Source organism: Desulfitobacterium chlororespirans DSM 11544, from assembly GCF_900143285.1.
In the GTDB taxonomy this organism is placed as follows: domain Bacteria; phylum Bacillota; class Desulfitobacteriia; order Desulfitobacteriales; family Desulfitobacteriaceae; genus Desulfitobacterium; species Desulfitobacterium chlororespirans.
This window is the reverse complement of record NZ_FRDN01000004.1, coordinates 122,666-180,336: the sequence shown is the minus strand read 5'-3', so window position 1 is coordinate 180,336 and position 57,671 is coordinate 122,666. Positions and strand designations below refer to the sequence as shown.

The following is a 57,671-nucleotide window of genomic DNA, read 5'->3' as shown; positions in this document are numbered from 1 at the left end:
TGGTGAGGGTTCCGGAGATATTTATGCCCAGCAGGTAGGAGTCGTACTTGGTGAAATGTTGGGTTGGGCCACTTTGAATGCGGTCAGTAAAATTACACCGGATGGAGATAAATTGGTTGTAGAACGCACTTTGGAGAATGAAGTGGAAGCGTTGGAAGTTTTGCTGCCAGCGGTTATTTCAGTGACCACGGATATTAACAAACCAAGGATTCCCACCTTAAAAGAGATTATGGCGGCCGGGAAAAAAACAGCCGTAAAGTGGTCGTTAACTGATCTTCAGCTGGAGGTAAGCAATAAGACAGAATGCATCAGTACCTTAGCCCCGGAAGAAACTGACCGGAAACGAATCGTCATTGAAGGGGACAGTGATGAAAACATTGCCGAATTCTATGAACATCTGCGTAAGGTTTTATAATTGAAAGAGGTGAAGGACATGAGTAAATTAGCATGTGTATGGGTGATCGGCGAAGAAGTCGCTGCAATCAATGAATTAACTGCCGGGGCCAGGACACTGGGAGATGAAACGGCCGTCCTCTTTGCAGGGGATAAGGATCAGATTGCTCAGATTTTGGGTGCGGACAAGGTATATTATCTGGGACCCTTAAACGATAAAATCCTGGAAAACTATAAGCCGGCCATTATCAATTTGGTTGCAGAAAAGAAACCCAATCTGCTTCTGATTAGAAATACGAAAAGAGGACGTTTAATTGCAGGAGCTTTGGCGGCGAACTGCGGTACGAATGTCTTGACTGATATTACGGAGATTGTAGCTGTCGGTAACGGTGTAGAGACCCAGCGCATGGTATACGGCGGGGCTGCTTTCCGTAAAGAAAAATCAACCAATCGGATCAATATCGCCTGTGTGGGAGCCGGGTTATTTCAGGCAGGAGACATGCAGGCTGTCCCATCGATTATTGATGTAGACGGTGTAACTCCCGATGTTTCGATTAAGTGCCTGGAGAAGAAAGCAAAAGGCGGCGAAAAAGTCAATCTGGCGGCAGCTAAACGCGTTGTTGGGGTTGGCCGCGGTTTAAAGGCGGCAGAGGACTTAAAAATGATCGAAGCATTGGCGGTGGAACTAAAAGCGGAATTAGGCTGTTCCCGTCCTATTGCTGAAGAAGAAAAATGGATGGCTAAGGAACGCTATATTGGTGTTTCCGGTGTCATGCTCAAACCGGAGGTTTATATTGCCCTTGGAATTTCCGGGCAAGTTCAGCATACGGTCGGAATCAATCAGGCCAAAACGATTTTAGCCATTGACAAGGATAAAAATGCCCCTATCTTCAAGCAAGCAGACTACGGAATTGTCGGGGATATGTATAAAGTCGTTCCTGCTCTTATTGACAAGTTCAGGAAGTAAGAGCTTTACTCAGTAGTATTGCATGTTGGGAAATATAAGAAATTTTTAATTAAGCTCTTCCTTAGCAGAAGGGCTTTTTTTCATTCTTCTGAAATAAGAGCATAATACTCGATAAATCCGCCGTTCAAAGCATTTTATAGGCCACCTGCACCGAGTTCTTATTGGCGACATTACTTCTGGGGGATGGTCTGGAGTTTTTCTTCGTCTTGACCGTTAGTAAAATATATATATTCATTGTAAGAAGTTTCCTTTATAATTACCATATATGACCTATGCAGCTGGTGGAGATATCTGAGAAGTTTGAATAACAATTGCATTGGGTTGTGTACAACAAGGAAATATGCAATTTTGGAAGGCGTGATATGATGAAAAAAGTTCTTTTTTTGCTTATTGCAGTGGCCATTTTCTTTTGCGGATGCTCCTCATCTTCTTTGCAGAATAGCCGTGACGGCATTTCTGCAAATCCTGATGAAACGGTTAGCGGCCCCGCTGTTATTACCGGACGCGAAGTAATTTCCTGGTTGGATACGCGCCTGAATAAAAATGGCTATCCTACGCTGGAGATGGGGGTACACAGCGAATTAACACATGCTTTTGCCAGTGCATCTTATCAATGTGATTTATATATGCCAAGTCGTGGAATGTATTTATATTTCATTTCAGATCCGGAAGATAACAGATTACATCAGCTTATTTTTTATACGAATCACGATGAAATATCAGCTCCAGCTGAAGAATTACAAAGCTACATTTTATCTTCTTTGCCTTTTTTCTTTGAACCGGATAGATGGGAGGAGCTTAGCAATCAGCTGGCTATTGGCGTTTCCTTCGGCAAAGGACAATCTCTTGCTGCGAATGGAGCTTTTGAATATTTTCATGAAAATAATGAGGCTTTTACCACTTTCAACGTTTGTGCGACTGGCGAAGAACTCATCGATATGCAAGCCCTTGATTTTGCAAATGGTGAAATAACATCACAAAAGATCGATTGGACAATAGCTGACTTTGTCGCGAAGCTTGATGAATATGCGATGAAGAAAGAGATGCCGCTTTTGTCGGATACCCGCCCTGTTTCTGTCGGGGCTGAAGATTTGGAAGGGTTGTCGCCTGACATCTGTGAAGGAGTCTATTATTCACTGGGACCGGGAGTAAGGATGTACCTCTTTGCTTCTGATGCAGGCAGGCTGGAACGGGTTGAATTTATTGCTCTTTTGAATAGTGTCACATCCGACAGCCTGAGCCGGTTTGGTTATACACTTACCATAGCGGTGAATGCATTGGATGATGCGCGGGCATCCGACATCCTTGATACCATTAAAATCGATAATATCAGCCGTGAAGAGAACCGTCCTGCAATTGGCGGGCGAATGAATTATTTTTATTCTGTAACAAACGAGAGCCTGGGCCTTTATATTTCCCGTAATTCCCCTATGGTCTCCGTGAGCAAGAACCAAGAACCGGCAAATAATATTGAAGAAGGGTCCCAATCAAAAATAGAAACGCGGGTAGAAGCAAATAATTTGGTGCCTTCTGATAGTCCCGCCAAGCCGCCTGAAACTGTGAAAAAATCAGGAAATCCCTATACGGAGGGCTCGCCACGCTTTGAAGGCTGGCTTTGCGAAAAACTTGATGTGCGGTCTGATAGTACGACAGTGAAACCTGTTAATCCTAAAACATCTTTTAAATCAGGAGAAACCTTGTATCTTGCGGGCCGTTACTACGGCTGGGCGGGTGAGGAAAATTTAACCCTTATTTGGGAGTGGCCGGATGGCACGACATCTGAAAATGAACGGTACTATTTCGTTGCAGGTAATCAGGAGAGTTGGGGGTGCTCGCAATCCTGTAATCCTGGTCCAGGCAGCCTCACAATCATTATGGATAGTACAGGTCAAACATTAGCCACATTTGAATTTACGATCACAGATTAATTCGCTTTCTGCTCCTCCTTATAATTGCTCCGGCATATCAGCAGTGTAGAAATCATAGGGACTTCAAATCGCTATGACGGTGCTTTTATCATCGCCGGAAACCGCTCCTGTCGGCTATAGATTTTTTCATCAGGGATGCTGTATTATGATATAGTTAGTACAAATTCACCTTGTGAAGTTTACTTCCTCTCAATGTTCGACTGGAAGGAGCGATCATTATGAAACTGGAGCAGTTGCATTATTTAAAAGAAGCTATCCGTTATCGATCCTTGTCTATTGCAGCACGGGAAAACTTTATCTCTCAGCCTTCCTTCAGCGCGGCGATTACCAATTTGGAAAAAGAACTGGGTGCCAAGCTTTTAAACCGCTCTAATCGCGGCTGCACTCCTACGGATATCTGCATGGAGATTATGGATAAAGCGGATGTTATCTTTGCCATGGTTGAAGAGATTGAACTGCTGGCCAGCAATAGTTCCTATTGCGAGACCATTAATATTGCCGTTGTGTTGAGCATCTGCGAAGAAATCCTGCCTCAGGTGCTTTTAGAGATGGAGGGGGCCAAGGTCTTCTGTAAAGTAGCGGCGGCCTCTTTGGAAAGTGAGGCGATCTATCCCCGGGTTGCCTCAGGGAGTTCGGTTTTGGGGATAGTAGCCTACATCCCCAAGTTGCTCACCGCCGACCTCAAGTATACCCCTCTGTTCGAAGATGAGTACGTGCTTTATATCGGTCATCAGTCTCCTTTTTGGGAGCAGGGGAGCGTGTCCCTGGAGCAGATGCTGAGTCAGCCCTATATTGCCCTGGGGGATGATTTCGTCACCCCCAACAGCGATTGGGCTAAGGATATTCTGGCTTTTTCCATGCCCAAGGTGGAATCTCAGGTCAGCAATTTAAACACCCTGAAAAAGATGATCATCAACGGCCCCTATGTTTCTCTTCTCCCGCGCTTTATGGTGGCTGATGATATCTATGTTAAAAGTAATTTGATGAAGCCGGTGCGGATCGATGATATTTATTTATCGGCGCAGTTTGGTTACATAGAGAATACCCGCTATAAGCTGACCAAAAATTACACTGTTTTTTTGGATTACTTCAGAAAGATCCTGACCAGACTGGGGTACACCGTGTATAAAACTGTTTAACCCCCGGGCTCCTTTCATGTTTCATGGGGGCCGCCAATTCCCTGCAGAGCCGAGCCTTTTTCAGGTTCGGCTTGTTCCATGTGATAACTAGTTCAAGGTTTTGCCGATATCCCCTCTCTGAAAAACGATACAGACAAACGGGATAGGGTAAGGTACCATATCCATTGTAAGGTGTTTTGTAAAGTTTTTCTCAAATAGGAGGTCGAATCATGAATAGAGGCAGCACAAGTGAAAAAGTCATTGTCCTTGGTATTGATGGTATGGACCCCAGAATCACAAAAAAGTTGGTAGACGAGGGTAAACTGCCCAATATCAGAGCCTTCATCGAACGTGGTTCCGCTCGCGAGGATCTCGTGTTGATGGGAGCCATTCCTACCGTAACCCCTCCTTGCTGGACGACCCTGGCAACAGGCTCTTATCCCGGTACCCATGGCATCACCGATTTTTGGCGGCAATCCCGCAAAAACTTGGATGCAGTGACCTATAATCTCAACTCGCAATTCTGTGAAGCCGAACCCCTTTGGAATACGGCAGCCGCCGCCGGCAAAAAGACCCTGGTATGGCACTGGCCCGGCAGCTCCTGGCCTCCGACCTCCGATAGCCCTAACCTTCATGTGGTGGACGGCACCCAGCCGGAATCCGTCAACATGGCCGTTGCCTGTATCGATTGGGAGCGGATCGTGGTGGCCAATGAAGATATCCAGGAGGTTGTTTTCGTTCCTAGGATGGAGCGTGCTCAGGGTATGGGCTGTATCATCACCGATCTCAACGATCTGCTTGGGGAAAAAGAGAACCAGGAAACAAGCGCCGACCTTTGGTTCAGCGGCGAAATTACCGATGGGCGTGATATGAAAACCTATATCATGACCTATGAAGATACAGAGCTTTATGTGGGGTGCCGCATCGCTTATGATGTGGTGAACTCACCTCTGAAAGAGGCCGTAAATTGGGCTGACGCACCGGAAGGGGCCAAGGAATTTACAGTTTTGACTTCCGATGGTCTCCTGAGACGGCCGGCCCTCATTTTAAAAGGGGAAGACGGGACCTATGACCGGGTAGCCCTCTACCGTTCCAAAAAGGACACCCAGCCCCTGGTGGTGGTCAAGCGTGGTGAAATGATCGGGGATATCGTGGACACCATTCAGAAAGACGAAAAAACCTACCAAGGCAGCAGAGCCTTTAAGGTCCTGGAATTAGCTGAGGATGGCTCGGAAGTGCGTTTTTGGATGAGCGCCGCTTTAGATATTGCCAACGATGATATTTGGTCCCCGCCCTCTCTTTACCAGCAGGTCATCCAAAATGTCGGTCTGGTGCCGCCGGTAGGTCTGGTCGGAGGGGAAAATCCCGAACTGATCGAACATGCCTTTATCCCGGCCTGGGAGATTTATTGCCAGTGGCAGGCCAGAGCTTTAAATCATCTGATCGCCGAAAACCAATACGATTTGGTGTTCAGCCATCTTCATAATGTAGACTGTGGTGGTCATCAGCTATGGCATTGCGCTAAAAATCAACCGGAATGGGCACATACCGATGAAAAACAATACCAGGGTTTCATTGAGGAATTCTATCGGCAGACGGACCGCTATCTGGGACAGTTTCTCCATTATTTAGACGAAGACTATACCGTATTGATCGTCTCAGACCACGGCTTGATCGTCGGCGAAGGAATTCCGCCGGTATTAGGGGATAGCAGCGGCGTCACCACCGGTGTCATGGAAGAATTGGGTTATACCGTATTGGAGAAGGATGAAAATGGCGAATCCTTAAGGAATGTTGACTGGTCAAAGACCAAAGCCATCAACTCCAGGGCCCATTGGATCTATCTCAATCTTAAAGACCGCTATGAGCACGGTATCGTTGATCCTGATCAGAAGTACGCACTGGAAGAACAGATCATCGATGATCTTTACAATTATCGCGACCCGAAAACGGGAAAACGCATCGTTTCCATCGCGATGCGTGATAAAGAAGCGGCCATCTTGGGGGTTAACGGCAAAGACTGCGGCGATATCTTTTTCTGTATTGAAGAAGGTTTCAGCCGTGTCCATGGGGATAGCTTACCTACTTATTGGGGGTACACCAATACCTCGGTATCGCCTATTTTCATCGCCGCGGGTCAGGGAATCAAGCAGGGCTATCAGACGGAGCGTGTGATCCGCCAGGTCGATGTTGCACCAACCATTGCGGCATTGATGGGCATTGGTTTTCCCAGAGAATGTGAAGGTGCCCCTGTCTATCAAATTTTTAAAGAAGCCTTTTAGTTCTGACGCTTTTTAATTCTCCCATCATTCGATGAAAGGCAGACCCTATGTATGAAATACAAACCTGAGCTGGGTATACTCTTTGTCACCATTCTCTGGGGAGCCAGCTTTGCCGTCAGCAAGCTGATCATGGCGGACATTACCCCTAATTACTATACCTTCTTGCGCTTTGCCGGAGCTTTTCTTGTCTTAGCCATCTGCTTTCATAAGCGCCTGAGGCATATTCCGAAGCAAACCCTCCAGGCAGGGGTGCTCATTGGTTTAGCCATAGCCTGTGGTTATGTTTTGCAGACGATGGGTCTTAATTACACGACGGCGTCCAAAGCCGGTTTTCTGGCGGGGCTGTATGTGGTATTGGTACCCGTTATGGAATCCTTTTTGTGCAAGTGCCTGCCAAGATACAACATGATCCTTGGAGTGTGCCTGGCTACCGCAGGCCTTGCCCTGTTAAGCCTGGAAAGGGACTTTACCATCGGCTTTGGTGATCTGCTGGTTTTTGTCGGAGCTGTTTTCTTTGCCGTCAGTATGGTCTTGATCAGCCGCTTTGCCAGCAAACATGATCCGATGGTCCTGGCCATTATCCAAATCGGGGTCACAGCAATTTTTTCCCTGGTCCTGGCCGTATTTACCGAACCCGGATTGTCTGCGGTCCAATTCACACCCGCTTTGCTGGGGTTGGTTCTTTTCGCCATTCTGTTTGGCACGGCGGTCAATACTGCTGTACAGAATTGGGCTCAGGGTTACTTGACAGCCACGACGGCGGCCTTGATCTTTGTCCTGGAACCGGTATTCGGCGGCGTTTTCGGCTGGCTCCTTGTCGGTGATGTGATCGGGATGAAGCAAATCTCAGGCAGCGCCTTGATCATCAGCGGGATGCTGGTTACCCTGCTGCTCAAGCCCGGCCAGCGCCCGCAGAGTAAAACCGACCATGAGGTTCAACTGTCCGGCCGCTCCTGAGCCTGCCTGGCAGATCCTTCTGTTTTCGCATCACTTATCTTCAACGTCATATCTTTCGCTTCAACATTCTTCAGCTTCCCCACACAATTTCATATAATTTCGGTAAGAAAAGCTCTTTTCCTCTCCCGGATAGGACCCAGCGGGTCTTATACCTTCGGGAGAAGGTCTGGAGCTTTTCTTCCGTCTTGGTTGTCAGTAAATATAGATCACCAGGTTAATCTTCTGCTTCTAACAAGGGGAGAAGGAGTTATACAGTTAATTTTTCATTCAAGAAGGGATTGGGTTGACAGATTGAGTATCTTGCAATACAATATAACAGTAGTATGTATTGCAAGATACCTGAGGGGGCTTGTTATGATTCCTTCACAAATGCTTAAGGGAATGTTAGAAGGTTGTATCCTGGAAATCATACGCAAAAAGGAAACCTATGCTTATGAGATTTCGGAGCAATTGGAGAAATACGGATTTGGAGCCATATCGGAAGGCACCATATATCCGATTATTTTACGTTTGCAGAAAGGGGAGATGATCGAGGCAACCCTGCGAGAGTCCAATAGTGGACCACCACGGAAATACTATCATTTGACGGAAAAAGGGATCGTTGCTCTGGCCCAGTTTAAGGAAAATTGGCAAGAGCTTGAGTATGCTATAAATCAGCTGTTTATGGAGGTGGAGGAAGTTGAAGAAGGCGAAGGAACTGTTGAAGAGAAATAACCTGCGGGAAAAGGGAATTTTCAAGGAAAACCAAGAAGTGTATACAAATATGATTGTTTATATTAGAAGTTCTAACATGATCGATTATAATCAGGAAAGTGTCAGAGAAGATATTATCCATATGATATTAGATGGTCAGCAGCGGGGGGACACTATTGAAAAGATCATGGGAGGTGATTATAAAGAAGTATGTGATGAAATCATCGCTGCCATGCCGAAGAAAACTCTAAAAGAGAGAATAATAGAGTTTATAGCCATCTTTCTTAAATCCTTAGGGGTCTTAGGGGTTATAGCCCTGGCGGAAAATCTAATCACCAATTTATGGGCAGAGACTAAGAATTTTAGACTTATATTGACAATAGGAGATATTATTAATGCAGTAATCATCATTTTGGCAGCCATTGCGATCTACTATTATGTTTCTAAGACCGCCTTTAACACGATGAAGAAAAAGAAGGTAACCTCATTTTTGAAGCTTTGGTTAGCTGCCTCTATCGTCAGCGGCCTAGTGATCTTAGGCAATGTATATTTTACAACTGCTGTTCTGGAGATTCCTTTAACTCTGGCGGCTATCCTTGTTTTAGCTGTTTTTCTTATCGAGAGAATAGTGGATAGATAAACCTTGCCCTTGGGAGGAGCCAGAGCTTGCAAATACTTTTGCGAAAAAGTAAGCTTAGAAAAAGCAATGAGTAGGGAGGAGTTCAAGAATGAAGGTTCTCATAGTCATTGATATGCAGAATGATTTTATTGATGGAGCCCTTGGTACGGAGGAAGCTGTAAAAATCGTTGATAAAGTGAAAGGGAAAATTGACAGTTATTTAGCTGCCGGTGACACGGTCCTTTATACACAAGATACTCATACTGAGGCCTATCTGCAGACACAAGAAGGGCAAAAGCTGCCTGTAGAGCATTGTATAAAAGGGACGCCCGGCTGGGAAATTTCCCAAAAAGTCTATGTGAGCGGATGTCAGGTGATTGAAAAGCCTTCTTTCGGTTCAATCGAGCTTGCTGAATTGATGGCAGGGATGAAGGAAATACAGTCTATTGAGCTGATCGGCCTTTGTACGGATATCTGTGTTATTTCCAATGCCCTGATTTTGAAAGCAAAAATGCCGGAGATTCCGATTGTTGTTGACTCATCCTGTTGTGCAGGGGCGACTTGGGCAGGGCACCAAAACGCCCTGCAGGCCATGAAGATCTGTCAGATTGAGGTGAGCGGAGGATAGGATGCTTTTGATAAAGAAAACCCGGCTTCGCCCGAAGACACTGTCTTCGCACTGATATGAACGAGGCTGTCAAGTTTGCCTTTTAATCACGCATCCAGAAAGGCGAAGTCCTTGGTTGCTCTTATGCAGCCACACATTTTGATCTGGGGCCTACTCATCAGTTAATGTGTGTCCGAAACTGTCCACCGGACACTTTCGTCACATAATGGTGCTATACTGAAGGTAGAGAATATGGAATGAAGGAGCATAAAAGTGAAAAACTGGCAAGAGGTGTTTAAACTTTTTCTACAGGGACTGTATAAGGCAGTATCCCGTTTTCCATTTACAGTATTTTGCCTGGCCGGAGCTACAGGGATTGTTTGGTACACGATTTATATTGAATTCAATCCGGCCTTGTATATTAATAAGGTAGCTTATGCATTAGCTGTAGGAGCATTTATCGGAATGCTCGCTCAATTCTCCATTGAGAGATTTGAAAAGCTGGCGCATAAACCAATTGCTGTTTATGCCCTATCACTTGTATTAACCGCAGGATATTTTTTGATCATACTGCCGGCTCCGGAACTTAGCGCTGAAATAACTGTGCGTACCTTTGTAGCTGTTTTTGCCATGCTGTGTGCCATCCTGTGGGTGCCCTCCTTTAAAGGGGAAACAAATTTTGATAAAGTTGCTTTGATTCATTTCAAAGGATTTTTCACCTCTATTCTCTATTCTGCGGTACTTTCAGCCGGTATCGCCGCGATTCTGGCGGCGGTAGATATGCTATTGTTTGATATTAATAATGATGCGTACGCCTATACGATGGCTTTTATCTGGGTTATGTTCGCACCGCTTTATTACTTGTCTTTGCTGCCCAAATTCCACTCCAGGGAAGAGTATGACTTTGATGCTATGCAGCGCGCGGAATATTATCCCCGTTTTCTAGAAATACTCGTATCCTATATTCTGGTTCCCTTGGTCGGCATATACAGCCTGGTGCTATTCGCGTATTTCATTAAGATTCTCGTTACAATGAAATGGCCGGTGGGTCAGCTCGGGCCGATGGTGCTTATCTATTCTGCAGTGGGTATAATTCTGTTTATTTTAGTAAGCCTCCTTGAAAATCGTTTTGCACTACTTTACCGCAAGATGTTTCCGAAGATACTTATCCCCATAGTCATCATGCAGATGATTTCAGTGGGTATTCGCCTGAATGCCTATGGGATAACAGAATCTCGGTATTATGTGGCACTATTCGGCGTCTTTTCCATTGTGATTGGGTTGATACTCAGCCTGAAGCCTCTTACGAAGAATGGTTTTATTGCTCTGCTCGCTGCAGGGTTTGCTATTGTTTCCATACTGCCACCGGTTGATGCCTTTACAGTCTCGAGAGTAAGTCAGATTACCCGATTGGAAGGCATTCTGCAAGGAGAAGGAATTTTAGCTGACGGTAAGCTTACCCCTAAAGTTAATGCTTCCGAAAACACCAAAATTGAGACCACCAATATTTTAAGCTATTTGAATAGGCAGAGTTCGCTGGAATATATTGAATGGCTGTCGGAAGATTTTGCTATTTATGATGATATGCGAGAAACGTTTGGTTTCGCGGCAACTTACCCCAACTATACGAATGAGTATAGGTATTTCTCAGCTTTCCTTGATACCAGAGTTCCGATTAATATCTTCGATTATGATATTTCCCTTCAGTTTCATTCCAATCGCTATGAGAAGGATATAACTTCTCAGACCGTTTCTTTTATGTTGGAAGAGAAAACCTATGAGCTGGTTGTGGAACGATTATCCCAAGCAGAGGTTAAACTATCGATTCAAGACGCCACGGGCAGCGAACTGATCAGTACCGGCTTGTATGAATTTGCCGAAAGGCTGTCCGGAGTAGGGGAGGAACATAAATCTGAGTTGCCTCCTGATGAAATGACGTTGGAGGTAAACCGCGACGGGTATAAGCTGAAGATACTTTTCCAAAGTATCAATATGACGTTCGAGCCAGAACCCGATGCAGGAGTGGATTATTCCGGTCAGGTATTCTTTGGGGTAAAATAAATAAAGACAATATAAACGAGGTGCTTTCAGTCCTCACATATAAAACCTCTCCTGATCCTGCATGGAAAACCCTTCTCGCTTCACATCACCCATATTCAATGAATCATCTTTGACTTCCACCTGTTTCAGCTTCTTCACCGCCCCATAAGGTTTGGCTAAGGAAAGCTCTTTTCCTCTTCCGGACAGGACCCAGAGGGTCTTATATCCCCGGGGGATGGTCTGGAGCTTTTCTTCGCCTTGACCGTCGGTAAAATAGATCAATAAGTTGATTTTATGCTCATTGGCATACTCAAAAACCGGGGTAAAGCGGGTGCCGCCGCGGATTTTGAGCCGCTCCTGAACATCCCGGACCGTTTTAACCTTATATGTCCGCCTGATTTCACTATCGCATTCCACGATGGTGATTTCATGATTGTAATTCTTCACGATGGCCAGAACTTCTTTGATGGCTTGGTTAAATTCCTGATCGCTGATGCTGCCGCTGATATCCAGGGCGACGAGAATTTTGGCTTGATGACTCCTCAGTTGGCCTCTTAAATCCAAGCGCTCAGGCTGTCTTCTGTTGCGGCGAGTAATTGTTTTTTTAATATCGCTGGGAACCGTCCCCACCAGCCGTTTAAGATAAAGATTCCAGGGCAGCTCCCCCTGGCTGTTTCTCAAAGAGGAGAGTATGCTTTCCAGATAACCGGGAAGGCCGCCTTTTTGGGCGTGAGCGATAAACTTTTCTGTGAATTCCCGAAGAGTCTGTTCATCGGCAGCACTGGACTCTTGCCAAAGGTCATGGGTTCTCTCCGGATCATAGGCTGTTTTTATTTCACCTGCATCATGGTTCTGCTCAGGTTCGTTGGGCTCTTCAGCATCCTTAGAGTCATCCGTTTCATCCCCATCGTGTTCAGCTTCCGCAGCCTCGTCAGCGGCCAGCAAGTCCAGGGCGGCTTGAATTTCCTCCACGTAATATTCGAAAGGTTTAAAAGGGAGAAGCTTTAAAGCATAATGGACATTAACCCATTCCAAGGTCACGGAATAGGGAGGAAGATAATCCAAATAGGTATTGACCACGATATTCATGGCCATATTGACGGCTAAAGTGCTGTAGCGGCCTTGCAGGGCTTTGGCCCGCCATAAATGGCCGGAGAGGATATGGAGTATTTCATGCTTGATGGTGCTTGCCATCTGCCGGAGATTGAGACTCAGGAAAAGCATGGGGTTAAAATGGATCACATAATATGCCCCTTGGAAATTCACACCCGTAGGGCTGGTGATATCAAAGCGGATTTCCCGGGACATCTGCATTAAAAAATAGCTGTAGAAATTGTCCTTGTCCTCCAGCAGACTGAGATTGACTTGATCCACAAGACTGAAGAACCCATCCTTGAATTCCTGGGGAAGGTGGATGACCGCCTGATGTCCCTGGCGTTGGGAGCGATAAAATTCCTCCATAATCAGGGTTGCTTGTTCGTAAAGCTTCTGAGACTGGTTTTCAAATTGACTCATCATCAGGATCACCTGAGGGAGCCATAGGATTCGAAATAGGAATCGACAAAGCCTTCATTCTCAATGGCTAGCCGATAGATTTCCGGGTAGCTGTTTCTAATATCCTTCATGATGCCGATCTTTAAATCCACCGGGTAGAGCTTTAAAAACGCCACCAGTCTATCCATAGAGGACTGGGCATCGTCAGGAGCATTGGCAGGAGTCTTGCTAAGATGGGATTCCAGGGTTTTGAGAATATTCCTGGCGGAGAGGTAAAGCCGGGTATGGCTTTCGTCTTTGACCTTGTCCTGGAGGGATTCCGGCAGGGAAGTCCCGGAAAAGACGTCGTCATAAGAGAGCAGAGGGGCATAATCGGCTTCAGCAAAGCTGACAAATTCCTCGGCGATTACCCGTCCCACATTGCCTTTGACCACATTCAAGAACACGGAGCGGGGGATAGAGTCCTTGTTCTCATGATAGATCTTATAACTGCTGGAAATCCGTTCATAGCTGCGGGGGGTGGCCCTGAGATCATCTTCGTTGATCTTGTGCAGATAGTCAGGGAAGGTGGAAATAAATTCAATCACCTTGGACTCAATCCCGGCCCCGATGGCCCAATCGATCCATTGCTTATGATCAGGTTCCATGGTCAACCAGACAAAGCGGTTTTCCTGGGCGGCATCCATATCCACCACCTGGTAATCGAAATCCGAGCCGTATTTGCTGGACGGATTCATGGCGGCCAGGATTTTAACTCCTTCAGGTAAGGTGTAGCCGTTGATTTCCCGGTTGAGGATGAGATTCATCAATTCCTGCTGGACCGTATGTTCACAGCGGTTGATCTCGTCAATAAACAAGAGGACGGTTTTGCCCCGAGCGATGGCTTCATCGATCTCCCGCAGCTTATGGTGAACGGCATAGACCGTGCTTTTCCTTTCCAGGGGAATGTCCTGCTCATTTTCTGCGTTTTTTGCGGTTTTGGCTGCTTTGGCGGACAGGGGATTAACCGGCTCAGGCTCCCTGACGACGTAGGATTCTATGGTCGGCAGACCGCCGATTTCACCTTCTTTGAGGAGATTTCCGTTGATAATCACCAGGCTCCACTGGTTTTGCTGAGCCAGTTCCTTGGCTAAGGCTGTTTTGCCGATGCCGCTTTCCCCGATGATCAAAGGGACCTCTCCCGTAGCCAGGACCAGGTCCACACTTTTTAAGGTGTCGTTGTAATTCATAAAGGCTCCATCTCCTATACCTTCAGTTTTTCATCTACAGCTACTTTTTTTGCTTTTTTACTGCCATAGTGATAAATAAACATGAGCTTGTCCAGAGCCATCTGGCCGCTGTTTTTGTGGATGGTGCTGGAATTGAGAAAATCCCGCACGTATTTTTCTCCTACATCTTCCTGGGCCAAGGTCTCCTTGAGGACTTGTTCCAGTTCGGCTTGGGTGATGTCGTTCAACACATATTTGATCACAAGGAAATTGACGCCCAGAAATCGAAGGATTTTTTCTTTGCTCAAATCCTTGACAAAGGCGATAGCGCTTTCATGATTTCTGACCGCCAGCAGCTCAGCCTGAGGAGTGGGAGAATCAATATATCTTAAGGCATCAGGGCTGATGCGGACGGCTTCTTCCTGGACGCTGGGGCAAGGGTCTTTGATGAATTTGATCGAGTTGTAATGCCTGCCCACGGCCAGGAGCTGCAGTTCTTCACTGGGATGTTTAACATATTTAATCGCCCAGCCGGCTTGAGCGATGGCCAATTTGATGATGGTTGCACTGGGGTGCTGAAGATACTCTAAATTAACCCAGCTATCCTGGATGGCTTTGCTCATCATCTCTTCCGTAGGGTCATCGATAAATTGAATGGCCCGGCTGTTGTTGGCCAGGGCCAACTCCTGCATCTGCTGGGTGGGATTCTCAATATGCTTCAAAGCCAGGCCGTTTTTCTGTACGGCCAATAACTTTAACTCATCGCTGGGATTGGGGATATAGACCAGGGCATTGGGGTTAGTCTTAATGAGGTCGATTAGCTTTGCTTTATCCATTGTCTGATGTTCCTTCTATGGTTTATTTTAGGGTGAATCAGCATCACGCTTATGGTTTAAGAGGATAGAATTTAAATAGAGCTCAATACTATGATTATACTACCGGATTGAAAAAGGGTCCAGATAAGCCAAATGCGGATTGACTGGCCGGCAGTCATAAGGTTTAAGACGTATCTCAAATGGATTCTAAAGGAAATCTTAAAATGAATCGGTTACATAAAAGAAGTTGGAATAACGCCATTAATCATATATAATATATTGCATAGCTTTGAATTGATGAATTGAGGTGGAAAAATGCCAATTATTAATACCCAAATTAATTGGAGAACCAAAACGGAAATGATCTATAGCACCCTTCGGGAAGCTATTGTATCCGGCGATATTAAAACCGGTGAGAAAATTGTCCTGAGTAAAGTGGCCAGCGACCTAGGCGTAAGCCCGAGCCCGGTGCGCGAAGCCATCAAGCAATTAGCGGCGGAAGGCTTAATCGATCTGACCGCCCATACTGAAGCTGTGGTCAGCCGTTTGTCGGAAAAAGATTTCCGGGAATTTACTGACATAAGGGTTATCCTGGAATCTGAAGCAACAAAATGTGCAACCAAACTAGTAACTCCGGAATTTATAGCAAAACTCGAAGATATTTTGGCAAAAATGCAGGAATGCGTGGATCAGGAAGATTCGAAGCGTTATGGTGTATTGAACCGAGAATTTCATGAGACGATTTATGAATCCTGCGGCAATGAGCAGCTGACAAAGCTGATTGACTCCATTACCGTCAGGACGGACCGGGCGCGGGCAGTTTTCAGCTATGACTACTCGCGCTTGATGGAGTCCTTTCAGGAGCATCGGGACATTGTTGAGGCGATCAAAGCCGGCCAGGCAGAGAAGGCAGGGGATATCGTTGCCACTCAAACCCGGGCCGGTTTGGAGTCGTACTTAAAACATTCTCTTAATCAGTAGAAAAATTAAATGAGGGAAAGCTTATAGGCTTATTCTAAGATTGCCGGCGGTATCTTGGAATAAGCCTTTTTTATCTGTCGGATTATCCAGAGTGCCAGTGGTATCGGTAAAATGTTGAAGGCCAATAAGGCTAGACAAAAAATGGGCTGAACCTTTGTGGTATCTTCACAAAGGAAACTATTATTTTATAGAGAAACTCATTGCAGAAGATTAAACATCGATGTAGATTGATCCGGATTCCTTTGGAAAGGAGAGAGCCAGGGAGATTAAGGCGCGAAAGTTAGGATGTTATTCGATAACTTAAAAGGAGGAAAGCCGCTTTGAAAAAATACAATATAGCCGTTATCCCTTTGGATGGAGTGGGAAAAGAAGTAATCCCCCTGGGCGCAAAAGCGATGGAAAAGGCTCAGGAGATTCTTGGCGGATTTGAACTGGAGTTCCAGTATTATGACGCAGGAGTCGAGTACGCAGTTAAAAACGGCAGGATGTGCCAGGACAACCTGGGGGAAGAGGTGGCAAAGGCCGATGCCATGTTTTGCGGCTCAGCAGGTCACTATGATGTAGAAATGGCAAAGACCGAATATCCGGGCTACAAAGTCGGCATGCAGGTTCTTCAATTTCTACGCGGGGGGATGGGGAACAGTATCGGCCTGCGCCCGCTCAAGCTCTTAAAGGGCGTGGACTGCCCTCTCAAGAATAAAGAGGAGATGGATGTCCTTCTTGTACGTCAGCTGGCGGAAGGATTTTATATCCACCCCGGTCATATGATCGGTGATGATGCTGCTTACGATACCATCGTTGTTACTCGGAAGAGGACTGAAGAATTTGCAGAAACCTGCTTCAATCTTGCCCGGGGGCGCGACGGCCGCCGCCAGGATGGCAAAAAGATGGTAACCCTGGGCAATAAGCATGGAAATGTTACCTCCTTTGATTTCTACCGCAAGATTTTCACGGAAGTCAGCGCCAATTATCCGGACATTGAACTGCACTTCACCCAGGTGGATGCTCTGGCCGAGCATCTGATTAAGGACCCTGACCGCTTCGACGTCATCGCCTGTGAGAATATGATTGGAGATATTATTGGTGATATCGGTGCCTATATTACCGGCGGAATGGGTCTTACTCCCACGGCCGATATCGGCGGGGTGACCCCCCAGTTCCGTCCCAACCATGGTACCTTTCCCAGGGCGGTGGGCAAGGGGTTTGCTAATCCTTTCGCCAGCATACTCACCGGCAGTTTATTGATGGATACCCTTGGCAACGATGGCGGTGACGAGGCCCTGCGCATGGGTGCCAAACTCATACTGAAAGCAATGGAGCACAATCTTTTGACAAGTGGTCCCAGAACCAAAGATATGGGTGGCAGCGCCAACACCTTAGAAGCCGCGGATGCAGTATTAAAGGCGATGGAATATATAAAATTATAAGGAGGAGAATTACTTATGGTTAAAATTGAACATAATGTCCGTTATCAGGGCAGACCTTCTCAGCAGGAAATGCAGCGCCGTTGGAATCTGGCCAGGGAGTTCATGAAGGAGCGTGGGCTGGATTATCTTGTTACTCAGGCCAATGACGGGGTACTCTGTCAATATGTCCGCTGGTTTGCTGAAGTTCGCCCGCTTCATTACACCTACCTGCTTTTTGACAAAGAAGGCGGTATGACCATGATCAGCCATGGCGGAGCGGGGGGCAAAGCCATACCATGGGAAGTCGGTCTTACCAACAACATTGCCATTCCTGTTTTCAATAATGCCTGTTACGCTGATTCCTTTGCCGCTGAAAAGGCTGTGGAAGTGATCCAAAAGAAAGGGTGCCGGAGGCTGGGGTTCATCGGCATGAACCTTATTACAGTAGGTTTCTATAATAATCTGATTAAAAGACTGCCAGGAATTGAGACGGTCGATGTCACCGATGAGTTTGACTATCTTGTCGCTGTCAAATCAGCAGAAGAGCTGCGCTTTCTGCAGGCTGCCTGTGACTTACACGATGCGGCTGCTTATGCGATTCCGTCCCTTGTTTACGCGGGACGTCTGGAGCGTGAGTTTGGTGCGGATCTTTATCGCCTTGCCATGTTAATGGGTGCGGATGAGTACCTCTCCAACCTCTTCGTCTGCTCTTCACGCCTTGCAGGTCCTATGTTCCCCCTTCATTATCAGAATAAGATCATTGAGGAGGGGGACGCTCTGAACGTGTTGTTTGAGGTGCCGACAATGGAAGGTTACTATGCCGACCTGCACCGTTATTTCAATGTTGGTGCGCCTGCTCCTGAAATGCTGGAGGTTATGGCGGCCGGGATTGAGATTCAGGATTATTTAGCGGATTTGTGTAAGACGGGCGTAAAGGGTAACGAGGTATTTGAGGCGTGCAATGAATGGCTTACCAAGAACGGATTTGATCCTGAAACCCGTTTGTGCGGCCATGGACAGGGCTACGGTCTTGTCGAGCGCCCCTATTTCGATGCCTTTGACAACATGGAACTCAAAGAGAACATGTACCTTGCTATTCATCCCACAGTTAAGGCTAAGGGAGCTTCCGTTCAGATCGGTGATAATTATGTGGTGACTGCCGGCGGCGCCAAACGCCTGACCAAACATCCCCGCGGGTTAACCATTATTTAAAGCATCCCTGCTTTTGCTTGTATAATCTTTAAAAAAGGCGTCCTGCCCCCCACTATTACAGTGAAGGGAGGACGTCTTTGGTTATATGCACCCACTTCGATTTTTTCAGTTGAGTTTTGACACAGCCCCGGAGAGACCCATGAAGATAATCTTATTGGTGCCAGTTCACAGAAAATCAGAGTTATATTTGTTGCCAACAGACTATAAAACACTGGTTCTTTACTATTTGCCATGGGTTATACTTAACCTGGGTTTGAGAAAGGGGGTACATGAGTGGGATTTACATAGAAGCGGAGATGACAAAACATTAAGATTGTTCAGTCGCAGAGTCCTAGCAAAGAGTAGCCTAAATCAGGTCATGATCTTAAATCCGTTAAATTAGTTATTTTGATGGAGGGATTCCGATGGAAAGCATATCAAAACGGTTAACTTCCCGTGCAGCCATCACGCTGTATATTATTATGGCCTCGTCCTATATCGTTAATGCCATGGATCGGCAAGTGTTTGCCAATCTGGTAAAGTCGATAAATCAAGAATTAGGTTTAACCATAGCACAAGGGGGACTTCTTTCCACTATATTTGCGGTAGGCTTTGGAATTACCGGGTTTTTCGCCGGATATATGTTGGACAAATGGGCCCGTAAGACAGTCATGATCGCAGGAATATTAGTTTATTCTTTATTCACTATAGCTATTGGAATTTCAACTGGCTTTATCGATATGGGAACCTTCCGGATTCTTACCGGGGTCGGAGAAGCAATGCAACAAACCGCTCTGTTTACTATAGCAGGAGTTGTTTTTGCTTCAAGAAGAAATCTGGCCATTGGTGGTTTAAATGCAGCTTATGGTATGGGGGCATTTTTAGGGCCGGTTATTGGTGTTCAGCTTTTCACCGCTTCGAATAGCTGGAGATTTCCATTTTACGTTTTTGGCATAATCGGTATTGTTTTTGCGGTGATACTATGGTTCGTTCTGCCCAAAGATTTTACTGAATTTGCGAAAGAAGCCTCAACAACTAAGAAGGCTCCCGTGGCTTCCGCTCCAATAGCAGAAAGCGGGACCAGTGCATCAAGCTGGATCAGCAAAAATCTAATTCTCCTGGCCATCGCCAATGGATTAATCAGCTTTTCCAATTTTGGCTATAACGGATTATACCCTACTTTTCTCAAGTCAGCTCTGACCTTTTCGGCAAGCGATGCAGCGTTTGCCCATGGTTTTTACGGTATCGGCGCCTTTACCGGAATAATTTCAGGGTATTTGGCAGACAAGTACGGCGAAAAGAAAATACTCCTGTTCGCGCTTGTCGGCTCCATGGCTAATGCCTACTTGATGTTTAATGTTCTGACAGTACCCTGGCACCAGGCTGTTTCGAGCTTCTTTATGGGCGCCTTTGGAAGTGGATTCCTGTTCGTAAACATCTACGCCCTTACCCAGAAAGTAGTGCCGGGAAATCATGTTGGCAAAGCTTCAGGTATAGCCTCCAGTGCCCATTACCTGACTGCAGGGTTTGCGGGCGGACTCTTGGGGACTCTCGTTCAAGCCTTTGGCTGGTCAACGGGCACCTTAATTCAAATGGTTCTTCTTCCCATTGTTACGATTATCTGTATTGTTTTGGTTAAAATTGATCCTCCAAATGTCGCTAAGGATTCTTCAAGCTTAAGTTCTTAGGGAAACCCCATGGACTATAGCTTAGCTTAAACCAGAGAGGAAGGAATTTTGATTGAGTTTCTTCCTCTCCAAAACCTTTAAAATAAATAGAAAAGGATTGAGGAAGTGTGGAATATGTATGACCTTCAAATTATTAACGCAAAAATACTGACTCAGCAAGGTCAGATTAACGGCTGCATAACAGTCAAGGACGGAAAAATTGAAGCCATAAGTTCGTCTCCGCTTGGCAACTCAGAGCAAACACTTGATGCCAAGGGGCGCACAGTGTTGCCCGGTTTTATCGATCAGCATGTGCATTTTATGGATCCGGGGGAAAATGAACGGGAAGATTTCATTCATGGCACCAGTGCGGCGGCGATGGCCGGGGTCACCACGGTAATTGAACATACTCATAGTCATCCGATTCGAACCGTTGAAGATTTTGAACGAAAAAAGAACTATGTAGAACAGAGAGCATTAGTGGATTTTGGCTTTGCTGCCCATGTATGGCCTGGTCAATATGAAGAATTGGCCAAGCTGTGGCAGAAAGGTATCGCCTATTTTAAGATGTTTACCTGCACCACCCACGGAGTTCCCGGACAGAACAGTGCGGACCTTTATGGTGCCTTTGCCAATATAGCTTCCTTTGGTGGAAAGGTATTGATTCATTGTGAAGATGAAGCCTTAACTGCACACAACGAAAGAATACTTAAGAGAAACCACCGCAATGACGGCTATGTTATCAAAGAGTGGCGGTCAAAAGCAGCTGAGGCAGTCTCTGTAGCCAATGTGTGCTTTATTGCCAAGGAGACAGGAGCTCAAGTAACCTTAGCCCATTTAAGTCATCCGAAAGTAGTCCGTTTAGTCCAGCAGGCAAAGGCCAGTGGTGCCAAACTACGGGCGGAGATTTGTCCGCAATACTTATTTTTTGAAGAAGATGGCCTTGCTGCCAATGGCCCCTTTGGAAAGTTTACTCCTCCGGCTCGTTCGGCACAAGAATCTCAGGAATTGATGGAACTCGTTAAGAATGGGGAACTGGATATTCTGGCCTCGGACCATGCCCCTTCGACCAAGGCCCATAAAACGGCGGGAACGATCTGGACAACGCCTTTCGGGCTTCCCGGTATTGACACCACCAGTGCGGTAATGCTCACGGCGGTAAACAAAAACAAACTTTCCCTGGAACGGCTGGTGCAAATTTATGCCGAGAATCCAGCCAAGGCTCTCGGTCTATATCCTAAAAAAGGAAGCATCAGCGTGGGAGCAGATGCGGATCTAGTGCTGGTCGATCTGGAGAAACGCTGGACAATCGAAGATGATCTCATCTTTTCCAAAGCAAAATGGTCACCCTTCACTGGTTTTGAATGCATAGGAAAACCTGTCATGACCCTGCTAAGGGGTCAAATCATTATGTGCGAAGGGAAACTGTTAGGGAAGCCGGGGGACGGTCAATTTGCAAAACGTGCTTAAAAGACAGGGATAGGATATTTTTAAAACCACGCCCTCACCGAGGTAAGTGGTTTGTTTTCTATAAGAATTCTTATACATATAAGGAGGGGTTGAACATGAGTAAGAAAATTTCCATTGTGGGAGCCGGGTTTACAGGAACGACAACGGCATTTATGCTGGCTATGAAGGGAATAGGGGATATTGTCCTCTTGGATACACCGGCAAAGGAGCATCCCACCCAAGGGAAAGCACTGGACATTATGGAAGCCAGTCCTTTGACCCGCTCCAGTGTTCGGGTAACGGGCACATCAAATTATGAAAAAACGGCGGATTCGGACATTATAATTATTACTGCGGGTATGGCCCGTAAGCCTGGAATGTCTCGAGAGGAATTATGCGATATTAATGCCGAGATTGTCATTGATGCTGTCCAGAAGGTTGTAGCCTATTCGCCCAAGGGTATTCTGATCATTCTAAGCAACCCGGTTGACCTGATGACATACATCGCTCTTAAAGCATCAGGCTTGGCACGCCATAGGGTTATTGGGCAATCGGGTGTTCTGGATACGGCGCGTTTTCGGTTTTTTGTAGCCGATGAACTTAACGTGGCTCCCGAAGATGTAACAGGATTTGTACTAGGGGCTCATGGCGATGATATGGTACCTCTTGTACGTTATTGTTCCGTTCAGGGGATACCGCTCCGGCAATTGCTGAGCGATGATGCAATCGGAAAAATTATGGAACGGACACGTCATGCCGGTTCGGAAATTGTAAATTTATTAGGTAATGGGAGTGCTTATTATGCCCCTGCAGCGGCCTTAACGCAAATGGTTGAGTCTATTTTGCTGAATAAGCGTCATGTGCTGCCGTGTATTATCAAGTTGGAGGGTGAGCTGGGTTATCATGACTTGGTATTAAATGTTCCCGCAGTCATCGGTCTGCAGGGGGTGGAGAAGATATTAGCGATTGACTTGCAGCTGGAGGAAAGGGAATTAATCGACCGTTCCGTAGCCGCGGTCAGGCATGGTATAGATTCTGTTTTGAAAGGGAAGATGCGGCGGATTAGTTAAATCCGCCTGAGCTGTAAGTTTTAAATCGCAGAGGCGAGAATGAAGGGAAAAGGATGGGTAAAATGAGATTAGCATGTTTACAAGTCGAAGCTCAGGATTGGCAGAATTCTAAAAAAGCTTGGTTGGAGATCAGAAAGTTAATACTGGAAGCTGCGCAACATCATGATTTGATTATTGTTCCGGAAAGTGTTTATCCGGCCTATTTCCTGCCTCAAAGTGAAAAACCGGATACGGAGGATTCTTTAGAAGAAATTTTCAACGAGTTAAAAGAAATCTGTAAGAAAACACAGACATATCTTGCTTTCGGCTATGCTGACAATAATCAAAACCTTGCCAGTCTATTGAACCCAAAGGGAGAAGAAATCGCTAAAAAATCAAAAAGCAATCTCTGGCATTTTGATAAAAGATGGTTCACCCAAGGGGCGGAAGTAGTCACGGCGGATACGGAATACGGCAAGGTTGGTATCGTTATCTGTGCAGATGCACGCTTGCCGGAACTGGTTCGCAGTGTCGCCCTTGAAAATGTAAAACTCATTATTGATCTGGCCAATTTGACGGCAACCGGACCGGAGCTTGATAAACTGAGCAATGCACAAAGCGACTACATGCTGGCGACAAGAGCCCGGGAGAATAAAGTCTGGCTGGCTGTTGCCGATAAATGGGGGATCGAAGCCGATACAGTTACCTATGCCGGCCGTTCTGCTGTGTACAGCCCTGATGGAACATGTGTCGCCAAAGCCCCATCCGATCGGAATATGATAGTTTCCGCAGAAATCCCCACAGATGCCAACGGTGAGATTCAATGCACTTCTGATGAGGAGCTGCCAGTCAGGCATCCGGATTTGTACAGTATTTTAGCCACTGAAACAATAAAATTGCCGGTGTATCGCTATTTGGCGGAAGCCGTTATACCTGAACTGTTAACACCCTACGTCATCGTCAACAGTCTGGCCAATCATGAGCTTTCTCAAGGCACTAAAATTAAACATATTAAGCGGGTGTTAGAGCAAGAGCCGGATCTTATTATTTTACCCACATCTATAAATGAAGAAGATATTGCTGAATACCAGAGCTTACTAAAAGATAATCAATTTATAGTCCTATCGGAAGGGAGCGACGGTCAAACAAGGACCCGTTTAATTGACAACAAAGAAATTTTAGCCAGCTACATTACAGTTGACTCGGTTCCGCAAAAGGATCCATTCATCCAGGAAAACAATTTTCCTGTGATCAGAAAGCTGCCTTTCGGCAGAATTGGTTTTCTTCATGAAAAAGAGATGCTGTTGCCGGAAGCTGCCCGTTGTTCAATGCTCAATGGCGCCGATGCAATCATCTGGCAGCATGGCATGTCCTTTGCGAAGGCCGCTCCTTTAGCCCGGACAAGGGCTGCCGAGAACCGGATTTTTATTTTTGCAGTATACTCCGATACTTTGGGCGATTCTCCTCATGCCGCAAGCTTCATCGTTGATCCGGCAGGCAACATCATTGCTTCCACATTGTTCAATAGACCGCTTCATGCCACAGGGGCTTACTGCAATTTCTGCAATGCACGTTTAAAGTCGGTTGTGCCCGGTACTCATATTGTTTTTGACAGGCGCCCCAGAAGTTACGAAAAAATGGTTCAAAGTTAAATATATCGCAAAAGCAGCTTAGCATAAGTTATAATGCTACTAAAGACAGCAGCTTCCCAAAAGCCTTTTCGACAGATGCGATCTCAGGCCAAGGAGATCATGAGCTTTTTAAAATCGTGTCTTGACAAAGGGGGGCGGTATAAAAAATGAGGGATACAATGATAACGGTGGGAGAAGTTCTTACCACGAAAGCCTTTGAAAAAGCTAAAGTTATAGCAGGCAATGAGGGTATCCATAATTTAGTCAGAACGATAACGGTTGCAGAAGTTCCGGATGCTGCCGAATGGCTGCGCGGTCAGGAGCTGGTTTGCACGACCGGCTTTTTTGTCCGTGATAATTCAGTATCACAGGTTCGTTGGATTGAGAGCCTTATCCATCATGGCGCCAGCGCACTGGCTATTAAAACAAGCCGCTTTCTAGGCGATATTTCAGGTTCAGTAAAAATCATTGCCAATACCAGGAAATTCCCCATTATTAGTTTGCCGGATGATTCGACTTGGCCCTTCGTCATTGAATCAGTAATGAATAGGATTACGGAGGAACAAATCGAGAAGTTGAGACAGATGGATGAAATTCATACGCGTTTAACTCAACTTGTCCTCGAAGGAGAATCAGTCCAGTCCATCGCTCAGACCCTGGCATTATCGACTAAAAACCCGGTTATTGTCAATGATGCCCGCTTTAATATTATCGGCAAAGGGATTCCGGAGTTTGGAGTGGATGGGGAAAAAGATGCGCTTGTCTATAATTACTTTTTGTCCCCGCAATTTCAGAAATATATGCTCTGCTCGGATTATTATAAAAAGATAACGCTTAATAGAACCCCTGAAGCCCTTGAAATGAAGGCACCGAAGTCTCCTGCCCGGTTTATGATCGTCCCGATTTTTTCCAGCAATGTGATCTACGGCTTCATAACATTGATTGAAACCGTCAGACCCTATACCCATTCGGATGCTGTGGTTCTCGAACATGGAGCTACGGCAATTGCTTTAAAATTAGTCAAAACGATGATTGATACTGAAACACAGAGAGCAGAAGCTCAACAGGCCATCGACGCCTTGGTTCAAGGGCGTCTTTTAATGGCATCCCTAAGAAAGTATTTACCGATTGGTTTTAACTGGTCTAACCCCATTTCTGTGGTACGGATGAATTTGCTTAACTACAATAATAAAGGCCGGTTATATTTGGATAGTGAGGCCGAAACCATTATCGAAAAGCATATTATGCAAAAACTGAAAACTCTTTTTGGGCAATGCATTATGAGCAATCGCGGAGGAGAATACACTTTTTTAATCCCCTTCAGACCTGAAGATATATCGGCAATCGGTGCTGAAATTGAAAAGGCCTTTAAGGAATGTGCCGCTGATTTAGAAAAAGACTTCGGTAAAGACTGTCTTTTGGTGGGGATTGGCGGTGCTTATCCAGAATTTCAATATTTAAAAAAGAGTTATGATGAAGCTCAAAAAGTCATTGAAATTTTGGAGACCATTCATAGCTTAAGGCCAGTTGCCTGCTACAATAAACTGGGAATTTATAAGATTCTCTTTAATATAAAGGATCAAAAAGAATTAAGTGCCTACTATAAGGAATACCTTTCTGAAATTATTATTTATGATCGGAAAAATAATGGCGATCTGCTGGAGACGTTACGAACCTATGTCATGACTGACGGCAATATCACCCATACTGCAAAAAAACTATTTCTTCATCCGAATACGGTAACGTATCGTTTAAAAAAGATACAGACCCTGCTTCCGGAGTCCTTGGATAATTATGAATTCCGAACAGCCGTTTACTTTGCCTTAAAGATATACGATTTATTTAAAGATGCACCGGACTAAATTAAGCTTTGCAGAAATCTCCAAAGCGCATCCGCAGCGTTGCTGGAGCACGAGAGTCCGCGTGGGACCCCGTGCTCCAGTGCGCTTAGATCAATCGTGACAGGTGTAGCATGTGAAAACCTTTTCGTGATGGCAGCTTATACAAAGATCCTGCGCAGTTTTCTCCACTGCTTCAGCGGTATGCATCTTATGGCAGCTAACACAGGAAATGATGGCGTGGTCGCTGGTTTCGGGCAGTGCATGCGGATTGACAACCGTACCTTTGGCGTCGGTAAGAACAGTTGTGCCGGCTGATTTTTGCGCAAGGCTCTCAAGGTTTTCGTGGCAGTTCAGGCAGGTAGCCTGTTCAACCTTTGTCGACCTCAGCCGGATCGGTGTCTTGGAGGCGCTCGTTACCTTTTCATGAACGGTAGAAAGGGCGCTGTCCGTATGGCAGGTCGAGCAGGGGAGGGTGGAGTGAACCCCTGCCTTTGTGGTGGCGTCGGCAAAGGAATTCTGTTCCTTTTGGTGACACACACTGCAATCAGCATTGGTCTCCCAGGTGAACGTGACAGCATAGGGGTCGTTCGCTGGAGCTTCCGGGGAGTTGTCCTTCGCGCCTGTTTCGGCACTGCCCTTCGTACCGGTTTCGGTGCTGGGAGTACAGCCGAAGACAAGGGTAGTCAGGGCAAACAGCATGATTACAATCATAACCACCCCGATGGCCTTGGTATCAGGTACTTTCTTTACAGATGTCATCTTCATGGGGACCCTACTCCTCACGTGCAATGGTCATGCCGGCAATGCGTCCAAACACGATGGGTTTGGCCAGGCCGATCAGATCCATGTTGCCCGCGCTCTCGCCGGCAGCATACAGGCCGGGGATGGGTTCGAGATCCCAGTCGACCACCTGAGCCTTGGGGTTGATGGTCACACCGCCTAGGGTGTTGTGCTTCTGGATACCCCATTTGACAGCGTGGAAGGGTGCAGCAGCGATCTTGGCGTTGAGGTGCTTCTTCGCAAAGTCTTCATCCGCACCTTTGCCCACGAGCTCGTTATAGCGGGTCACTGAGGCCGCCAAAGCATCGGCGGGCACTTTGATGGCGGCTGCCAGCTCTTCAAGTGTGTCGGCGGTGCCGTACATGAAGTCCTCGACGGTCTCACCAACAATGAACTTAAGTTCCTGCTTGGCACGGGAGGTCTCGTCGAGAATGATCCAGACCACCGGGCCGTCCTTGTCCGTGGTCTGGGCGGCGCAAAGCTGAGCGAAATAGAAAGGTTTCGAGCCGCCTACCCAGGCCGGGTTGTCTTCGCCGATCTCTTCATTCATAAAACGCTTACCCTCGGCATTGACGTAGATGCACTCACTGTCGAGAGGTTCGGCGGTGCCGGGCAGACCGAAGGGCATTTTGATGCTGTGCCAGAGTGTGCCGGGATGGCGGTGCCAGCCGTGCCAGTCGCTGCCGCGGTCAGTGGACAGCGACGCTCCGGCGTCGAGGGCAGCTTCGATGCCGTTGCCGTCATTCCACACATAGGGCTCGCCGCTGATATGCGGGTATTTGGCGAGCCAGGGGAGGAAGAGCTGTTTAAGTTTCGTGGATCCCTTCCAGCTGCCGGTGCCGAGGAAGACAGCCTTGTTGCCTTTCATGCGGACGGTCTTGCCGTCAAGGGTGGCCTCGATGCCGATGACGCGGCCGGCACGGTCGCCCTCGGCACGCAGGATCTTGGTCATCTTGCAGTTCAGGATGAACTGGGCGCCGTTGTCCACCGCCGTGTCATAGATCGGCCAGCACAGACCGGCACCGCCTGCCTGCATATCGCCGTCTTTGCCATTCTCGCGATCCACGAGGCGGGGGCTTGTGGTAGAGTAGTAGCGCGAACCGCGATAGACCGCCGCCATCTGACTGACATTGGCCTTAATAAACGGAACGCCCATAATGTCGAGCCAGTTCCAGGTGTCCAGGCTGTTGTCCGCGAAAGCACGGGCCATGCCCTCGCCGTCCTCGGCGCCTGAGATTTTGCGCCATTGGCCCATCTCCACTTCGCGGCCATCCACCGTTTCAACGACCATGGTTTTGTCGGTACGCAGGTTGGGGACAGTGCGGTCCTCATAGATAATTTCCGCCGTTTCCTCGAAACCGGCCGTGATCTGCATACGGGTGCCGCCGCCGATACCCAGGTTGCCGCCCGCCAGGATGCCCTTGCCGCCTATCTTGTCATTGGAATCAATGGCGATGACGCTCACTCCGGCTTCGGCTGCCGCCGCTGCGCAGGCGAGGCCGGCCGGGCCCGTACCGCAGACGATGACGTCGGCCTCATAATCCCACGCCTCACCAGCCGGAGCCGGAGTATCTTTTGCTGCACCTTCCGAGCATCCGGCTAAGAGACCTGTACCAAGAACAGCACCTCCTGCAAGTATACCGGTATTGCGTAAAAAATCTCTTCGGGAAAGGTTTTTACTATTGGTTTTCCCATGTTTTTCTGACATCTTTTAACCTCCTTAGTTAACAAAAAACAAGATGATAATAACAAAAAATGGAGTTAATAATGGTGTTCGTGATTGTTTTATGATATTGTGAAAAAGTACGATATATGGTGAAATAAGACGATATCACCTCCAATTGTATTTTTACGATAAATCATCACGCCCCCTTTCCGTCTCGTTAAATATGCAAAACCTGTGCCACATATTTAAAATACGGATTTTAAGGCAGATTCAGGGCTCTGCGCCGAGATGCAGTTAAGATATATGATGAGTGAAGTGTGGCAAAAAGTACAAACCTTACTTGTGAAAGTAGTAATTGTCACATGAACGATAGTAATATGCTTTGATATTTAGAAATATTTTGTAAAATATTGGAGAAAAGGAGTAAGAAAATTATGCAGATGTATGATTTATTACAGATGATCCAATTCGGCGAAGTCAATTCCCGATATTTTACCAAGGTGAACGATCAATGGAACCGCTTTCAGGAAGGCCGGGAAGTAGACAATTCTGTCGTTCCCCAGGAATATCTCGATTCCTGGAAACGATGCAGAGCTTACAGGCTTGATCCTTATGACCTAACCCTCTCCGTCGTGGAAAACCCGAAGCAGAAAGAGTTTTTCCTGAATACAGTAAAGAAATATGAGTTTTATCTGCAAAGCGTTTTTGAAATTTTTGATTTAAGTGACTTTTTATTTAAACTGCAGACCAGAGACGGAATCTGCCAGCTTCTGGGCCAGTCCCCACTTACTTTAATGGATTGTTCGGAGAAGAACAGTGGAACAACCAGCTCCAGCATCGCCCTTTACGAAGATAAACCCGCTGTCATATTTCAGCCTTTTTATTATCGCCAGACCTATGTCAGGAAAAATTTCGGAGAAATACACGGGGCTTCGGCACCAATTCATAATGAGAAAAACGAGCTGATTGGGGATGTAGTCCTTTTGTATCATTATCCGGAATTAAGCCTACAAGCGTTTCATATGGTTTCCTTGATTGCCAAAATATTTGACCACCTGTACTGGCCGCTTACGTTCGGGCATGAAAGACAACTGGAGCAGATTATGAATTGCCTTCCGCAAGGGATCGCCCTGGGCAGCAAAAAAGAAACGATCAATTTTTGTAATGAAAAAATGGTGGATCTGCTTGAAATCAGAAAAAAACAAAATACCGGGCAGGGACGGAAAAAATCCTTGCCGGTATTCATGAAAGCCCAAAATGATCTGTATACATTCAATCATATTAAAGGAAAAAGCCCTTTAATTCAGAAAGCAAAAAATACAGCCGAGAAAATCGCGGATACGTATGTGCCGGTTATGATTTATGGAGAAAGCGGAACAGGCAAGGAAATGTTTGCTCAGGCGATTCATAACGCAAGCAGCCGCAGCGGCGGCCCATTTATCGCGATAAATTGCGGGGCGATCCCGGGGGAACTGGTGGAAAGTGAGCTCTTTGGCTATGAGGAAGGAGCTTTCACAGGTGCTTCGAAAGGCGGCAAGGTCGGAAAAATAGAAGCTGCGTCAGGAGGGACACTTTTTCTGGACGAAATTGAGAGTATGCCATTGAAGGACCAGATAAAACTCCTGAGAGTCCTATCAACCAGAAAAGTCCAGAAAATCGGAAGCACGAAAGAAGTTCCGGTCAATGTGCGCTTGATTTCCGCTACCAAAACCGATTTACTGCAGCAGGCTGATGAAAGCTTATTCCGTGAGGACCTGTTCTATCGTATCAGCACGTTCATAGTTGAGCTTCCGCCGCTCAGAGAACGCAAGGAAGATATAATACTCCTGGCTGAAGAATTCATTCAACGGCTGGAGAAAAGATATTCCCGCTCCTCGATCGATATGGACTGGTCATTTATCAATGCCCTGCTCAGTTATAAATGGCGGGGCAATGTGCGTGAGCTGGAGCATGCGATGGAGCACGCGGTAATCATGCTCGATAAGCAGTCTTCACTTTTGCTTGAACATTTACCTGAGAAAATACAGGATTACTACCTGAATAACACCACCGAAGAGATCATAGAGGAAGCTATGGAACATGAAAATAAATTCGGACTGCTGGCTTTAGCTGAACAAAAAATGATTGAACGGGTGCTGGACTCTGTGGACGGCAATATCAGCGCGGCCGCGGAACAACTGGGGATTAATCGCCGGACGATCTATCGAAAGCTGCAGCGCAAAGAAAACTTGGACTCATAATTCGGGTAATCAAAGTATCCAAATGCAGCTTACTTAATGAATCGTACTTAAAACACTTTCTTAATCAGTAGGAAAATTAAAAGAGGGAAACCTTTAGAGGCTTATGCTAAGATTGCCGGCGATATCTTGGCATAAGCCTTTTTTGCATATCAGGCCCGACAGCCGTTTTCTGAAAGATTGCATTTTTTTGAATTTGACATTGACAAAGAGCATAAATCAATATATCATATATAATATATTATATATGATATATTGCAGTGAACGGTATCTCGGAAAAAAGGTTTGAAGATGGATTTGAATCTTTCTTCACTAAGAGGAGGGAGGTCTGGCACAATCGGATCTTTAAAAACGCTCTAAGGCAAATGCCCAAGGATTTGAAGCTGACCGGTATTCGTATGCGTGGTATATCAGGGTAATATGTCAGTATCGACGGAAGGCAAATTGATAAGGAGAAAGGAGGTCGTTGTCTATGTCTTCTTTAGTACATTTTTTCTCATTTACACACGGTTTCTCCGACTTGACCTTGGTGATCGTTCGTATTCTGGCTGCCATAGTCTTTGCCTCTCACGGCTGGTTTAAATCCTTCGGAAAACAAAAATTTCGCGGATCGGCCGAACGTTTTGCCGAACGCGGCATTCCCTTTCCTTTGCTGGCCTCTTATATCACTTCATGGAGTCAGTTGATTGCGGTGCCGCTTTTGCTGCTGGGTTTTATGACCCAATGGATTGCTTTGCTGCTTGCTCTGGAAATGGTCGTCGCCACATGGGCAAAGTATATGGATACTCAGGCAATTTTTGACGGGATGGATTTACCCCTGGGTACTTTAGCGATTTGTCTGGTGCTTTTTGTTTTGGGCCCGGGCGCTTATTCGTTGGATGCCTTATTTTAAAAGGCAGGGAATGGGAGGTAATGGAAGATGGATAACCTTGATCCTGTTATGAAAGAACAACACGATATAACGGCAAAAGTGCAAGATGAGACAAGGAAAAAAATTTATGGCTTGGTCGGAGCGATTCTCCTCGGTATCCTGATCTGGTTTCTGGGGGAAGGGTTGGGGCCCCAAGGGCGCATGGCCTTGGCCCTGACTATGACGGCCATTGTGCTGTGGATTTTTGAGGTCTACCCTGTGGAGATAACTGCTGTTCTTTTAAGCACCTTTTTTGTTTTTACAGGTGCGGCCACCCCGGTGGAAGCATTTTCCGGGTATGGAGATGCCATTGTTTGGTTTATTTTTGCGGCCCTGGTCTTTGGAACGGCGGTTGAGCAGTCCGGTATCGGCAAAAGGATCGCCTGCAGCCTCATGCGTTTTTCGGGGACTTCCTTTAAATCCATGATGGGAATTATTGTTCTGGTCGGTGCTTTGCTGTCCTTCCTGACACCGGCCGGAGTAGAGAGGCTTTTAATCATCTATCCCATTGCCATTGGCGTTGCGGCCGTCTTTGTCAAAGGGAATGTGCAGGGGACAAATACAGGAAAACTGGCCATGTCCATAACCTACCTGGCCGGAAATACCTTTGGCTTCGGTATCTTGACAGGAATTGCCATAAATATCCTCGGAGCGGGAATTATTAAAGAAATGCTGGGGATCGAGATCTTCTGGTCCCAGTGGATTCTTTGGTTCGGTGTTCCCACCGTCATTACGACCCTGATCGCTATTTTTGTGGCCTGGAAGCTGTTTCCTCCGGAGGACTATGTGTTAACCGCGAAAAAGGAAAATGCCAATCAGGACTTTACCAATTTAGGACCCATGACCATTATCGAGAAACGGGCTTTGCTGTACTTAGTCATCACCCTGGGCTTATGGGCCACTGATCGCTGGCATCATCTTCCTTCCTGGGGGGTAGCCATATTTTCCGCGGCTTTGTTCTGTGCTCCGGGCTTTGGCGTAATTACCAAAGAGCAGTTAAAGAAGATTCAGTTTCCCATCGTCATTTTTTCCGGGGCGGCCATCACCATCGGCACGGTGTTGGGCAAGACGGGAGTGGCGGCCTGGATCGGCAAAATCTTTCTGGGCTCCTTTATCAGGCCGGATATGAGCACCCAGATGATGGGGGCCATCACCTATTTGGTCGGCGTTGTTGCTCATATTCCTCTGGTTGAAAGCAAAACAGCCGCGGCTGCTTTTACCCCCGCCGTAGCGGCTTATTTTGACTCCATGCAGCTGCCGGCGCTGGGTCCCACCCTTATGTCCATTATGAGCGCCGATACCGTCGCCTTTTTCCCCTATATGATGATGCCCTTTCTGGCCTTGATGGGGTTGGGCTATTTCACAACCAAAGATTCCATCAAGCTGCTTTCCTCGTACACCTTCGTAGCCATTATCGTGCAGGTGATATCCTGCTTTACCTGGTATCATTGGGTCGGACTGCTCTAAGCAAGACTCAGAAAAGTCAGGAGAGACCTGGAAGCTACATGACTCAGCAGTTTTTTCATGCTCTGATGTTCTTATAAAACTTCAAGGTAATCGCTTTGGTGCGATTACCTTGCTGCATATAAAAGAGACACTTTTAAAAAAGGCGCCTTTCTGAAAATTAATCAGAATTTTGGCTCAAAAAAGGATTGACAAATGTGAAGGAAGGGGTAAACTGATGGTAATACCATATATTATATATGATATACGATATTCAATATTCAATATTCAATATTCAATATTCAATATTCGATGTTCCCTATTCAAACTGATTTAAACAAGGCCCTTGTTTAAATACATCATTTTAAAGGAGGAAGAGTATGGGCAAGCATAAATTCCTGGTGCATGAAGACGGCGATTATGTGGGTGTGGCCATTGAAGACATCCAAGCCGGAGAAGAGGTCATGGGAGTCGATTTGCACTCAGGCAAGAAGTTCCAGGTAACATCCAATCATGACATTCCCCTTGGCCATAAAATCGCTCTAAGGGCAGCCAAAAAAGGAGAAGCTCTCATCAAATACAGTGAGAGCGTCGGCACGGTTACCCAGGATATCCAGGTTGGGGATTGGGTACATACCCATAACCTTAAGACTGCGAGGTGGGATTATGGAAACTAAGATTTTAGGGTACCGCAGAGAAAACGGGCGGATTGGGATCCGCAATCACGTCTTGATCATTCCTGTGGATGATTTGTCCAATGCCGTCTGTTTGGCCGTTGAGCATAATATCAGAGGCACGATGGCCATACCCCATCCCTACGGTCGTTTACAATTCGGAGCCGATCTGGAACTGCATTTTCAAACCCTGATCGGCGCCGGCCGCAACCCTAATGTGGCAGCCGCCATTGTCGTGGGTATTGAACCCAACTGGGCGAAAAAGATTGCCGACGGCATCGCGGAGACCGGCAAACCTGTTGCCTATTTCGGGATCGAGGGATACGGCGACCTCAAAACCATCGAACGGGTTTCCCGCCAGGCCCAGGAGTATGTACAATATGCAACCTCTTTGGAAAAGGTGGAGTGTGAATTAAAGGATCTCGTCGTCAGCTTCAAATGCGGCGAATCGGATACGACTACAGGGCTGGCCTCAAATCCCACGGCCGGCGTGGTCGGAGACCGCCTGGTTGAAATGGGCGGAACAATTATCTTTGGGGAAACCCCGGAGACAACCGGTGCGGAACATGTGCTGGCCAAACATTTTGCCACCCCGGAACTTGCCGGGAAGTTCCTGAAAGTTCATAAGGATTATCTGGATTTGATTGAATCCAAGGGCGCGGATCTGTTGGGAACTCAGCCAACCCAGGGGAATATCGCCGGCGGCTTAACCACCATTGAAGAAAAGGCGTTCGGCAACATTCAAAAAGCCGGCAAGACACCCATCGTCGGGGTGCTGGCGCCCTGCGAGGAACCCCAGGGTCCCGGCCGCTACTTTATGGATACGTCTTCCGCTGCGGCTGAGTGTATCACCGTTATGATGGCTGCCGGCGCCGTACTCCATATCTTTATTACCGGCCAGGGCAATATTGTCGGCAATCCCATCGAGCCCGTCATCAAAATGTCCGCCAACCCCAATACCTGCAAGCATATGGCGGAGCATATCGATGTGGATATCAGCGGGGTCCTGACTTTGGATTTAAGCCTTGAAGAAGCGGCCGACAAAGTTATGGAATGCCTTGTGAAAACCGCCCGCGGACGTTTAACGGATGCCGAAGCTCTTAATCACAATGAGTTTGTTCTGACCCGCCTTTATCCAAGCGCTTAAGGTTCATTGCCCCTGAAGGGAAAAGTAAGGGTGCGGGCAGTCCCGCACCCTGCTCCGGGGCCTTCAGACCAGATAAAAGCGGGCAGTCCAGTGTTACGGCTTTCGGGCAGCAGCCGGGAATTTCTCAGGTGGAATTATGGGAAAAAGTCTTAAGAAAAAAGTCTTAAATGGAGTGAGAAAAGTGACAAGCGAAACGAACAATTATTTGCTGGAGTTAACCCAGCCGGAAGCGGAAGCGATCCTCAGGCGGTCCCAATTAGCCATAATACCGAACGGCAGTGTGGAGCAGCATGGCCCGCACCTTCCCTGCGGCACGGATCATTACTGCATTATGGCTATTGCCCGCAAGGTTGCCTCAGGGCTGGACGGTTTATTGCTTCCCTTCAGCCACACCGGAGTTACGCCATTTCATGAATCTTTTGCCGGAACCCTGACTTTGCGTCAGGAAACTTACGTCAATCTGCTTTTGGATACGGCGGTAAGCGTCATCAACCACGGCGTCCAAAAGATACTTTTTGTCAACTGGCATGAGGGCAATACAACCTCCATCAATTACGCGGCCTCTCAATTGCAGAAGGAATACGGGGTAACCTGTGTTGTTGCTCAGGCCTGCTACATTGCGGAACAGCTTTATAAAGGAGAGGCGGATCTGACCCATGCCGGCGCCCTGGAGGTGCTTCCGGTTATGGCCTACCGCCCCGACCTGCTTAAACTGGAGCGGGCGACCAACCCGTCTCCTTATGAGGCGGCCAAAGAAGTAGACGCCTTGCGCCGTTCCAAATCGGTTTATCCTATTTTGAAAGATATCCGGCAGATAGCGCCTACCGGCTGGTACGGGGACCTGGATATCGTCAGCAAGGAAAAAGCGGCGGAACTGGTGGAGCGGGTCAGTGCAGAAATCATCACGGCGGCCCAACAAATATTTGAGCGTATGCAATAGCAGAAAGAGGCAGAAAAGGTGTTTACTTTGGTTAATATTAATGAAGCAAAATTTCAGCAGGCCACAGGAAGAAGGATAGCGGAACTGGCTTCTGCCGCGGTAACGGGAACAGAAGGAGTCACCTGCCGGATTGTCGAGGTTCTGCCTGAGCAGCAAGGGGGGGCGCGCCAGCCCCATACCCATTGTGATGTGGAAGAAGTGATCTTTGTTTTGGAAGGGCAGGGGAAACTCTGGGTGGAGGAACAGGAAAAAGATATTTTAAAAGATGACTTAATCGTTGTCCCCATGGAAACGGAGCACCGGATCATCAACCCGGGGGGCCAGCGGCTCCGGTTGCTTTGTTTTTTCCCGAAAGCCCGGGTGGAAATTCCTTAACTCAGGTTCCGCAGCATCGACGAATGCAGAATCAACTAATGAAGAAACGACTAATGCACAAGCGACTAATGAAGAGATGAGTAATGCAGAAAGAAGGATGGGCAGTGGCTCAATACACGGTATTATCAACTTCTCCGACCTTTACAAAATATTCGCCTCAGGCTGCTGGCATTTTGGAAGAGAAGGGTTGTCGGCTGGTCATGATTCCGCCCAACGGAATGCGCGAAAGGGAGGACTTTAAAGCGGTTTTGGCTGAAGCTCATGTCTGGGTGGTGGGTATTAACAAAGTATATGCCCAGGACCTGGAAGCCGCCCCCAATCTGAAGCTGATCATCAAGCACGGTACCGGGGTGGACAGCATTGACTTAAAAGCGGCTGCCGCCAGGGGAATTACCGTAGCCAACGCCCCCGGGACCAACGCCAACTCAGTGGCCGATCTGGCTTTCGGCTTTATGCTGGGCCTGGCCAGGCAGATTGTCTCGGCGGATAAGCGCACGCGGGAGGGCTTCTGGGGCACTGTCATGGGTAAAGATGTTTACGGCAAAACCCTGGGCGTTTTAGGATTGGGACAGATCGGCAAAGGAGTGATCCGCAGGGCCAGCGGATTTGAGATGAACATCCTGGGCTATGACCTGGTCCATGACAGTCAGTTTGAAAAGGAATACCGGGTGAAGGCTGCAACATTGGAGGAGATTATGTCTGAAGCGGATTATATTTCCGTCCATTTGCCCCTCCTGGCAGGTACAAAAAATATCATCGACCGCAGTTTGCTGGAAAAAATGCGCCCCACAGCTTTTCTCATCAATACCAGCAGAGGGGGCGTGGTTGACGAAACAGCCCTCTATGATCTGCTGAAGGAGAAAAAAATAGGGGGAGCCGCTCTGGATGTCTTTGCCATAGAGCCGCCCAAGCAGTCGCCGTTTTTTGAATTGGACAATGTCATTGTGGCGCCGCATATGGGGGCTTATACCGAGGGTGCTATGGCAGGCGTCAGTGAAATCGTAGCGGAGAGCATTGTCCGGGTTCTGGCAGGAAAAGAACCGCTATCGGTCATTAAGACCAACTAAAAAGCAAAGGAGGGACTCCGGTGAACGGAAAGTGGTGGACGAAGGACTGGTGGGTAAGCGAATACAATTACCACGAAGAAGTAGTCAAGGATTTGCGTCTTCCCCAAAAGATTGAAATTCACGACGCGACGCTGCGGGACGGGGAACAGACTCCTGGTGTAGTGTTCAGCAAAGAGGATAAAGTAAGAATTGCCGAATTGCTGGCCGAAGTGGGAGTGGACCGGATTGAGGCCGGCATGCCGGCGGTATCCAAAGATGATGCCCAAGCGATTGAGGAGATTGCCAAACGCAATTTGGGACCCAAGATTATGGTGTTCTGCCGGGCGATGCGGGAGGATGTGGATCGGGCCGTGGATTGCGGAGCGGATGGGATCGTTCTGGAAGCGCCCAGCGGCTATCCGAAGCTTAAATATCAATTTGCCAGTAAGTGGACGGAAGAAAGCCTGACCGAAGCCGTCATCAATACTATCAGCTATGCCAAGGAAAAGGGACTGTTTGTCAACTATTTCCCCTTTGATACGACCAGAGCGGAACTGCCTTTTCTCAAGCGGCTTCTGACCAATGTGACGACTCAGGCCAAACCGGATTCGGTAACGGTGGTGGATACCACAGGTTCCATCACTCCCACCGCCATGCGTTACCTGGTCAGGCAGGTCAGGGAAACCATCGATCTGCCCCTGGAAGTACATACCCACAACGATTTCGGGCTGGGCACAGCAACGACTTTCGCCGCGGTGGAAGAAGGTGTGCAGGTGGTGCACAGCTGCATCAACGGTTTGGGTGAGCGGACCGGAAATACTGCTTTGGAAGAAATAGCACTGGGTTTAAGGCTGCTCTACGGCCTGGAGCTGCCCAAATTCAACTTCCAGAAACTGAGTGAGCTTTCCCAGGAAGTGCAAAGGATGTCCGGCAAGACCCTGGCTCAAAACAAGCCGGTGGTCGGGCTGCTCCCTTTTACCCGGGAGATTGGTTTGGGAATGAAAGTTCTGGAAGATTATCCGACGGCTGTTTTCCCGTTTATGCCGGATTTTGTGGGTCAAAAAATGAAAATCGTCATGGGCAAGAAGAGCGGCAAGGAATCTGTGCTGATGAAGCTTGAGGCGGCAGGATTAAACGCCGATGAAAAGAAGGTACAGGAAATTGTTGCCCGCACCAAAGCTGCCGGAATTGCCAAAGGCAACTGGCTTGAAGACGAGGAGTTTTTGGTCATCGCACGCCAGGTATTGGACCGTTAAAGTCTTCAGGAGGATGGTTATGGTTTTTACGCACCGGATCATGGAAGTGAATCTGACAACGCATACCCATGGACAATATGCTATAGATCCAAAGTGGACCCGGGATTTTATCGGCGGGCGCGGCTTGGGAATCCGCTTGCTGTGGGAGAGGACGCCCAAGGGAATCGATCCTTTGGCACCGGAAGCCGAACTCTATTTGTTGACCGGACCCATTACCGGCATAGCCCCTGGGGGAGCCCATACCTGCCTCGTGTTCAAGTCTCCTCAGACCAACACCCTGAATTACTCGATCACCGGGGCACAGTGGGGTCAGGAGCTCAGGTCGGCGGGGTGGGATGGTCTGATTATTACCGGCAGATCGGAAAGACCGGTCTATCTTCTGATCGAAGACGGTGCTGTTCAGTTCCGGGATGCCTCACATCTGTGGGGACTGACCACCTTCGAGGCGGAAAAACAGTTAAGGGAAGAACTGAAAGACAGCCGGGTGAGGATACTGAACATCGGTCCTGCGGGAGAAAAGCTGATACCCTATGCCTCAGTACAGCAGGAGATGTTCCGTTCGGCCGCCCGGGGCGGCGGCGGGGCAGTCTGGGGGTCGAAGAATCTTAAGGCGGTTGCCGTGAGGGGAACCAGGGCGCTTCCTGTACATAACCCATCCCAGGCCATTCCCATCAGAAATGAAATGGAAAAAATACTCAAAGACAGCCGGACAACCATAAGGCGCACCTATGATCTGGTGCGCTGGGGGGGCAGTATGACCAATATGCCCCATTCTGATGAGGGACATCTGGATGTGGCCAATTACCGGGAAGGGCATTGGCCGGAGATCAACAAGATCGGCGGGCTGGCTTACGAAAGATTGTGCCGCGCCAGATCAAGAGGGTGTTTTGGTTGCCCTATGGGTTGCATGCCCCTGGGTGTGGTGCGGGAAGGGGAATTTTCCGGCAATGTGGTTTGTCCGGATCTGGAAGCGGCGGCTACTATGGGGTCGGGAATTCTGGTCAATGATTTGAATGCCATGGTGTACCTGACGCGCTGGGCGGACGAGCATGGCTTTGACAGTACCTCTCTCGGCAATATCACCGGATTTGCTATGGAATGTTATGAAAACGGATTGCTCCCTGAGGCTGAACTTGAGGGGATTGATCTCAGCTGGGGGAATGTGGAAGGCGTCCTCGCTCTTTGGAACAGGATTCTTAACCGGGAAGGCATCGGAGCACTCTTTGCGGAAGGGGTAAAAACGGCTGCCGCCAAGATCGGCGGCGGCTCCCAGCATTATGCCATGCAGGTGAAGGGACGTGAATTTGCCTGTTTTACACCCCAGGCCGATCATAAGCAGGGGTTGCAGTATGCTGTTTCTGATAAAGGGCCTGCCCATCATTTCGGGGGAAAAGCGGATCATACCCAACAGCGGACCTGGGCAGATCTATTGACGGCCTGCACCTGGCAAAGGCGGATGATTAAACCGGAGATTTATCTGAAGCTGCTGAATGCCGTGACGGACTGGCAGCTGCAGGCCGGGGACTGGCCATTGACCGCTGAGCGGATTTTGCTGCTGGCCCGGGCTTATAACATCCGGGAAGGGTTGATTCCTTTACGTGACGATGTCCTGCCGGAAAGAGTTCACGCCGACAAACTGACCACAGGGGTCGGAGCGGGCCAGGTGTATCCGCGGGAACAGTTCGCCATGGACAGAAAGGCCTGGTATGGAGAGCTGGGCTGTGATGCCGGGGGATTTCCGACCCCGGAGGCCCTTAAGGAGCACGGGCTGGAGTTTGCCGTACCTGTTGTGGAGAGTTCCCGCCGGGACTCGGTCCAAGGATGTATTGAAAGGTAACTAAGGGGAGAATAAGTGTGAAGAATGAATGCTGGATTAAAACAGATGTTTTAGTGGTAGGGGGCGGTTCCGCAGGGACGATGGCAGCCCTGGAGGCGCGCAAGACCGGTCAGGAAGTGGCCCTGGTGGATAGGGGCGGAATTTATCGCAGCGGCTGTGGCGCGGCGGGAAACGATCACTTTCTGGCAGTCCTGGAGTCCGGTCCTGATTGGGATACTCCTGAGGTTTTTCTCCAATGGTATAAGCGTCTCACCCAAGGCCTGACCGACATTAAGATTGCGGAGAAGGTTTTTGTGCAAAGAATCAAATCCCTGGTCAGGGAATTGGAGGACATGGGAATTCCCATGAAGGATCCCGGACATAAAGATTATATCCGCACCCGCTCCTTTGCCCAGCCGGGAGATTACTTTATTAATTTTGACGGACGGGCCTTGAAACCCATGGTTTCCAAGAAAGCAGAGCAGGCCGGGGTAAAGCTTTATGCTCAAATCGCCATAACCGATCTGTTGGTGAGTGAAGGGAAAACAGTCGGCGCAGTCGGCTTTCACATCAGAACCGGAGATTTTTATGTGTTTCAGGCCAAAGTGGTTGTTCTGGCCACAGGCAACGCCACCAGAATGTATGAAAATCCCTCGGGAATGGCGTTCAATACCTGGCATAGTCCGTACAATACCGGGACTGCCCAGGCGATGACCTTACGGGCGGGCGGCGAGGTAAAGAATCTTGAATTTGTCAACTATACGATTACGCCGAAGAATTTCAGCGCTTCCGCCTTGAACGCTGTGGTCGGGATGGGAGGACACCTGGTTAATGCCAGGGGGGAGCGCTATGTCTTCAAATACCACGAAAAAGGCGAGCAGGGACCCCGCTGGGCCATGCCATGGGGAACTTATATGGAAGAGCAGGAAGGCCGGGGGCCATGCTATTTTGATGTCAGGCATCTTTCGGAAAGTGATAAAAAGCACCTGCTTGAGCATCTGCTGCCCGTGGATAAGAATACCTTTATGGATTATTGTGAACAAAAGGGTATCGACCCTGGCACAGACCTGATGGAAATACAAATCAGCGAAGGACAGCATCCTGCCTTCCTGGGTTCGGTCAGCGGAATTTTCGTGGATGAGTTTTGCCGCACAACCCTTCCCGGCCTTTTCGCCGGCGGTGCCTGCGCCGTAGGAATCGGCAGCCTGGCCGGCTCCATGTGCTTTGGGCAATCGGCAGGAGCTGAGGCGGCTCAGTATGCGCTCCAGAACAAGAAACCGGCTGAACCTTCCCCGGAACAGATTGCCCAATTAAAAGAAACCGTCTACGCCCCTTTCCAAAGCAAGGGAGATTATACCTATCAGGAAGCGGAAGACAAGCTGCGTCAGATTATGAGCGACTATCTCAGCATCAACCGGTCGGGGGCAGGGCTGAAAACCGGCTGGCAGGAATTGCATAAGTTGCAGGAAACCTTTGGCCTGGTTAAAGCAGAGAACGGACACGAACTGATGAGAATTCATGAACTGAGAGATCTGCTTTTGATCAGCAAGGGGATAGCTTTCGGGGCCCTGACCAGGACGGAAAGCCGTTTTGGCTTATCCCATTATCGCCGTGATTATCCGGAGACCCGGGCGGAGTGGCATAAATCGACTCACCTGACCTGCCGGGAGGGAGAGTTGAAGGTTCGTTATGTTCCCGCCGACAGCTGACTTCCGGAAGCGGTTTGTTTTATCGAGTTACGCCCAGAGAGGAGGGTGCAGGGTGCAGCCAGTTAAAATCGATTATATCCGTTGCAATGGGTGTGGTCTTTGTGAACGGAATTGCCCGGGAGATTTGATTTTTATGGATGAAAGGACAAAAATGCCGGTGGTTAACTATCCGGATGAGTGCTGGTTATGTGGAGCCTGTCGTATGGACTGTCCTAAAGATTGCATTAAGATTGTGTTTCCCTTGGTCGCCTTATAAAAAGAATAAACAAGGAGGGATGTTATGTTACAGGCTTCACTGGACGGGCTTATGTCACTTTTTACCTTTCAAGCCATGTCGTACATGACAATCGGGGTCGCTTTCGGGCTGTTGATCAGCTTTATGCCGGGACTGGGCGGGATTGTGGCCATGGCCCTGCTCCTGCCGTTTACCTTCGGGTTAGGGCCGACGGCGGCGTTGGCCCTGCTTCTGGGAGCACACATAGCCACAATTTTCGGGAGTTCAATCAGCGGGATTTTATTTAATGTTCCGGGCGCCGCCAAAAGTGTGACGGTTTGTTTTGACGGTTATCCCATGTCCCAAAGAGGTGAAGGTTCCCGGGCCCTTGGAGCGGCAGCGATGGCTTCTCTGCTTGGCGGCATTATCGGAGCGGTTTTTCTGACCTTCTCCCTGCCCTTTATGAGGGCGGTTATGCTCGCCCTGGGTCCTTCGGAGTATTTCATGATGGCGGTGTGGGGGCTGACCATTATCGCCATCTTTAGTGAAGGTTCCGTACTCAAAGGATTGGTCGCCGCCGGCCTGGGCCTTTTGATTTCCTTTATAGGGATGGATCCTGTGACCAGCACCGCCAGGTATACCTTTGACATTCTCTTTTTGCTGGACGGGATTGAATTCCCGGTAGCGGTAATCGGCCTGTTCGCCGTATCCCAGATGATTAAGCTGTATGTTAAAGGTGAAACCATCGCCCAGCTGTCCACCGTGGAGAATACCTGCACGGTCTGGGACGGGGTTAGAGACGTTTTCAAGCACTGGCGCTTAGTCATTTCCTCAAGCATCCTGGGACTTTTTATCGGCGTACTGCCGGGAGTCGGCGCCAGCGTAGGCGGCATCGCGGCTTATGGACAAGCGGTGCAAACATCCAAGCATCCGGAAAAGTTCGGGACCGGCATGGTTGAGGGTGTTATTGCCCCGGAAGCCACCAATGCCGCCAACGAAGGGGGAGGCTTGATCCCTACCCTGGGGTTCGGCGTTCCGGGGGGAGAGAGCATGACCATTCTCCTCTCCGCCTTTCTTACCATGGGCATTCAACCGGGCCGGGAATTGCTGACCACCAATTTAAGCGTCGTTTTTGCGATGGTCTGGATTATTGTTTTTGCCAATATTTTAACCACCGGAGTGGGCTTGGCAATATCACAAAAATTGACCAAACTGACGACCCTGCCCCATAATGTTCTGATTCCGATCATCCTGTCCATCTGTTTCATAGGGTCCTATTCCGTCCGGGGAAGACTGGGAGACGTGGTGGTAACCGCGGTCTTTGGGGTGATCGGTTATTTTCTGGATAAGTACAAATATTCAAGAGCGGATCTGGTAATCGGGATGGTTCTCGGTATGATGATTGAGCGCTATATGCACATATCCCTCACCCTTTACGGCAACACATTTTTTATCACCAGACCTGTCACATTCATCATGCTGCTGATCATTATCATTACAACTGCCTATCCGTTTATTAAGCGGTGGCGGAAATCAGCTACGACGGGAGGGGCAAGCTGATGAGCAATCTGAAAGTAAGTAAGCGGGCACAGGAAAATATCATAGCGATTATCTTATTCTTGGTATTTGTCGTCTTTCTGGTGGTGTCCTTTGACTATGGGCCAAGAGCCAGGATGATACCGATACCGGTGGCAGTTGTTTCTTTGCTCTTAATCCTGCTCCAGCTCATTCTGCAAAACACGAACTCCAAGCTGGATTTAAATGTTGACCCGGCCAACTTGTTCAAATCCACCAAAAGCGGTATGGCGGTTGAAGAGGAGAAATTGGAGACCATCGGGGCGGCGGCCGGCAAGAAGCGCGGCGGTTCCCAGTGGGTAGCGCTCTCCTGGTTGGGGATCATATTGCTCCTGATTCTGCTGATTGGAGTTATACCGGCCATGTGCGTGTTTGTCTTCGGATATCTTCTCTTGATCACCAAGCTGAAGTGGTACATGGCTGCCTGTTTTGCCGCTATAGACACCTTCGTATTGTATGCCTTATTTGTTCTGCTGCTGCAGCGGGAGATGTACGAAGGTCTGCTGCTGTCGTTGTTATTTCATTAGGGAGGTGATGGTTGGGCATCCAGGAAAAACTCTGTGTATTCGAGGAAATATCTGCGCGAAAGAAAAGGCTAAGTGGGGAATGGCTCTAAGCAAAGGATCCAAGAGTAAAATTTAGGAGGGTCAAGAGCAATGTTGAAAAGATCAAAATGGTTTGTACTGCTCATCGTTATAGCGCTGGTAGCCGGCAGTATCACAGGTTGCAGCAGTTCTGCCGGTTCTGCAGCATCTGCAGGGGCGGAGAAAGGTTTCTATGAGGGAAAAACGATTACCCTGATTGTACCTAACACCGCGGGCAGAGGAATGGACACCTACGCCAGGATGATTGTCCCTTATATTCAGAAATACTCCGGGGCCAAAAATATTATTGTCAAGAATATTACCGGAGCCGGCGGGGTTGTCGGGATTAACGACTTATGGAATGCCAAACCTGACGGATTGACCATTGCATTCACCAGTATACCCACAATTATTTTATCCCAGCTTTCCGAGGGGGAAGGGGTAAAGTATGACGCAACTCAATTCACTTATCTGGGGAGAGCCTCGACTGAGGCGAGAATACTGACTGTTGGGGGAAACAGCGGTATTAAAAGCATAGAAGATGTGGCTAATTTAGGCCGTGATTTTAAATTCCCAACCCAAGGCACGGATGAAGACTTTTTCACCATGGCGGTCATCGCCAATAGTCTTGGCTTCGGACTCAAAGCAATCACCGGTTACGAAGGGAATGCCGATACGGCTCTGGCCGTGGTCAAAGGAGACGGCGACGGACACATTACAGCCGCTATGGATGCAGCCACCATGATCAAAGAAGGAGATAAGCATCCTATCCTGATCATTGCATCGGAAAGAATGACAGAGTACCCGGACGTGCCCACAGCCCTTGAAGTGGTTCAGGACGAAACAGCGAAAGCCTCCTTGCAGGCAATCGTCAGTATGCTTGAGATGCACAGGAGTTTCTTTGGGCCGCCAGATATGGATCAAGAGGCTACCAAGGCATTGCGGGAGGCCATCTTCCAGGCCTTAAACGATCCGGAATTGCAGGCCAGGGCGGAACAGACCGGATTACCCCTCGTACCCATGAAGGGTGATGAAGAACAGGGTAAGGTGGGGATTATCGCCGAAGGCGGCAAAAATATTGTACCCATCTTAAAAGCTGCTGTTGAGGCCACGAAATAAACATAGGCTGAAAGCAAAGGCAGGGGGAACTGAAAATGGCGCTTAAATTGATCGGACAAAACAGTCTTCAGGGGCATGGCAAAACCATGCAGATCATGAACTACCAGGACTATGTGTATGTGGGAAACATGGTTCCAGGAATCGGCACCATCATTGTCGATGTTTCCAATCCCTCCCTTCCCCGTGTCTGCGGGGAGATGCCGGCCTACAAAAATTCTCTTTGCTCAAAGGTCCAGATCGTGGACGATCTGATGATTATCAACTATGAATGCCGTACAGGGGAACCTGCCGAAAGGCTCGGATTTTCAATCTATAGTCTGAAGGACCCGAAAAACCCGCGGGAGATTGCCTATTACCATGTGGGCGGGCAAGGGGTTCACCGCACCTGGTATAGCGGGGAAGAGCCTTATGTCTTTGCCACGGCGGTGCCGGAAGGGTTCAGTGACCGGATGCTGCTGATTGTGGACATCAAGGATCCGGCCCATCCCCGGGAGGTTGGGCGTTGGTGGTATCCGGGCCTGTGGACTGCAGGAGGGGAAGAACCCAACCAACCCCAGGGGCTGAAATACAAGCTGCATCACGCCATGGTGCATAAGGACCGGGCTTATTTGGGAATGTGGGATGCCGGAATGTATATTTTGGATATATCGCAAATTTCAAATCCCCAGGTGGCCGGCAGCATCAATTGGGGTCCGCAAAGGGGAGGACATACCCACACAGGACTTCCCCTTCCCCGGCGCAATCTGCTGGTGGTAACGGATGAGGCCAAAGGACTGCCCGGGGAGGAATCTCTGAAGGCTGTCAGAATCCTGGACATCAAAGATGATAAGAATCCCAGGGTGCTGTCCGAGTTCTCTGTGGAGAATGAAGATTATGGGAAATATGGGCCCAGGTTCGGACCGCATAATCTCCATGAAAACCGTCCCGGTTCCTGGCAAAGCGATGAAATAATTTTTGTTACCTGGTTTGGCGGCGGGTTAAGAGTTGTCGATATCAGCGATCCCTGCCGGCCTAAGGAGATTGACCGGTTCATACCGCCACCGGCCGCCGGTATGCCTCCCGCTCAGATCAATGATGTCTTTGTCAGTCAAAACGGGTTGGTTTATTTAACAGACAGGGCCGGCAGCGGCATCATGATTGCCGAGTTCACCGGCTGAATAACTTTGAACAACGGGGGGAAGAAGAGATGCCGAAACAGTTGCACATACGCTATGATCTTTGTACAGGATGCAGGGCTTGTGAATTGGCCTGTGCGTTAAAGAAGGAAGCAGCCTTTTGGACGGAAACAGCCTCGATCAGAGTTCGGCAGGTCGGAACAGGTCCCCTTGATATTCCGGTTTTTTGCCACCAGTGTTCGGATCATCCCTGCGTTCAGGCTTGCCCGGCTGCGGATAAGGCCTTGTGGGCAGACGGGGAAGGCATTGTCAGGGTTCAGGAAGCTTTTTGCTTCAGGAGCCGGGGGATTGACTGTCAACGATGCAGACGGGCCTGCCCGGGAAATTCTATCGCTTATCATCCGGCATCCAACCTGCCCATGTTCTGCGACCGCTGCGGGGGAGAGCCGGAGTGCGCGAAGGTCTGCGCTTCCGGTGCGCTGGCAGTTACCAATAACGAAAGTTTTGACGGCAAGCATTATGCGCTGCCGGAAGAGCAAATCGTCAATGACCTTTATCTGAGATTCTATGGAACACGGAAAGTCAAATAAGACAAAGTTCAATGTGAAATTTAAGGAGGTCTTTTTATGTACAATCCAGTTGGCGTTGCGGCAATCGGTTTAGGGCGGTGGGCTTATGTTATGGCCGATGCCTATACGAAGAGCGAAAAATTAAAGCTGGTTACCTGTTATTCCCGAACAGAAGAGAAAAGGGAGAAGTTCGGTAAACGTTATAACTGCGCCGGTGACCCCACTATGGAAGCCCTGCTGGCCCGTGAAGATGTGGAGATGGTCGTTATAACGGTTCCCAACGATAAGCATGCGGAAGTGATCGAGCAGTGCGCCCGCGCCGGCAAACATATCTATGTGGAAAAGCCCATTTCCGTATCCCTGGAGCATGCTCAGCGCATTGATCAAGTCATCAAAGAAACAGGGGTTAAATTTCTCTGCGGCCACAGCTCCCGCCGCTTAGGCGCTTTGCGCACAATGAAAAAAATGATCGCTACCAAGGAAATCGGCGAAGTATCTTCCATTGAAGCCGTTTTCTCCAATGAACGGGGTCTGGAGCTGAAAAAAGGGAACTGGCGGGGAGATCCCGCCACGGCACCCGGCGGTCCCCTTACCCAGCTGGGGGTTCATCAGATCGATAATCTGCAGTTTCTGCTGGGGCCGGTGGCCAGAGTCTTTAACTTCGGCAAACCAATGTATACCGAGGTGGAAAATATTACGGTGAATCAAACCCTGCTGGAGTTTGAAGATGGGAAACAGGCTTATTTAGGAACCAATTGGGCCTGCCCGGGCGTATTCTCCATCAATGTATACGGCACCAAAGCCAACCTGTTTTATCAGTTGGATTTCAGCTGGTGGAGCAATTCGGATGTCACCGACGAACACTCAACCCTGATCAAACGGGAGTTCGCCAGCATGAGCGATGATCCCGACAATCGAATTCTGCGGGATGTCAAAGTGGATTTCGAGCCGGTGGATCATTTGCGGGTGGAAGTGGAAGAAGTTGCGGACGTTATCCGCAACGGGGGAGAGACCGAGATCGACGCGGAAGCTTCCCTGCGCAATTTAGCAGTGGTTTTGGCCGCAGTAAAATCCGTTCACGAGAAAAGGCCGGTAGAGATTGCGGAGATAATCGGTTAAGGCCGGACACGGGCCAGGAAGGGAAACGGCTTCGTTTCCCTTCTTATATAAATGCAGTTATATATAGGCAGAGTTATCAATGCAAAGTGTCCGATAGAGTTAAGGATCCGCAGAAGGGGAGAAAAGGATGTACCTGTATGAATATGAAGCCAAAGATGTTTTTACTAAGTATGGCATACCCCTTGGGCAGAACGGCATAGCCACCAATCCTGCTGAGGCCGGAATGATCTGTGCCGGAATCGGCAAACCGGTTGTCGTAAAAGCGCAGGTCATGGCAGGGGGGCGTGGTAAAGCGGGATTAATCCTCCCCGCGGCTGACCCCGAAGCAGCAGCAGAGGCAGCAGCCCGAATTTTGGGCAAAGAGCACCATGGCGAGCAGGTCAAAACGCTGCTGATTGAAGAGCAGATTGAGATTGCCCGGGAGATTTATGCCAGCATTACCATGGACTTTGCTGAAGGGAAACCCGTTATGATGGTATCGGCCCAAGGCGGGGTGGAAATTGAGAGCTTGGCAGTATCCAATCCGGAGCTGCTGCTCAAGGAGCATATCGATCCCTGGCGGGAGGTGTTTGGACACCGGTTAAGGGATTTGTGGCGCAGGGCAGGTTTTCACGGCGGGCAGGTTGTTGAATTGGAGAATATTCTCGACAAACTGGTAAAGGTTTTTCAGGAAACGGACGCCCTGACCGCGGAAATAAACCCGCTGGTGATTACACGAGAGGGGAAGATTATGGCTGCGGACGCCAAATTGATCCTGGACGATGAAGCCTCTTTCCGCAGCCAAATCATCAGGAATGTTTACCGAACCGAGATAAATCCCCTGGAGAAGCGGGCTGGGGATTTAAATGTGACTTATGTGAGCCTTGAGGAAGGGGGAGAGATCGGCATTATCGCCGGCGGGGCCGGGCTGTCCATGGCGACCATGGATGCGGTCTATGCGCTTGGGGCCAAACCGGCAGCTTTCATCGATCTTGGCGGCGGGATATCCCGGGAAAGAATGAAAGAAAGCCTGCATTTGATGACGGAGACCCCGAAGCTCCGGGGGATCATGATCAATGTATTCGGCGGGATCAATAATTGTCTGACCATGGCCTCAGGGCTGGCGGATTTTCTGGATGAAAAACCAACCGGTATCAAAATTGTTGTCAAAATGCGGGGTCATGAACAGGAAGAAGGCTGGCGGATCCTGGAGCGATATGGCATCCCGACGGTTAAGTTCGAGACGACTGATGTAGCCATCAGGCTGTTAATGCAGGTATTGGCGAAGGAGGTGACGGCCGGTGGGACTCATCATCAATAAAGATACCCATGTGATCGTCCAGGGAGGGACAGGGAAACAAGGCTCCTATCACGTAAAAGCTATGCTGGAGTATGGCACCAAAGTGGTGGCGGGGGTAACCCCCGGCAAAGGAGGGGCCCAGGTCGAGGGCCTTCCCGTTTATGATACGGTTCGGGAGGCCAAGGAAAAGCATAGAATCGACGCCAGCCTGATCATGGTACCGGCTCCTTTTGTATTAAGCGCGGCAATTGAAGCCATCGACATGGGGGTACCGCTGATCGTTATTGTAACGGAGCATATACCCGTTAAGGATACCATGAAGATAAAAGCCCTGGCCCGGGACAAGGGGTGCAGGCTGCTGGGACCCAATACCATCGGCGTCATTAATTGCCGGGAAAAAGTTAAAATAGGGATTATGCCCGGTTTCCTTTACGGCTCCGGGAAGATTGGACTCATATCCCGCAGCGGGACATTGAGCCATGAGACTGCTTCCAATCTGATGTTCAAAGGGTTAGGGGTAAGCACGGTGATTGGCATTGGCGGGGACCAGATTATTGGCACCGACTTTGTCGACGCTTTAAAAGAGCTTCAAGATGATCAAGACACGGAAGCCGTCGTGATGCTGGGAGAAATCGGCGGCAACCGTGAGGAAAAAGCGGCGGAATACCTGGAAAGCTGCGATTATGGGAAACCGGTCTTCTGCTTTATCGCCGGCCGTAACGCTCCCCCCGGCAAAAAAATGGGCCATGCAGGTGCGATTATCCAGGGAAGTGCGGGAACAGTCCAAAGCAAAGAGGAACAGCTGAGACAAGCCGGAGTCCGGGTTGCCGTAAGCCTGGAAGATCTGGTCGAGAGTGTGGCCGGGTGGAGGCAAATGGATTAACAAAAAGATTAACACACAAGAATTAACAAAAGATTCAAAGGATCGATTGTCATGTTTGTACCCCTTAAACTTTATGGGAATTTGTCTGAAAAAGTCGTCAGCCAAATTATTCAGGCCTTAAACACGGGAAATCTGAAGCCCGGTGATCGGCTTCCTCCCGAAAGGGAAATGTGTGAAATGTTTTCCGTCAGCAGGACGGTGATCCGCGACGCCTTAAAGACCCTTGCCGGTCTCGGCGTAGTAACGGTCAGGCACGGGACGGGTACGTTCATCAACGAAGCGACGGATGAACCGGGGGATATCAGCAGATTGGCATCATTGCTGCAAATAAGCCGGGGAACCATGGAAGAACTGTTTCAGGTCCGGGGTATATTGGAAAGCAAGGCGGTCTTTTGGTGCGCGCAAAATGCTACGGATGAGGATATTGCTGAGCTCGAGGATATCGTCAGAAGTGCCGAACATCCGGAGAATGAGGGGAAATTGGCTTTATTCGACGCCGAGTTCCATCTTAAGATTTGTGAAGCGGCAGGAAACCGTGTCCTGGTCCGGCTCATGATCAATGTTCTGGACCTTTTGGGCGAGGTCCGGGAAAAAGTTCTGATGATACCGGGACGCCAGCGTCTATCGGTGCGCGATCATCAGGAAATCCTCGCGGCGATCCGGGAACGCAACCCCGATTTAGCCTGTCAACGCATGCTTAATCATCTCAAAGACAGCGAAGACGCCGTGAGTGCTGCCCAGCCGGAAAGGGGGGGATAACCATCAAAACGTACCCGGTTGCCCAAATTAACGAACACTGCGTTGAACTGTTACGTGCCGGTGGTGTTCCAGAGCATGATGCGCAAATTATCGCGTCCGTAATCATCGATACAAGTCTGAATGGTCTGGATACCCATGGCTTAAGCCGTTTGCCCCAGTATCTTCTCAGTTTGAGAAAAGGACGCATCAATCCTTCGCCTCAGATTAAAATCCAAAGGCATGATGCCCTGGCCGTCATTGACGGGGATAACGGCATGGGGCAGCTTATCGCGGAAGGAGAGTACCGCAGGACTATTGAATATAGTTTTGCCGTACTCTTTTTGTTTCTATTTACAATTTTTCTTCTATTATATATGATTAGATTGTTGCGAAATTTATTATAGTAAAGAAACTGAATAAAAATGGATTAAAAGGTGAGTAAAATGATTATTGGCATACCAAAAGAAATTAAAATCTATGAAAATCGGGTGGGCATGCCTCCCGCTGGTGTTGACGCTTTGGTTAAGGCCGGACACACCTGTTATCTGGAACAATCGGCCGGTTTAGGCAGTGGTTTTACGGATGAGGAATATAGAGAGGCCGGCGCCGTTATTCTTGAGACCGCCCAGGAAGTCTATGAACGGGCGGAGATGATCGTTAAAGTTAAGGAACCCTTAAAATCGGAGTATCCTCTTTTAAAGGAAAATCAAATTCTCTTTACCTATCTGCATTTGGCACCGAATCAGGAGTTGACCCAAGCCCTTTTGGATGCTAAGGTCGTCGGCATAGCTTATGAAACAGTGGAGATGCCCAATAAATCCTTGCCTTTGCTGGCACCGATGAGTGAAGTAGCCGGCCGCATGGCCATTCAAGTAGGGGCTCACCTGCTGGAAAAGACCAATGGCGGCAGAGGTATGCTGTTGGGCGGCGTCTCAGGAGTGGAACCGGCTAAGGTCGTGATCATCGGCGGTGGTAATGTGGGCATTAATGCGGTGAAGATCGCCGTGGGATTAGGTGCGCAGGTTATCGTGCTGGATATCAGCGGCGCCAGACTGGCCTATCTGGACGATATTTTTGGCGGCCGGGTGGTCACTTTGATGTCCAATAATTATAATATTGCTAGAGCGGTTAGAAGGGCGGACTTAGTCATCGGCGCGGTTTTGATTCCCGGTGCCAAGACCCCTAAGGTGGTTACGGAAGAGATGGTCAAAACCATGAAACCCGGCGCGGTCTTGGTCGATGTGGCCATTGACCAGGGTGGAGCCATTGAGAGCATGGATCGGGTTACCTCCCTTGATGATCCTTATTTCGTTAAGCATGATGTGATTCACTATTCAGTAGGCAATATGCCGGGTGCCGTACCGCGGACCTCGACCATGGCTTTAACCAATGCCACCTTGCCCTATGTCTTGAAACTTGCTGATTTGGGTGCTGAAAAAGCCATGCTTGAAGATGAGGCACTGAGAAAAGGACTGAATGTCTACAAAGGAAAGCTGACGATTAAAACGGTTGCTGAGGTTCAAGGCTTAGAGTATACCCCCAGTGAAGGGCTCTTTTAGACTAGCTGAAGCAGAGTCTCCAGGATTTTGGGGGCAAAAAGACCTGCAAGCTACCGACCCGGACAAATAAACAAGTGTAAGAAAAAGACCTGTGGAAATCCTTGATGAGAAAAGGTTTCCTGCAGGTCTTTTTGATTTTTGTATGATTAGGCTTAGCCTTTGCACCAACGGGCTACGACAAACCCGGGATTTCCTTCTTTTTTCTCTTCCAGAGCCAGAGCTTCGGCTGCTGTCGGAATAGTTGGCGGGAAGAAAAGACATTCCCCGATTTGAGCAGGTGCACCGATTGGCCAGGAAGAGATCTCTGTTTTGGTATAGAGAGTGGCACGGGCGAAGACAGAAGTCGGCTTCTGGCGTGCTGCCTCCTCATAGTAGTCGCTCCAGGCACTTTCTCCGGCGATCAGCCCGATCAGCAGACAGCCTCCAGGGTTTAAGCGGTTGAAAAGTTTTTGCAGAACCATTTCCGGTTCCGGGACAAATTCAAAAGCAGTCATGGAAAAAATTCCATCATAGGTTTCCAGCTGATCCAGGATTTCCGTAATATCGGCATGCCGCCAGCGGACAGGTTTGGCTTGGGTTGCGGTTTCTTGAAGGGCGGCGATTTTCTTCTGGGCCAAAGCCATCATTTCCCCGGAAATATCCACGGCAGTGACCTCGTAGCCTTCCTGAACGAGCCAGCTTGTATATTGTCCGGTGCCGCAGCCGATCTCCAGAACTTTGGAACCCGGGGTTTTGAACAGGGATTGAGCCAGGCGGCGTTCGACTTGATCGGAGACGGAGCCCAGCTCAGTATTATACTAGGAATCATAATGGGCGGCGACGGGGTCAAAAAGTGCTTTATTCATTGCTATCACCCTCTGCGTCTGATTTTTATGTGTAGTTCTGCTTCGGGCATTTAAATTCCTTCTGATCAAGGGGCATATCTTCAGCAAATCTTCAGTAGCTGTTCAGGGAGTACTTATCCTCTGATCGTATAATGATCAACAAGAAAATAAAGGAAAGAAGGAAAGATTGCATCAGATGCAGGATCAGATGAAATTTACTAAAGTTAAATCGACAGGAAAAATGAAAAGAGTTGGAGGTTTCCTATGCAAACGCTTCGTAATTTAACAACTGCTAAAAAAATTATCGGCATAATCCTTCTCATGAGTCTGTTTATCCTCAGCGTCGGGGGAGTAGGCTATAGTTATACCCATGTTGTGAGTTCAGAGATTATAGATATGTATAATAATAATCTGTTGCCCGTGAAATGGCTTAATCAAGTTCGGGCTGACAACAGGCTGGTTGAAGAATTGTCCATGAAAATCATGTTGACCGATCAGGATCAGGCAACACAGGACGAAGAGTTGAAGACAATAAACGAAACCATTGCGGAAATTCAAACTTTGGTTAGCCAATATAAAGGAACCGCTCTTGATTCTTTTGAGTCGGAAAAGCTGGCATTGATAACAAAGAATCTTGATGCCTATGGGGCTGTCCATGAAAAGGTCCTGAATTTGGCGGTCAGTGGGGAAAAAACCACTGCTTATGCTCAGTTCTCTGAAAATGCGGCGCCTTTGATGATGGACATAAATTCTTCTCTCAATGAATTAGCTGATTACAAGAGCCAAAAGGCCGATCAGGAAATGGAGAATGCCCTTGCCGGCCGGGATATGGCGAAGAGAATGATTTTGATAATTACGCTTATTGCTATCGTCGTGTCCTTGACGGTAGGATTGATGGCAGCAAGGACGATCAGCAAATCCCTGGCTGCCGCAGTAAAGCAAATAGGGCAGGTAGCGGAGGGAAATCTGGATATAGAGCAAGTGAAGGTCAACGCCGCCGATGAAGTAGGTCAACTGGGGATAGCTGTCAATACTATGTTGGTTAAGATGAGAGAGCTTGTCACACATGTAGCTGATTCGGCCAATATAGTGTCCTCTTCTGCGGAAGAGTTATCGGCCAGCTCAGAACAATCGGCCTATGCCAATAATCAGATCGCCGATGCCATTAAAGACATGGCTTGGGGAGCAGAAAAACAGGTAGCTCAAATCAGTGAAGCTTCAAAAACTTTTGAGCAAATATCAGCCCATATACAACAAATAGCAGTGAACACCAAACAAGTGGTTACATTATCGGATAGAACAGATGAGTCCGCCTCATACGGAGGAACAGCTATCAGTTCTGCAGTCAGTCAAATGAGGAATACCGAAAAAACAGTGGAGACCTCCGCGGAAATGGTTGCCAAGTTAGGGGAAAAATCCGGTGAAATCGATCAGATTGTTACGGCAATATCCCAAATCGCTGCTCAGACCAATCTGTTGGCCTTAAACGCAGCGATTGAGGCCGCCCGGGCAGGCGAAAACGGGAGAGGATTTGCAGTGGTGGCGGATGAGGTCCGGAAATTGGCTGAACAGTCACAGAATGCATCCAAGCAGATAGCTGAAATGATCAGAGAAGTTCAGGAAGGTACGAAAAAAGCTATTGCCGCTATGAAGGCCGGTAGCTATGAAGTGAAAATCGGTACGGAAGTGGTGAATAATGCGGGAGTCGCTTTTGCAGATATTGTAACTCTAATCAATCAGGTATCCGGGAAAATGAGAGAAATCGCTTTGGCAATCCAGCATGTGGCTGATGGGAGCCAGCAAATCGCGGCTTCAGTTCACGAGATTTCAGAGATCAGTGTTGATACTGCGGAACATGTTCATACCGTCTCGGCGGCAACCCAGGAACAGACTGCTTCGGTGGAACAAATAGCTGCTTCAAGCCAAAACCTTTCCAGCATGGCAGCGGAGTTGCTGGCAAGTATACATAAGTTTAAAGTCTGAAAGTAGAAAAAAGGGCAGCGCACATTGACAAAGCTGCCCTAAACTCATACTATATAATAGTCCATGTTTGGACTATATATAGTATGAGGAGGATTCTTATGCAATGGGTTTATTTAGCCCTGGCTATTTTACTGGAAATTTTGGGGACAACACTGATGAAAATGTCCGAGGGACTGACGAAAATGCTGCCAACTTTAGGAATGTTTCTGGCCTATGTTTTATGTTTTAGTTCGTTCGCCCTGGCTTTAAAGAAAATACCGGTCAGCGTCGCCTATGCCGTATGGTCCGGAGTGGGGATTGTGGTTATATCGGCCATAGGAATTGTGGTGTTCAAAGAAACCGTCAATACCCTGAAAGTCGTATCCATCGTCCTGATTGTAGCAGGGGTAGTGGGTTTGAACCTAGGCGGTACGGCTCATTAATCAGTTAACATCATTTATGAAGGAGACGATTGATAAGGAGACGATTGCTATGGATGATAAAATTCTGGAACAGATTGCTGCCTATTATGATTTTTGGTTCCAGATTAACGAGATCTACCGTATATGGGCGCAGAAACATAATACCAATGAGACGACGGTATTCATACTTCAGGTCATTGATACCGGTGCACCTTTTTGTACCCAGAATGAAATCGGCAGCAAGCTTTTTTTGCCGAAGCAAACGGTTTCCATTATCCTTTCCGGACTGGAGAAAAAGGGATATATTGTACGGGAGGCCAATCCCAGCGATCGCAGGAACAAGATTGTCAAATTTACGGAGCAAGGAGCCCGCTATGCCCGCGGTTTGCTTGATGAACTCAAAGCCATGGAGATAGAGGCCTTCGCCAGCATTCCGCCGGAAAAGCGCCTGGCGCTCTCGGAGACATTTGCTTTGCTGGCAGGGTCTTTGAGCAAAGCTTCTCTTAAAATCTCCTGCCCGCCCCGCTAGAGGAGAACAGGTTAACCGCTTGGAACAGCTCATTCCAAGCGGTTTTTTTATAGTATTTGCACAGGCTTCCTCAACTTGATATCGGCTCCATGCTCAGGCGTTAGCAACCCTTTCGGCGGTCTTGCCGGCAGCTAAGGAGGCTTGACAAAAATAATCGGGAATGATAATCTGTATCAGTTAGCGGAAGCTAACTTGTGTGTGGAGTAGAGATGACTGAAACGAAGAGGGGAGTTAAGACATGATGAGATTTAAAAAACTAATGGGTTCGATTTTAGTCATTGCCTTATCGTTATCGATAACTGCGTGTTCGACAAGTGGTACATCCGGACAGGATAATCCGGCGGCCGGCGGAGGGGTATCAACCGGAACAGGTTCTGAGCAGGGGGGAGTGAAGTATCCCCTAAAGATTAAGCATGCCTTTGGTGAGACTGTGATTGAAAGCAAACCGGAACGGGTTGCCACCATTTCCTGGGGGAACCAGGATATACCTTTAGCTTTAGGTGTGATTCCGGTGGGGGTATCCAAAGCCAATTATGGGGTGACCGATGACAGCGGTTTGCTGCCCTGGACGCTGGAAGGGTTTAAAAAGCTGGGTGTGGAGAACCCTGTTCTGTTTAACGATACCGACGGCTTGGATTTCGAAGCGATTAGTGATGTCCAGCCGGATGTGATCCTGGCGGCTTATTCAGGAATCACCCAGGAAGAATACGATTTATTGAGTCAAATCGCTCCTGTCATTGCCTATCCTACCGTGGCCTGGCAGACTTACTGGCGGGATCAGATTATTATGGATGCAACTGGAATGGGCATGCAGGCAGAAGGGGAGCAGCTGGTGGCCGATCTGG

Annotated in this window: 51 protein-coding genes and 1 pseudogene (2 of these 52 running past the window's edge); 46 read left to right on the top strand and 6 right to left on the bottom strand. The window is 48.3% G+C overall.

Features of this window, described 5'->3' with window-relative positions; genetic code table 11:
• From BUA14_RS03735 to BUA14_RS03690, 10 genes are all read left to right on the top strand, one after another.
• Window positions 1-415, top strand: partial view of an electron transfer flavoprotein gene (locus tag BUA14_RS03735; protein ID WP_072771718.1) — the 3' portion only. 350 nt of this gene lie to the left of the window's left edge; the window shows 415 of its 765 coding nt (coding positions 351-765); its start codon lies off the left edge, out of view; its stop codon occupies window positions 413-415.
• Window positions 416-433: 18 nt separating this feature from the next.
• Complete coding sequence (locus BUA14_RS03730) at window positions 434-1,360, top strand: electron transfer flavoprotein subunit alpha/FixB family protein (protein ID WP_072771346.1); 927 nt, start codon at window positions 434-436, stop codon at window positions 1,358-1,360.
• 362 nt (window positions 1,361-1,722) lie between these two features.
• The gene (locus BUA14_RS03725) at window positions 1,723-3,288 is read left to right on the top strand and encodes a hypothetical protein (RefSeq protein ID WP_072771345.1); all 1,566 of its coding nucleotides are present in this window, start codon (window positions 1,723-1,725) and stop codon (window positions 3,286-3,288) included.
• A gap of 218 nt (window positions 3,289-3,506) precedes the next feature.
• Window positions 3,507-4,427 carry a LysR family transcriptional regulator gene (locus BUA14_RS03720; RefSeq protein WP_005814010.1) on the top strand — a complete coding sequence of 307 codons (921 nt, stop codon included), beginning with the start codon at window positions 3,507-3,509 and terminating at the stop codon, window positions 4,425-4,427.
• 209 nt (window positions 4,428-4,636) lie between these two features.
• On the top strand, window positions 4,637-6,688 hold the full coding sequence (locus BUA14_RS03715; protein WP_072771344.1) for an alkaline phosphatase family protein: 2,052 nt from the start codon (window positions 4,637-4,639) through the stop codon (window positions 6,686-6,688).
• Between the two features lie 51 nt (window positions 6,689-6,739).
• Entirely contained in the window at window positions 6,740-7,645 is a 906-nt protein-coding gene (locus BUA14_RS03710) for a DMT family transporter (protein ID WP_072771343.1), read from the top strand.
• Between the two features lie 354 nt (window positions 7,646-7,999).
• A complete protein-coding gene (locus tag BUA14_RS03705; RefSeq protein WP_072771342.1) occupies window positions 8,000-8,359 on the top strand; it encodes a PadR family transcriptional regulator in 360 nt (119 codons plus the stop codon).
• Window positions 8,325-8,978, top strand: a complete 654-nt coding sequence (locus tag BUA14_RS03700; protein WP_072771341.1) for a hypothetical protein — start codon at window positions 8,325-8,327, stop codon at window positions 8,976-8,978. Before BUA14_RS03705 ends, BUA14_RS03700 begins: the two co-directional genes overlap by 35 nt.
• An 88-nt stretch (window positions 8,979-9,066) precedes the next feature.
• Complete coding sequence (locus BUA14_RS03695; RefSeq protein WP_005814019.1) at window positions 9,067-9,585, top strand: cysteine hydrolase family protein; 519 nt, start codon at window positions 9,067-9,069, stop codon at window positions 9,583-9,585.
• 252 nt (window positions 9,586-9,837) lie between these two features.
• Window positions 9,838-11,625, top strand: a complete 1,788-nt coding sequence (locus tag BUA14_RS03690; protein ID WP_072771340.1) for a DUF4153 domain-containing protein — start codon at window positions 9,838-9,840, stop codon at window positions 11,623-11,625.
• 33 nt (window positions 11,626-11,658) lie between these two features.
• Here BUA14_RS03690 and BUA14_RS03685 read toward each other — a convergent pair whose 3' ends face one another.
• The 3 genes from BUA14_RS03685 to BUA14_RS03675 are packed head-to-tail and all read right to left on the bottom strand — an operon-like array spanning window position 11,659 to window position 15,142.
• Window positions 11,659-13,122 carry a vWA domain-containing protein gene (locus BUA14_RS03685; RefSeq protein WP_072771339.1) on the bottom strand — a complete coding sequence of 488 codons (1,464 nt, stop codon included), beginning with the start codon at window positions 13,120-13,122 and terminating at the stop codon, window positions 11,659-11,661.
• Between the two features lie 5 nt (window positions 13,123-13,127).
• A complete protein-coding gene (locus BUA14_RS03680; protein WP_072771338.1) occupies window positions 13,128-14,327 on the bottom strand; it encodes an ATP-binding protein in 1,200 nt (399 codons plus the stop codon).
• Window positions 14,328-14,341: 14 nt separating this feature from the next.
• Window positions 14,342-15,142 (bottom strand): hypothetical protein, encoded by an 801-nt coding sequence (locus BUA14_RS03675; protein ID WP_072771337.1) that lies wholly within the window; start codon window positions 15,140-15,142, stop codon window positions 14,342-14,344.
• Window positions 15,143-15,436: 294 nt separating this feature from the next.
• Between BUA14_RS03675 and BUA14_RS03670 the strand changes: the two genes are divergently transcribed.
• The 8 genes from BUA14_RS03670 (at window position 15,437) to BUA14_RS03630 (ending at window position 26,357) form a co-directional block, all read left to right on the top strand.
• Complete coding sequence (locus tag BUA14_RS03670; protein WP_072771336.1) at window positions 15,437-16,102, top strand: GntR family transcriptional regulator; 666 nt, start codon at window positions 15,437-15,439, stop codon at window positions 16,100-16,102.
• 320 nt (window positions 16,103-16,422) lie between these two features.
• The gene (locus BUA14_RS03665) at window positions 16,423-17,529 is read left to right on the top strand and encodes an isocitrate/isopropylmalate family dehydrogenase (RefSeq protein WP_072771335.1); all 1,107 of its coding nucleotides are present in this window, start codon (window positions 16,423-16,425) and stop codon (window positions 17,527-17,529) included.
• Window positions 17,530-17,544: 15 nt separating this feature from the next.
• Complete coding sequence (locus BUA14_RS03660) at window positions 17,545-18,720, top strand: M24 family metallopeptidase (RefSeq protein ID WP_072771334.1); 1,176 nt, start codon at window positions 17,545-17,547, stop codon at window positions 18,718-18,720.
• A 404-nt stretch (window positions 18,721-19,124) separates the two neighbouring features.
• Window positions 19,125-20,387 (top strand): MFS transporter, encoded by a 1,263-nt coding sequence (locus BUA14_RS03650; protein ID WP_072771332.1) that lies wholly within the window; start codon window positions 19,125-19,127, stop codon window positions 20,385-20,387.
• Between the two features lie 114 nt (window positions 20,388-20,501).
• The gene (locus tag BUA14_RS03645; RefSeq protein WP_072771331.1) at window positions 20,502-21,836 is read left to right on the top strand and encodes a dihydroorotase; all 1,335 of its coding nucleotides are present in this window, start codon (window positions 20,502-20,504) and stop codon (window positions 21,834-21,836) included.
• Window positions 21,837-21,931: 95 nt separating this feature from the next.
• On the top strand, window positions 21,932-22,885 hold the full coding sequence (gene mdh / locus BUA14_RS03640) for a malate dehydrogenase (RefSeq protein WP_072771330.1): 954 nt from the start codon (window positions 21,932-21,934) through the stop codon (window positions 22,883-22,885).
• 62 nt (window positions 22,886-22,947) lie between these two features.
• Window positions 22,948-24,516: a nitrilase-related carbon-nitrogen hydrolase gene (locus tag BUA14_RS03635; protein WP_072771717.1), complete on the top strand. Its 1,569-nt coding sequence runs from the start codon at window positions 22,948-22,950 to the stop codon at window positions 24,514-24,516.
• 146 nt (window positions 24,517-24,662) lie between these two features.
• The gene (locus BUA14_RS03630; protein WP_084078391.1) at window positions 24,663-26,357 is read left to right on the top strand and encodes a PucR family transcriptional regulator; all 1,695 of its coding nucleotides are present in this window, start codon (window positions 24,663-24,665) and stop codon (window positions 26,355-26,357) included.
• A gap of 90 nt (window positions 26,358-26,447) precedes the next feature.
• Here the strand turns inward: BUA14_RS03630 and BUA14_RS03625 are convergent, their stop codons facing one another.
• Window positions 26,448-27,101, bottom strand: coding sequence for a cytochrome c3 family protein (locus BUA14_RS03625; protein WP_072771328.1), 654 nt, complete (start codon window positions 27,099-27,101; stop codon window positions 26,448-26,450).
• A 7-nt stretch (window positions 27,102-27,108) separates the two neighbouring features.
• On the bottom strand, window positions 27,109-28,824 hold the full coding sequence (locus BUA14_RS03620) for an FAD-binding protein (RefSeq protein WP_072771327.1): 1,716 nt from the start codon (window positions 28,822-28,824) through the stop codon (window positions 27,109-27,111).
• Window positions 28,825-29,216: 392 nt separating this feature from the next.
• Between BUA14_RS03620 and BUA14_RS03615 the strand changes: the two genes are divergently transcribed.
• From BUA14_RS03615 to ald, 24 genes and pseudogenes are all read left to right on the top strand, one after another.
• Window positions 29,217-31,022 carry a sigma-54 interaction domain-containing protein gene (locus BUA14_RS03615; RefSeq protein WP_072771326.1) on the top strand — a complete coding sequence of 602 codons (1,806 nt, stop codon included), beginning with the start codon at window positions 29,217-29,219 and terminating at the stop codon, window positions 31,020-31,022.
• 469 nt (window positions 31,023-31,491) lie between these two features.
• Window positions 31,492-31,911 (top strand): DoxX family protein, encoded by a 420-nt coding sequence (locus BUA14_RS03610; protein ID WP_072771325.1) that lies wholly within the window; start codon window positions 31,492-31,494, stop codon window positions 31,909-31,911.
• 27 nt (window positions 31,912-31,938) lie between these two features.
• Complete coding sequence (locus BUA14_RS03605) at window positions 31,939-33,396, top strand: SLC13 family permease (RefSeq protein WP_072771324.1); 1,458 nt, start codon at window positions 31,939-31,941, stop codon at window positions 33,394-33,396.
• 356 nt (window positions 33,397-33,752) lie between these two features.
• Window positions 33,753-34,049, top strand: a complete 297-nt coding sequence (locus tag BUA14_RS03600) for a UxaA family hydrolase (RefSeq protein ID WP_072771323.1) — start codon at window positions 33,753-33,755, stop codon at window positions 34,047-34,049.
• Window positions 34,039-35,193, top strand: a complete 1,155-nt coding sequence (locus BUA14_RS03595; RefSeq protein ID WP_072771322.1) for a UxaA family hydrolase — start codon at window positions 34,039-34,041, stop codon at window positions 35,191-35,193. The genes BUA14_RS03600 and BUA14_RS03595 overlap by 11 nt, the downstream gene beginning before the upstream one ends.
• A gap of 136 nt (window positions 35,194-35,329) precedes the next feature.
• Entirely contained in the window at window positions 35,330-36,133 is an 804-nt protein-coding gene (locus BUA14_RS03590) for a creatininase family protein (protein ID WP_242954537.1), read from the top strand.
• A gap of 18 nt (window positions 36,134-36,151) precedes the next feature.
• Entirely contained in the window at window positions 36,152-36,508 is a 357-nt protein-coding gene (locus BUA14_RS03585) for a cupin domain-containing protein (RefSeq protein WP_072771321.1), read from the top strand.
• 83 nt (window positions 36,509-36,591) lie between these two features.
• The gene (locus BUA14_RS03580) at window positions 36,592-37,575 is read left to right on the top strand and encodes a phosphoglycerate dehydrogenase (protein ID WP_084078344.1); all 984 of its coding nucleotides are present in this window, start codon (window positions 36,592-36,594) and stop codon (window positions 37,573-37,575) included.
• 20 nt (window positions 37,576-37,595) lie between these two features.
• Window positions 37,596-38,810: a LeuA family protein gene (locus BUA14_RS03575; RefSeq protein ID WP_072771320.1), complete on the top strand. Its 1,215-nt coding sequence runs from the start codon at window positions 37,596-37,598 to the stop codon at window positions 38,808-38,810.
• A 19-nt stretch (window positions 38,811-38,829) separates the two neighbouring features.
• Window positions 38,830-40,647, top strand: a complete 1,818-nt coding sequence (locus BUA14_RS03570; protein WP_143153419.1) for an aldehyde ferredoxin oxidoreductase family protein — start codon at window positions 38,830-38,832, stop codon at window positions 40,645-40,647.
• A 17-nt stretch (window positions 40,648-40,664) separates the two neighbouring features.
• Window positions 40,665-42,335, top strand: a complete 1,671-nt coding sequence (locus tag BUA14_RS03565) for an FAD-binding protein (RefSeq protein WP_072771319.1) — start codon at window positions 40,665-40,667, stop codon at window positions 42,333-42,335.
• A 52-nt stretch (window positions 42,336-42,387) separates the two neighbouring features.
• Window positions 42,388-42,591, top strand: a complete 204-nt coding sequence (locus BUA14_RS03560; protein ID WP_072771318.1) for a 4Fe-4S dicluster domain-containing protein — start codon at window positions 42,388-42,390, stop codon at window positions 42,589-42,591.
• A 24-nt stretch (window positions 42,592-42,615) separates the two neighbouring features.
• The gene (locus BUA14_RS03555) at window positions 42,616-44,109 is read left to right on the top strand and encodes a tripartite tricarboxylate transporter permease (RefSeq protein ID WP_072771317.1); all 1,494 of its coding nucleotides are present in this window, start codon (window positions 42,616-42,618) and stop codon (window positions 44,107-44,109) included.
• Entirely contained in the window at window positions 44,109-44,651 is a 543-nt protein-coding gene (locus BUA14_RS03550) for a hypothetical protein (RefSeq protein ID WP_072771316.1), read from the top strand. Before BUA14_RS03555 ends, BUA14_RS03550 begins: the two co-directional genes overlap by 1 nt.
• Before the next feature lie 129 nt (window positions 44,652-44,780).
• The gene (locus BUA14_RS03545) at window positions 44,781-45,827 is read left to right on the top strand and encodes a Bug family tripartite tricarboxylate transporter substrate binding protein (RefSeq protein ID WP_072771315.1); all 1,047 of its coding nucleotides are present in this window, start codon (window positions 44,781-44,783) and stop codon (window positions 45,825-45,827) included.
• A gap of 35 nt (window positions 45,828-45,862) precedes the next feature.
• A complete protein-coding gene (locus tag BUA14_RS03540; protein WP_072771314.1) occupies window positions 45,863-46,984 on the top strand; it encodes an LVIVD repeat-containing protein in 1,122 nt (373 codons plus the stop codon).
• Window positions 46,985-47,013: 29 nt separating this feature from the next.
• A complete protein-coding gene (locus BUA14_RS03535) occupies window positions 47,014-47,532 on the top strand; it encodes a 4Fe-4S dicluster domain-containing protein (protein ID WP_072771313.1) in 519 nt (172 codons plus the stop codon).
• A gap of 36 nt (window positions 47,533-47,568) precedes the next feature.
• Window positions 47,569-48,630, top strand: a complete 1,062-nt coding sequence (locus BUA14_RS03530; RefSeq protein WP_072771312.1) for a Gfo/Idh/MocA family protein — start codon at window positions 47,569-47,571, stop codon at window positions 48,628-48,630.
• A 121-nt stretch (window positions 48,631-48,751) separates the two neighbouring features.
• Window positions 48,752-49,375: pseudogene (locus BUA14_RS28710) on the top strand (ATP-grasp domain-containing protein); the annotation flags it as partial.
• Window positions 49,361-49,930 (top strand): hypothetical protein, encoded by a 570-nt coding sequence (locus BUA14_RS28705; protein ID WP_282433339.1) that lies wholly within the window; start codon window positions 49,361-49,363, stop codon window positions 49,928-49,930. The pseudogene BUA14_RS28710 and the gene BUA14_RS28705, both read left to right, overlap by 15 nt.
• The gene (gene sucD, locus BUA14_RS03520) at window positions 49,911-50,792 is read left to right on the top strand and encodes a succinate--CoA ligase subunit alpha (protein ID WP_072771310.1); all 882 of its coding nucleotides are present in this window, start codon (window positions 49,911-49,913) and stop codon (window positions 50,790-50,792) included. The genes BUA14_RS28705 and sucD overlap by 20 nt, the downstream gene beginning before the upstream one ends.
• Window positions 50,793-50,843: 51 nt before the next feature.
• Complete coding sequence (locus tag BUA14_RS03515) at window positions 50,844-51,551, top strand: FadR/GntR family transcriptional regulator (protein ID WP_072771309.1); 708 nt, start codon at window positions 50,844-50,846, stop codon at window positions 51,549-51,551.
• Window positions 51,548-51,934: an Ldh family oxidoreductase gene (locus BUA14_RS27140; protein ID WP_345788627.1), complete on the top strand. Its 387-nt coding sequence runs from the start codon at window positions 51,548-51,550 to the stop codon at window positions 51,932-51,934. The genes BUA14_RS03515 and BUA14_RS27140 overlap by 4 nt, the downstream gene beginning before the upstream one ends.
• Window positions 51,935-51,973: 39 nt before the next feature.
• Window positions 51,974-53,089 carry an alanine dehydrogenase gene (gene ald, locus BUA14_RS03505; protein ID WP_072771307.1) on the top strand — a complete coding sequence of 372 codons (1,116 nt, stop codon included), beginning with the start codon at window positions 51,974-51,976 and terminating at the stop codon, window positions 53,087-53,089.
• Between the two features lie 152 nt (window positions 53,090-53,241).
• Here ald and BUA14_RS03500 read toward each other — a convergent pair whose 3' ends face one another.
• On the bottom strand, window positions 53,242-53,874 hold the full coding sequence (locus BUA14_RS03500) for a class I SAM-dependent methyltransferase (RefSeq protein WP_242954568.1): 633 nt from the start codon (window positions 53,872-53,874) through the stop codon (window positions 53,242-53,244).
• Window positions 53,875-54,177: 303 nt separating this feature from the next.
• Here BUA14_RS03500 and BUA14_RS03495 point away from each other — a divergent pair, with 303 nt between their 5' ends.
• The 4 genes from BUA14_RS03495 to BUA14_RS03480 form a co-directional block, all read left to right on the top strand.
• Entirely contained in the window at window positions 54,178-55,896 is a 1,719-nt protein-coding gene (locus tag BUA14_RS03495; protein WP_072771306.1) for a methyl-accepting chemotaxis protein, read from the top strand.
• 98 nt (window positions 55,897-55,994) lie between these two features.
• On the top strand, window positions 55,995-56,318 hold the full coding sequence (locus tag BUA14_RS03490; RefSeq protein ID WP_072771305.1) for a DMT family transporter: 324 nt from the start codon (window positions 55,995-55,997) through the stop codon (window positions 56,316-56,318).
• 16 nt (window positions 56,319-56,334) lie between these two features.
• Window positions 56,335-56,826, top strand: coding sequence for a MarR family winged helix-turn-helix transcriptional regulator (locus BUA14_RS03485; RefSeq protein WP_072771304.1), 492 nt, complete (start codon window positions 56,335-56,337; stop codon window positions 56,824-56,826).
• Window positions 56,827-57,064: 238 nt separating this feature from the next.
• Window positions 57,065-57,671, top strand: the 5' portion of a protein-coding gene (locus tag BUA14_RS03480; protein ID WP_084078340.1) for an iron-siderophore ABC transporter substrate-binding protein. It continues 458 nt past the right edge of the window; 607 of the gene's 1,065 nt are visible here — the first part of the coding sequence; the start codon lies at window positions 57,065-57,067; the stop codon falls past the right edge of the window.

Excerpts from the sequence above, each read along its gene's own strand:
- BUA14_RS03615 (WP_072771326.1), top strand. The coding sequence starts at position 29,217 with ATGCAGATGTATGATTTATTACAGATGATCCAATTCGGCGAAGTCAAT.
- BUA14_RS03610 (WP_072771325.1), top strand. The coding sequence starts at position 31,492 with ATGTCTTCTTTAGTACATTTTTTCTCATTTACACACGGTTTCTCCGAC.
- BUA14_RS03705 (WP_072771342.1), top strand. The coding sequence starts at position 8,000 with ATGATTCCTTCACAAATGCTTAAGGGAATGTTAGAAGGTTGTATCCTG.
- BUA14_RS03580 (WP_084078344.1), top strand. The coding sequence starts at position 36,592 with ATGCAGAAAGAAGGATGGGCAGTGGCTCAATACACGGTATTATCAACT.
- BUA14_RS03515 (WP_072771309.1), top strand. The coding sequence starts at position 50,844 with ATGTTTGTACCCCTTAAACTTTATGGGAATTTGTCTGAAAAAGTCGTC.
- BUA14_RS03550 (WP_072771316.1), top strand. The coding sequence starts at position 44,109 with ATGAGCAATCTGAAAGTAAGTAAGCGGGCACAGGAAAATATCATAGCG.
- BUA14_RS03680 (WP_072771338.1), bottom strand. The coding sequence starts at position 14,327 with ATGAATTACAACGACACCTTAAAAAGTGTGGACCTGGTCCTGGCTACG.
- BUA14_RS03715 (WP_072771344.1), top strand. The coding sequence starts at position 4,637 with ATGAATAGAGGCAGCACAAGTGAAAAAGTCATTGTCCTTGGTATTGAT.
- BUA14_RS03495 (WP_072771306.1), top strand. The coding sequence starts at position 54,178 with ATGCAAACGCTTCGTAATTTAACAACTGCTAAAAAAATTATCGGCATA.
- BUA14_RS03590 (WP_242954537.1), top strand. The coding sequence starts at position 35,330 with ATGGGAAAAAGTCTTAAGAAAAAAGTCTTAAATGGAGTGAGAAAAGTG.
- BUA14_RS03600 (WP_072771323.1), top strand. The coding sequence starts at position 33,753 with ATGGGCAAGCATAAATTCCTGGTGCATGAAGACGGCGATTATGTGGGT.
- BUA14_RS03605 (WP_072771324.1), top strand. The coding sequence starts at position 31,939 with ATGGATAACCTTGATCCTGTTATGAAAGAACAACACGATATAACGGCA.
- BUA14_RS03540 (WP_072771314.1), top strand. The coding sequence starts at position 45,863 with ATGGCGCTTAAATTGATCGGACAAAACAGTCTTCAGGGGCATGGCAAA.
- BUA14_RS03545 (WP_072771315.1), top strand. The coding sequence starts at position 44,781 with ATGTTGAAAAGATCAAAATGGTTTGTACTGCTCATCGTTATAGCGCTG.
- BUA14_RS03720 (WP_005814010.1), top strand. The coding sequence starts at position 3,507 with ATGAAACTGGAGCAGTTGCATTATTTAAAAGAAGCTATCCGTTATCGA.
- BUA14_RS03670 (WP_072771336.1), top strand. The coding sequence starts at position 15,437 with ATGCCAATTATTAATACCCAAATTAATTGGAGAACCAAAACGGAAATG.
- BUA14_RS03535 (WP_072771313.1), top strand. The coding sequence starts at position 47,014 with ATGCCGAAACAGTTGCACATACGCTATGATCTTTGTACAGGATGCAGG.
- BUA14_RS03635 (WP_072771717.1), top strand. The coding sequence starts at position 22,948 with ATGAGATTAGCATGTTTACAAGTCGAAGCTCAGGATTGGCAGAATTCT.
- BUA14_RS03595 (WP_072771322.1), top strand. The coding sequence starts at position 34,039 with ATGGAAACTAAGATTTTAGGGTACCGCAGAGAAAACGGGCGGATTGGG.
- BUA14_RS03620 (WP_072771327.1), bottom strand. The coding sequence starts at position 28,824 with ATGTCAGAAAAACATGGGAAAACCAATAGTAAAAACCTTTCCCGAAGA.
- BUA14_RS03650 (WP_072771332.1), top strand. The coding sequence starts at position 19,125 with ATGGAAAGCATATCAAAACGGTTAACTTCCCGTGCAGCCATCACGCTG.
- BUA14_RS03530 (WP_072771312.1), top strand. The coding sequence starts at position 47,569 with ATGTACAATCCAGTTGGCGTTGCGGCAATCGGTTTAGGGCGGTGGGCT.
- BUA14_RS03695 (WP_005814019.1), top strand. The coding sequence starts at position 9,067 with ATGAAGGTTCTCATAGTCATTGATATGCAGAATGATTTTATTGATGGA.
- mdh (WP_072771330.1), top strand. The coding sequence starts at position 21,932 with ATGAGTAAGAAAATTTCCATTGTGGGAGCCGGGTTTACAGGAACGACA.
- BUA14_RS03625 (WP_072771328.1), bottom strand. The coding sequence starts at position 27,101 with ATGAAGATGACATCTGTAAAGAAAGTACCTGATACCAAGGCCATCGGG.
- BUA14_RS03675 (WP_072771337.1), bottom strand. The coding sequence starts at position 15,142 with ATGGATAAAGCAAAGCTAATCGACCTCATTAAGACTAACCCCAATGCC.
- BUA14_RS03725 (WP_072771345.1), top strand. The coding sequence starts at position 1,723 with ATGATGAAAAAAGTTCTTTTTTTGCTTATTGCAGTGGCCATTTTCTTT.
- BUA14_RS03630 (WP_084078391.1), top strand. The coding sequence starts at position 24,663 with ATGAGGGATACAATGATAACGGTGGGAGAAGTTCTTACCACGAAAGCC.
- BUA14_RS03645 (WP_072771331.1), top strand. The coding sequence starts at position 20,502 with ATGTATGACCTTCAAATTATTAACGCAAAAATACTGACTCAGCAAGGT.
- BUA14_RS03485 (WP_072771304.1), top strand. The coding sequence starts at position 56,335 with ATGAAGGAGACGATTGATAAGGAGACGATTGCTATGGATGATAAAATT.
- BUA14_RS03490 (WP_072771305.1), top strand. The coding sequence starts at position 55,995 with ATGCAATGGGTTTATTTAGCCCTGGCTATTTTACTGGAAATTTTGGGG.
- BUA14_RS03685 (WP_072771339.1), bottom strand. The coding sequence starts at position 13,122 with ATGATGAGTCAATTTGAAAACCAGTCTCAGAAGCTTTACGAACAAGCA.
- BUA14_RS03555 (WP_072771317.1), top strand. The coding sequence starts at position 42,616 with ATGTTACAGGCTTCACTGGACGGGCTTATGTCACTTTTTACCTTTCAA.
- BUA14_RS03570 (WP_143153419.1), top strand. The coding sequence starts at position 38,830 with ATGGTTTTTACGCACCGGATCATGGAAGTGAATCTGACAACGCATACC.
- BUA14_RS03710 (WP_072771343.1), top strand. The coding sequence starts at position 6,740 with ATGAAATACAAACCTGAGCTGGGTATACTCTTTGTCACCATTCTCTGG.
- BUA14_RS28705 (WP_282433339.1), top strand. The coding sequence starts at position 49,361 with ATGGCTGCGGACGCCAAATTGATCCTGGACGATGAAGCCTCTTTCCGC.
- BUA14_RS03730 (WP_072771346.1), top strand. The coding sequence starts at position 434 with ATGAGTAAATTAGCATGTGTATGGGTGATCGGCGAAGAAGTCGCTGCA.
- BUA14_RS03660 (WP_072771334.1), top strand. The coding sequence starts at position 17,545 with ATGGTTAAAATTGAACATAATGTCCGTTATCAGGGCAGACCTTCTCAG.
- ald (WP_072771307.1), top strand. The coding sequence starts at position 51,974 with ATGATTATTGGCATACCAAAAGAAATTAAAATCTATGAAAATCGGGTG.